This is a genomic window from Agrococcus citreus (assembly GCF_039527715.1).
Taxonomy (GTDB): Bacteria; Actinomycetota; Actinomycetes; order Actinomycetales; family Microbacteriaceae; genus Agrococcus; species Agrococcus citreus.
The window spans coordinates 274,350-315,392 of sequence record NZ_BAAAKK010000003.1 but is presented as its reverse complement, the minus strand read 5'-3'; the positions used below and the strand labels follow the sequence as shown (position 1 = coordinate 315,392).

The 41,043-nt window shown below is 71.9% G+C and carries 42 protein-coding genes (1 of these 42 cut by a window edge); 31 read left to right on the top strand and 11 right to left on the bottom strand.

The window, feature by feature from the left end:
• The 13 genes from ABD106_RS06830 to rplQ form a co-directional block, all read left to right on the top strand.
• A partial coding sequence (locus ABD106_RS06830) for a hypothetical protein (protein ID WP_343918714.1) occupies positions 1 to 363 on the top strand: 363 nt, incomplete at its 5' end.
• Positions 364 to 464: 101 nt separating this feature from the next.
• Positions 465 to 719 carry an HPr family phosphocarrier protein gene (locus ABD106_RS06825; RefSeq protein WP_343918712.1) on the top strand — a complete coding sequence of 85 codons (255 nt, stop codon included), beginning with the start codon at positions 465 to 467 and terminating at the stop codon, positions 717 to 719.
• Positions 720 to 753: 34 nt separating this feature from the next.
• Entirely contained in the window at positions 754 to 2,361 is a 1,608-nt protein-coding gene (locus ABD106_RS06820) for a PTS mannitol transporter subunit IIBC (protein WP_343918710.1), read from the top strand.
• A 10-nt stretch (positions 2,362 to 2,371) separates the two neighbouring features.
• Positions 2,372 to 2,803 carry a PTS mannitol transporter subunit IIA gene (locus tag ABD106_RS06815; protein WP_343918708.1) on the top strand — a complete coding sequence of 144 codons (432 nt, stop codon included), beginning with the start codon at positions 2,372 to 2,374 and terminating at the stop codon, positions 2,801 to 2,803.
• Complete coding sequence (locus tag ABD106_RS06810; protein WP_343918706.1) at positions 2,803 to 3,948, top strand: mannitol-1-phosphate 5-dehydrogenase; 1,146 nt, start codon at positions 2,803 to 2,805, stop codon at positions 3,946 to 3,948. The genes ABD106_RS06815 and ABD106_RS06810 overlap by 1 nt, the downstream gene beginning before the upstream one ends.
• Before the next feature lie 55 nt (positions 3,949 to 4,003).
• The gene (locus tag ABD106_RS06805) at positions 4,004 to 5,866 is read left to right on the top strand and encodes a heavy metal translocating P-type ATPase (protein WP_343918704.1); all 1,863 of its coding nucleotides are present in this window, start codon (positions 4,004 to 4,006) and stop codon (positions 5,864 to 5,866) included.
• 49 nt (positions 5,867 to 5,915) lie between these two features.
• Positions 5,916 to 6,803, top strand: coding sequence for a hypothetical protein (locus ABD106_RS06800; RefSeq protein WP_343918702.1), 888 nt, complete (start codon positions 5,916 to 5,918; stop codon positions 6,801 to 6,803).
• Between the two features lie 143 nt (positions 6,804 to 6,946).
• Entirely contained in the window at positions 6,947 to 7,168 is a 222-nt protein-coding gene (infA, locus tag ABD106_RS06795) for a translation initiation factor IF-1 (protein ID WP_123697078.1), read from the top strand.
• Positions 7,169 to 7,236: 68 nt separating this feature from the next.
• On the top strand, positions 7,237 to 7,350 hold the full coding sequence (gene rpmJ, locus ABD106_RS06790; protein ID WP_004008316.1) for a 50S ribosomal protein L36: 114 nt from the start codon (positions 7,237 to 7,239) through the stop codon (positions 7,348 to 7,350).
• 274 nt (positions 7,351 to 7,624) lie between these two features.
• Positions 7,625 to 8,002 carry a 30S ribosomal protein S13 gene (gene rpsM, locus ABD106_RS06785; RefSeq protein WP_343918687.1) on the top strand — a complete coding sequence of 126 codons (378 nt, stop codon included), beginning with the start codon at positions 7,625 to 7,627 and terminating at the stop codon, positions 8,000 to 8,002.
• Positions 8,003 to 8,026: 24 nt separating this feature from the next.
• On the top strand, positions 8,027 to 8,425 hold the full coding sequence (gene rpsK, locus ABD106_RS06780) for a 30S ribosomal protein S11 (protein WP_297344016.1): 399 nt from the start codon (positions 8,027 to 8,029) through the stop codon (positions 8,423 to 8,425).
• Positions 8,426 to 8,523: 98 nt separating this feature from the next.
• Positions 8,524 to 9,513, top strand: a complete 990-nt coding sequence (locus ABD106_RS06775) for a DNA-directed RNA polymerase subunit alpha (RefSeq protein ID WP_343918683.1) — start codon at positions 8,524 to 8,526, stop codon at positions 9,511 to 9,513.
• 36 nt (positions 9,514 to 9,549) lie between these two features.
• On the top strand, positions 9,550 to 10,269 hold the full coding sequence (gene rplQ / locus ABD106_RS06770; protein WP_343918681.1) for a 50S ribosomal protein L17, sunset domain variant: 720 nt from the start codon (positions 9,550 to 9,552) through the stop codon (positions 10,267 to 10,269).
• Between the two features lie 63 nt (positions 10,270 to 10,332).
• Here rplQ and ABD106_RS06765 read toward each other — a convergent pair whose 3' ends face one another.
• A complete protein-coding gene (locus ABD106_RS06765) occupies positions 10,333 to 12,126 on the bottom strand; it encodes a glycoside hydrolase family 15 protein (protein WP_343918679.1) in 1,794 nt (597 codons plus the stop codon).
• Between the two features lie 101 nt (positions 12,127 to 12,227).
• On the opposite strand from ABD106_RS06765, the gene truA reads away from it, so the two are divergent.
• Complete coding sequence (gene truA, locus ABD106_RS06760; protein WP_343918677.1) at positions 12,228 to 13,052, top strand: tRNA pseudouridine(38-40) synthase TruA; 825 nt, start codon at positions 12,228 to 12,230, stop codon at positions 13,050 to 13,052.
• Positions 13,053 to 13,091: 39 nt separating this feature from the next.
• Here truA and ABD106_RS06755 read toward each other — a convergent pair whose 3' ends face one another.
• Positions 13,092 to 13,736, bottom strand: coding sequence for an HAD hydrolase-like protein (locus tag ABD106_RS06755; protein WP_343918675.1), 645 nt, complete (start codon positions 13,734 to 13,736; stop codon positions 13,092 to 13,094).
• 102 nt (positions 13,737 to 13,838) lie between these two features.
• Between ABD106_RS06755 and ABD106_RS06750 the strand changes: the two genes are divergently transcribed.
• The 4 genes from ABD106_RS06750 (at position 13,839) to glmM (ending at position 17,734) form a co-directional block, all read left to right on the top strand.
• Positions 13,839 to 15,257 (top strand): coiled-coil domain-containing protein, encoded by a 1,419-nt coding sequence (locus ABD106_RS06750; RefSeq protein WP_343918673.1) that lies wholly within the window; start codon positions 13,839 to 13,841, stop codon positions 15,255 to 15,257.
• Between the two features lie 174 nt (positions 15,258 to 15,431).
• The gene (rplM, locus tag ABD106_RS06745) at positions 15,432 to 15,878 is read left to right on the top strand and encodes a 50S ribosomal protein L13 (protein ID WP_343918671.1); all 447 of its coding nucleotides are present in this window, start codon (positions 15,432 to 15,434) and stop codon (positions 15,876 to 15,878) included.
• A gap of 20 nt (positions 15,879 to 15,898) precedes the next feature.
• The gene (rpsI, locus tag ABD106_RS06740) at positions 15,899 to 16,378 is read left to right on the top strand and encodes a 30S ribosomal protein S9 (protein WP_343918669.1); all 480 of its coding nucleotides are present in this window, start codon (positions 15,899 to 15,901) and stop codon (positions 16,376 to 16,378) included.
• Positions 16,379 to 16,381: 3 nt separating this feature from the next.
• Positions 16,382 to 17,734 (top strand): phosphoglucosamine mutase, encoded by a 1,353-nt coding sequence (gene glmM, locus ABD106_RS06735; RefSeq protein ID WP_343918667.1) that lies wholly within the window; start codon positions 16,382 to 16,384, stop codon positions 17,732 to 17,734.
• Positions 17,735 to 17,743: 9 nt separating this feature from the next.
• Here glmM and ABD106_RS06730 read toward each other — a convergent pair whose 3' ends face one another.
• Both ABD106_RS06730 and ABD106_RS06725 read right to left on the bottom strand, forming a co-directional pair.
• Entirely contained in the window at positions 17,744 to 19,111 is a 1,368-nt protein-coding gene (locus ABD106_RS06730) for an APC family permease (protein WP_343918665.1), read from the bottom strand.
• Positions 19,112 to 19,164: 53 nt separating this feature from the next.
• A complete protein-coding gene (locus ABD106_RS06725) occupies positions 19,165 to 19,704 on the bottom strand; it encodes a CGNR zinc finger domain-containing protein (protein ID WP_343918663.1) in 540 nt (179 codons plus the stop codon).
• Between the two features lie 104 nt (positions 19,705 to 19,808).
• Between ABD106_RS06725 and ABD106_RS06720 the strand changes: the two genes are divergently transcribed.
• On the top strand, positions 19,809 to 20,777 hold the full coding sequence (locus tag ABD106_RS06720; protein ID WP_343918661.1) for an EamA family transporter: 969 nt from the start codon (positions 19,809 to 19,811) through the stop codon (positions 20,775 to 20,777).
• A 282-nt stretch (positions 20,778 to 21,059) separates the two neighbouring features.
• Here ABD106_RS06720 and coaA read toward each other — a convergent pair whose 3' ends face one another.
• Positions 21,060 to 21,992, bottom strand: a complete 933-nt coding sequence (gene coaA / locus ABD106_RS06715) for a type I pantothenate kinase (RefSeq protein WP_343918659.1) — start codon at positions 21,990 to 21,992, stop codon at positions 21,060 to 21,062.
• A 34-nt stretch (positions 21,993 to 22,026) separates the two neighbouring features.
• On the opposite strand from coaA, the gene glmS reads away from it, so the two are divergent.
• The 8 genes from glmS to ABD106_RS06675 all read left to right on the top strand — a co-directional run bounded on the left by glmS (position 22,027) and on the right by ABD106_RS06675 (position 29,758).
• Positions 22,027 to 23,871, top strand: a complete 1,845-nt coding sequence (glmS, locus tag ABD106_RS06710) for a glutamine--fructose-6-phosphate transaminase (isomerizing) (protein WP_343918657.1) — start codon at positions 22,027 to 22,029, stop codon at positions 23,869 to 23,871.
• Between the two features lie 30 nt (positions 23,872 to 23,901).
• Complete coding sequence (locus ABD106_RS06705) at positions 23,902 to 24,267, top strand: holo-ACP synthase (RefSeq protein ID WP_343918655.1); 366 nt, start codon at positions 23,902 to 23,904, stop codon at positions 24,265 to 24,267.
• Complete coding sequence (gene tsaE, locus ABD106_RS06700; protein WP_343918653.1) at positions 24,267 to 26,183, top strand: tRNA (adenosine(37)-N6)-threonylcarbamoyltransferase complex ATPase subunit type 1 TsaE; 1,917 nt, start codon at positions 24,267 to 24,269, stop codon at positions 26,181 to 26,183. Before ABD106_RS06705 ends, tsaE begins: the two co-directional genes overlap by 1 nt.
• Positions 26,180 to 26,746, top strand: coding sequence for a tRNA (adenosine(37)-N6)-threonylcarbamoyltransferase complex dimerization subunit type 1 TsaB (tsaB, locus tag ABD106_RS06695; RefSeq protein ID WP_343918651.1), 567 nt, complete (start codon positions 26,180 to 26,182; stop codon positions 26,744 to 26,746). The genes tsaE and tsaB overlap by 4 nt, the downstream gene beginning before the upstream one ends.
• Complete coding sequence (gene rimI, locus ABD106_RS06690; protein WP_343918649.1) at positions 26,743 to 27,201, top strand: ribosomal protein S18-alanine N-acetyltransferase; 459 nt, start codon at positions 26,743 to 26,745, stop codon at positions 27,199 to 27,201. The genes tsaB and rimI overlap by 4 nt, the downstream gene beginning before the upstream one ends.
• The gene (gene tsaD, locus ABD106_RS06685) at positions 27,191 to 28,258 is read left to right on the top strand and encodes a tRNA (adenosine(37)-N6)-threonylcarbamoyltransferase complex transferase subunit TsaD (RefSeq protein WP_343918647.1); all 1,068 of its coding nucleotides are present in this window, start codon (positions 27,191 to 27,193) and stop codon (positions 28,256 to 28,258) included. Before rimI ends, tsaD begins: the two co-directional genes overlap by 11 nt.
• A 76-nt stretch (positions 28,259 to 28,334) precedes the next feature.
• Positions 28,335 to 28,724, top strand: a complete 390-nt coding sequence (locus ABD106_RS06680) for a DUF4190 domain-containing protein (RefSeq protein ID WP_343918645.1) — start codon at positions 28,335 to 28,337, stop codon at positions 28,722 to 28,724.
• Between the two features lie 101 nt (positions 28,725 to 28,825).
• Entirely contained in the window at positions 28,826 to 29,758 is a 933-nt protein-coding gene (locus ABD106_RS06675) for a hypothetical protein (protein WP_343918643.1), read from the top strand.
• A gap of 56 nt (positions 29,759 to 29,814) precedes the next feature.
• On the opposite strand, the gene ABD106_RS06670 is transcribed toward ABD106_RS06675, so the two are convergent.
• Entirely contained in the window at positions 29,815 to 30,981 is a 1,167-nt protein-coding gene (locus ABD106_RS06670) for a class I SAM-dependent methyltransferase (RefSeq protein WP_343918641.1), read from the bottom strand.
• A gap of 134 nt (positions 30,982 to 31,115) precedes the next feature.
• On the opposite strand from ABD106_RS06670, the gene groES reads away from it, so the two are divergent.
• A complete protein-coding gene (groES, locus tag ABD106_RS06665) occupies positions 31,116 to 31,412 on the top strand; it encodes a co-chaperone GroES (RefSeq protein ID WP_343918639.1) in 297 nt (98 codons plus the stop codon).
• 67 nt (positions 31,413 to 31,479) lie between these two features.
• Positions 31,480 to 32,394: an EamA family transporter RarD gene (gene rarD / locus ABD106_RS06660; protein ID WP_343918637.1), complete on the top strand. Its 915-nt coding sequence runs from the start codon at positions 31,480 to 31,482 to the stop codon at positions 32,392 to 32,394.
• A gap of 36 nt (positions 32,395 to 32,430) precedes the next feature.
• Here rarD and ABD106_RS06655 read toward each other — a convergent pair whose 3' ends face one another.
• On the bottom strand, positions 32,431 to 33,588 hold the full coding sequence (locus ABD106_RS06655; protein WP_343918635.1) for an AI-2E family transporter: 1,158 nt from the start codon (positions 33,586 to 33,588) through the stop codon (positions 32,431 to 32,433).
• A gap of 257 nt (positions 33,589 to 33,845) precedes the next feature.
• Here ABD106_RS06655 and ABD106_RS06650 point away from each other — a divergent pair, with 257 nt between their 5' ends.
• Positions 33,846 to 35,135: an ABC transporter substrate-binding protein gene (locus ABD106_RS06650; RefSeq protein ID WP_343918633.1), complete on the top strand. Its 1,290-nt coding sequence runs from the start codon at positions 33,846 to 33,848 to the stop codon at positions 35,133 to 35,135.
• Between the two features lie 249 nt (positions 35,136 to 35,384).
• Here the strand turns inward: ABD106_RS06650 and ABD106_RS06645 are convergent, their stop codons facing one another.
• Genes ABD106_RS06645 through ABD106_RS06630 form a run of 4 tightly spaced genes read right to left on the bottom strand, consistent with a single transcriptional unit; the run spans position 35,385 to position 39,555 of the window.
• Positions 35,385 to 36,164 carry an ABC transporter ATP-binding protein gene (locus ABD106_RS06645; RefSeq protein WP_343918631.1) on the bottom strand — a complete coding sequence of 260 codons (780 nt, stop codon included), beginning with the start codon at positions 36,162 to 36,164 and terminating at the stop codon, positions 35,385 to 35,387.
• Entirely contained in the window at positions 36,161 to 37,171 is a 1,011-nt protein-coding gene (locus ABD106_RS06640; RefSeq protein ID WP_343918629.1) for an ABC transporter ATP-binding protein, read from the bottom strand. The genes ABD106_RS06645 and ABD106_RS06640 overlap by 4 nt, the downstream gene beginning before the upstream one ends.
• Positions 37,164 to 38,180 carry a branched-chain amino acid ABC transporter permease gene (locus ABD106_RS06635; protein ID WP_343918627.1) on the bottom strand — a complete coding sequence of 339 codons (1,017 nt, stop codon included), beginning with the start codon at positions 38,178 to 38,180 and terminating at the stop codon, positions 37,164 to 37,166. The genes ABD106_RS06640 and ABD106_RS06635 overlap by 8 nt, the downstream gene beginning before the upstream one ends.
• Position 38,181: 1 nt before the next feature.
• Positions 38,182 to 39,555 (bottom strand): branched-chain amino acid ABC transporter permease, encoded by a 1,374-nt coding sequence (locus ABD106_RS06630; protein WP_343918625.1) that lies wholly within the window; start codon positions 39,553 to 39,555, stop codon positions 38,182 to 38,184.
• A gap of 211 nt (positions 39,556 to 39,766) precedes the next feature.
• Here ABD106_RS06630 and guaB point away from each other — a divergent pair, with 211 nt between their 5' ends.
• Positions 39,767 to 41,043: the 5' portion of an IMP dehydrogenase gene (gene guaB / locus ABD106_RS06625; protein ID WP_343918623.1), read on the top strand. Its footprint extends 232 nt past the window's final position; 1,277 of the gene's 1,509 nt are visible here — the first part of the coding sequence; its start codon is at positions 39,767 to 39,769; its stop codon lies off the right edge, out of view.

Genomic DNA, 41,043 nt, shown 5'->3' with positions numbered 1-41,043 from the left:
GCGGCGCTGCCGGCCGCCGGGGCAGCGCAGCTCGCGGTCGTGGCGGTCTGGTCGGTGTGGCTGCTGTGCCTCGGCCACGCGACGAGGTCGCCGCTCGCGACGCTCGGCATCGGCGCCGGACTGCCGCTCATCGTCGAGCCGGCGCTGTCGGGACTGCTCGCGCAGTCGTCGCTCGGCGAGGCGCGCTGGCTGCTGCCCGCGACGAGCCTGCGCTCGCTCGCCGAGCTGCCGGTCGGCGACGGCGCGGTGCTCGACGGGCCGCCGCTCGAGCTCGCGCCGCTGCTCGCGGCGACCGCGCTCGGGTGGACCGCGATCGCGGCGCTCGCGGGCTGGCTCCGAGCCCGCGGTGCGCAGCCGCGCTGAGCACGATGCGGCGCTCGCAGACCCTCAGCACCGGGCGCGAGGACCGGTGGTAGCGTGACACCGATCCCGGGCCGCCCCGGCCCTGACCGCGAAGGAGCATCATGGCCGAGCGCACCGTCACCGTCGAGTCCGCGCACGGGCTCCACGCCCGTCCAGCGTCCCTGTTCGCGCAGGCCGCGGCGAAGGCATCCAGTCCCGTCACCGTCGCCAAGGGCGACAAGCAGGTCAACGCGGCCAGCATCCTCTCCGTCATCTCGCTCGGCGTCTCCAAGGGCGACGAGGTGACCATCGCCTCCGACGACGAGGCGACGCTCGACGAGCTCGAGCAGCTCCTCTCCACCGATCACGACGCCTGACGCACCAGGCACTGGCACCAGCTCGGAGTCGACGATGACCACCACCGCACCATCGCAGCAGACGGGTGGCGCGCGCGTCGCCGTCCAGAAGTTCGGCACCTTCCTCTCCGGGATGATCATGCCGAACATCCCCGCGCTCATCGCGTGGGGCATCCTCACGGCGCTCTTCATCCCGGTCGGTCCGTTCCCGAACGAGGGGCTCGCGACGATCGTCGGCCCCACCATCCACTACCTGCTGCCGATCCTCATCGCCGGCACGGGCGGTCGGATGGTCTACGACACGCGCGGTGCCGTCGTCGGTGCCTTCGCCGTCATGGGTGCCATCGCGGGCTCCGACCTGCTCATCGCCAACTTCAACGAGGCGAACCCGCCCGCCGAGGGTGCGGGCGAGCTGGGCGAGGTCCACATGTTCATCGGCGCGATGATCCTCGGACCGCTCTCCGCCTGGGTCATGAAGCAGCTCGACAAGCTGTGGGACGGCAAGGTCAAGGCGGGCTTCGAGATGCTCGTGAACATGTTCTCGGCGGGCATCGTCGCGTTCCTCATGGGCCTCGTGGGCTTCTACATCGTCGCGCCGATCGTGAACTGGATCATGTCGATCGTCGGCGGCGCCGTCGGCTGGCTCGTCGAGACCGGCCTGCTCCCGATCGCGTCGCTGCTCATCGAGCCCGCGAAGGTCTTCTTCCTCAACAACGCGATCAACCACGGCGTGCTCACGCCGCTCGGCACCACCGAGGTGGCGACCGACGGCAGCTCGATCCTGTTCCTGCTCGAGGCGAACCCGGGCCCCGGTCTGGGTCTGCTGCTCGCGTTCTCGGTCTTCGGTGTGGGTGCCGCGCGCGCGACGGCACCCGGTGCCGCCATCATCCAGTTCGCCGGTGGCATCCATGAGGTCTACTTCCCGTACGCGCTCATGAAGCCGACGCTCATCGTCGCGCTCGTGCTCGGCGGCGCGTCCGGGGTCGCCACGAACATGCTGCTCGGCACGGGCCTCGCCGGCCCCGCGGCGCCGGGCAGCATCTTCGCCGTGAGCGTGCAGGCCGGCCTCGTCGGCGGCGCCAACCTGCTCGGCGTGCTGCTGTCGGTCGTGATCGCCGCCGCGGTGACGTTCGTGGTCGCTGCGGTCATCCTCCGCGCGAGCCGCAGGCGCGACCTGGAGCGCGAGGCCGCCGGTGGCGGCGACCTCGCCGATGCGGTCGCCCGCACCGAAGCGGCCAAGGGCCGCAAGTCCGAGCACCTCTCCAACCTCGCCGCCGCGGGCGGCGCGGGAGCGGTCGGCGGTGCCGCAGCCGGTGCCGCAGCCGACGCGCCCGGCGAGAGCGCCTCGCCGACCGCCGCGGTCGAGCCGATCCGCAAGATCGTCTTCGCGTGCGACGCGGGCATGGGCTCGAGCGCCATGGGGGCGAGCGTGCTGCGCAGCAAGATCAAGAAGGCCGGCATCGACGGCGTCGAGGTGACGAACATCTCGATCGCCAACCTCGACCCGTCGACCGCCGACCTCATCATCACGCACCGCGATCTCACCGACCGCGCGCGCCAGCGCACGCCGGAGGCCACGCACGTCTCGGTCGAGAACTTCATGAACAGCCCGAAGTACGACGAGGTCGTCCGGCTCGTCGACGAGACCAACACCGACCGCTAGAAGGAGCCCCATGCCCGTCCTCACGATCGAGCAGATCACCACGACGCCCACCGCCGCCACGAAGGACGAGGCGATCCAGGAGGCGGCCGACATGCTCGTCGCCGCCGGCGCCGTCACCGCCGACTACGCCGACGCCATGCGGGAGCGCGAGTCGAGCGTGTCGACGTACATGGGCAACCTGCTGGCGATCCCGCACGGCACGAACGAGTCGAAGGACGCGATCCTCGACTCCGCGCTCTCGGTCGCGCGCTACGACTCGCCGATCGACTGGGACGGCAATCCCGTGAAGTTCGTGATCGGCATCGCCGGCAAGGACGGCGGGCACCTCGAGATCCTGTCGAAGATCGCGGTCGTGTTCGCCGACGAGGACGAGGTGGCGAAGCTCGAGGCCGCGCCCGACGCTGCGGCGATCCTGGCGCTGCTCGGCGACGTCAACGAGTGATGCGAGCCGTCCACTTCGGGGCCGGCAACATCGGCCGCGGCTTCGTCGGGCTGATCCTGCACCGAGCGGGCTACGAGGTGACGTTCGTCGACGTCAACCCCGAGCTGATCGGCATGCTCCAGCAGGTGGATGCGTACCAGGTGCGGGAGGTGGGTCCTGCGGCGACCATCCACACGGTCACGGGCTTCACCGGCATCGACTCGTCCGCCGATCCGGAGGCCGCGGCTCGCGCCGTCGCCGAGGCCGACGTCGTCACGTGCGCCGTGGGACCGACGGTGCTGCGCTTCATCGCACCGGTGATCCGTGCCGGGCTCGCGGAGCGCCGCGGCACCCCGGTGACGGTGATGGCGTGCGAGAACGCGATCGGCGCATCCGACACGCTCCGCGAGCTCGTGCTCGAGGGCGCACCGGAGCTCGCCGACCGCGCGGTGTTCGCCAACACCGCCGTCGATCGCATCATCCCGCCGCAGGACCCGCACGGCCTCGACGTCGTGGTGGAGGACTTCTTCGAGTGGTCGATCGACCGCGGTCCGTTCGGCGGCGCGGACTCGACGGTGGCCGAGCCCTCGATCCCCGACGCGCACTTCGTCGACGACCTCGCCCCGTACATCGAGCGCAAGCTCTTCACCGTGAACACCGGTCACGCGACGACCGCCTACGCGGGATGGGCGGCGGGGATCGAGACGATCGCCGAGGCGCTGCAGTCGCCGCAGATCCGAGCGGCGGTCGAGGCCTCGCTCGCCGACACGTCGCGACTGCTCGTCGCGAAGTTCGGCTTCGACGCGGCCGAGCACGCGGCGTACGTGGCGAGAGCGATCGAGCGGTTCGAGAACCCCGCGCTGCCCGACACCTGCGAGCGCATCGGCAGGCAGCCGCTGCGCAAGCTGTCCCGCCACGAGCGCTTCGTGCAGCCGGCAGCCGAGCTCCTCGAGCGCGGCGAGCGAGCGGATGCGCTCGTCGCGGCGTTCGCGACAGCGCTGCGCTTCGACGCGCACGACGACGAGCAGGCAGTCGAGCTGCAGCGCCTGCTGGGCTCGCTCGAGCCCGACGCGTTCGTGGCGCAGGTGACGGGACTGCCCGCCGATCATCCGCTCGTGCCCCAGCTGGAGGCCGCCGTGCGGGATGCGCGGACCCCACGGGGCTGATCAGGTGAGGGCAGCCATGCTGGCGCGCGACGGCTCGCACGCCTAGCGTCGAGCCATGACGCTCCTGCGCCTCCTGCGGCGCTACCCGCTCGTCGCCGCGACGCTGCTGACGGCACTGATCGGCGGCGTGCTCAGTGCGACCCCGGCCGGCGCGCTGACGCCCTGGGTCGTGGGCGGATGGGCGATCGTCATCGCCATCTGGGCGGGCGTCGCCATGGTGCGCGACCTCGCAGGCGGGCATGCCGGCATCGACGTCCTCGCGATCATCGCCATCAGCGCGACGGTGATCGTGGGGGAGCACTGGGCCGCGCTCATCATCGCCTTCATGCTGACCGGCGGCGAGGCGCTCGAGGACTTCGCGGCGCATCGCGCGCGCTCCGACCTGTCGCGACTGCTCGAGCGGACGCCGACGGTGGCGCACCTGGAGCACGGTGACACGCTCGTCGACGTCGAGGTGGCGGCGGTGCAGGTCGGCGACATCGTGCTCGTGAAGCCGAACGAGCTCGTGCCGGTCGACGCCGTGCTGCTCGACGAGGCCGCCGAGCTCGACCTCTCGTCGCTCACGGGCGAATCGCTGCCGGTGGAGGTCGAGGCGGGGGAGCTCGTGCCGTCGGGGGCGCTGAACGGCCAGCGCGCCGTGCGCATGCGAGCGGAGCACGCTGCCGCCGACAGCCAGTACCAGGCCATCGTGCAGCTCGTGGAGCAGGCCAGCGAGCAGAAGGCGCGCGTCGTGCGGCTCGCCGACCGCTACGCCGTGCCCTTCACGGCCGCGTCGCTCGCCATCGCTGGTCTTGCCTGGGCGCTGTCGGGTGATCCCAAGCGCTTCGCCGAGGTGCTCGTCGTCGCGACGCCCTGCCCCTTGCTGATCGCCGCGCCGGTGGCGTTCATCGCGGGCATGAGCCGGGCAGCGCGCGCCGGCGTGATCGTGAAGGGCGGCGACGTGCTCGAGCGGCTCTCCCGAGCGCAGACCTTCGTGTTCGACAAGACCGGCACACTGACTGGCGGCACTCCCGAGCTGGAAGAGGTGCGGTCGGCTGACCCCGACCGCACGCTCGCCGTCGCCGCGGCCGCCGAGCGGTACTCGACGCATGCGCTGTCCAGTGCCGTGCTGCGCGGCGCTGAGGCTCGCGGCCTCGGCATCCCGACCGCGAGCGATGCCCGTGAGACGGCCACGAATGGCGTCGAGGCGCGCGTCGGTGGCGCCCTCGTGGTGGTCGGCAAGCGCGCGCATGTCGAGCGCTTCGTCGGACCTGTCGCGCCGGAGCCGCTCGCGCCCGGGCAGATCGCCGTCTACGTCGCCATCGACGGCGCGTACGCCGGCGCGCTCGTGCTCCGGGACCGCATCCGCCCGGAGGCCGCTGCCACCGTGGCCGCGCTCCGCGCGCGCGGCGCCGACCTCGTCCTGCTCACGGGCGACGTCGAGGTGACCGCGATGCACGTCGCCCACGAGGTGGGGATCGAGCGCGTGCAGGCGGACTGCCGGCCCGCCGACAAGGTCGAGGCCGTGCGCCGGGCTGCGCGCCGTCCGGTCGTGATGGTCGGTGATGGCGTCAACGACGCGCCCGTGCTCGCGGTCGCCGACGTCGGCATCGCGATGGGTGCGCGCGGTGCGACGGCGGCGAGCGAGTCCGCGGATGCGGTGGTGCTCGTCGAGGACATCGGTGCGGTCGAGCGCGTCGCGCGGATCGCGCGAGACACCGTGCGCATCGCGCTCGAGAGCATCTGGCTCGGGATCGCGATCTCGGCCGGGCTCATGGTGGTCGCGGCGCTCGGCTTCCTGCCGGCAATCGCCGGCGCCTGGCTGCAGGAGCTGGTGGACCTCATCGCGATCCTGGGTGCGCTGCGCGCGCTGGGCCCGCGCGCGGAGCGCGCGAGCCGCGGTCGCGCGCGGACGGGCGCAGCCCAGCTGCAGGTGTGACCGTGGGCCAGGATGGTGTCGTGCACGCGCGATCGGGACGACCATGCTGATGCGTGGCTCTCGGCGCAAGGGCCGCTCGAGCGCGAACCCGCGCCAGCGGCTGCTGCACGGCTGGGACTGGAGCGACCCGCGGATCGAGCTCGAGGAGCTCGCGCCGGCGAGCCGGGTGCTCGTCACCGCGGGCGCGGGGGAGGTGGTCGCGGCGCTCGCCGATGCGGGGCATCGCGTGACCGCGGTCGGCGCGAACCGCGAGCAGGTCGAGTACGCCCGGCGCCGGGCAGCGGGCGGTCCGTTCGAGCCGGGGGCGGCGGAGCGGCTGTTCGACCTCGGCCGCGGCATGGTGCGGGCGGCGAGCCCCGCGTGGAGCCGGCGGCGGATGCACCAGTTCCTGCTGGTGGACGACCCGCTCCGCGCCGCCGCGACGTGGAAGGAGCGGCTCGACAACCGCACGCTCGCCTCGATCCTGCGCACGATGCTCGGGCCCGCCGGGGCCCTCTCGGCGCTCGTCCTCCGCGACTTCTCCACGCCCCTGCCGCCGCACTTCGACGAGGCGATCCGGGCCCGCATCGCCCGAGCGCTCCGCAAGCACGCGCCGAGCGGCAACCCGTACGCCTGGCGACTGCTGCTCGGCGAGGACCTGCCCGGGCACGCGGTGCCGCGCGTCGACCCCGGGGCGATCGACTGGGTGGACGAGCCGCTCGTCGAGCACCTCGAGCGCGTCGCGCCCGGCGCCTACGACGCGATCTCGCTCTCGAACGTCGTCGACGGGGCCGACGAGCGCTGGGTGCGCGACCTGCGCAAGGCGTCGGTGCGGGCGATCGTCGCGGGCGGACCCATCATCGCGCGGTCGTTCGCGACGACGATGGACGACGAGGCGGCGAAGCGCGCGCGACGGGATCGCGCGATGCTGTGGGGGTCGATCGTGGTGCACCGATGAACGGTCGCGCCGGCGCATCCGCACCGGCCGACACGCCCGGCTTGCACAATCGCACCGGCCCCGCGTAGAGTTGACCGTTGGTGTCGCGCGCCCTCTGTGCGCGACACTCGCATGACTGGCAACCAAACGTTACAGAAGAGGCTATGGCCAAGAAAGACGGCGTCATCGAGATCGAAGGCTCGGTGATCGAAGCGCTCCCGAACGCGATGTTCCGCGTCGAGCTCTCGAACGGGCACGTGGTGCTCGCACACATCTCCGGCAAGATGCGGCAGAACTACATCCGCATCCTGCAGGAAGACCGAGTGATCGTGGAGCTGAGCCCGTACGACCTCAGCCGCGGCCGCATCGTCTACCGCTACAAGTAACCACTGGCTGCTGGACAAGGAACGGCTCGCGCACTCGCGCGAGCACGAGGCCAGCGAGGAAAGCACACATGAAGGTCAACCCCAGCGTCAAGCCCATCTGCGACAAGTGCAAGGTCATCCGCCGGCACGGACGCGTGATGGTGATCTGCGAGAACCCCCGCCACAAGCAGCGCCAGGGTTGAGTCCGCAGCCTTCAATGCGACGAAGTCGCGGTGAAGGCGGAGGACTCAAGATCGAGTAGCACGCGCCGAAGGCGCGCGCGTATCGAGATCTCATCCGCTCATCGAGGCGGAAGCAGCACGACACAACTCAACACGAACCTCCCGGTCTCGACAGCTCGACCAGGAGGGGACCCCAGCAGCGGTAAGAGCTCCCTTCGTGGGAGCGACACCTTGGGGAGAGGCCCAGGCACCTCCGCTGCTCCATACCTCTCACTACTCCTGAAGGAGACACACGATGGCACGCATCGCAGGTGTCGACATCCCGCGCGACAAGCGCGTGGAGATCGCACTGACGTACATCTTCGGCGTCGGCCGCACTCGGTCGATCGCCACGCTCGAGGCCACTGGCATCGATCGCAACACTCGCGTCAAGGACCTCACGGACGACCAGCTCGTCGTGCTCCGCGACCACATCGAGGGCACGTTCAAGGTGGAGGGTGACCTCCGTCGCGAGGTCGCCTCCGACATCCGTCGCAAGGTCGAGATCGGCTCGTACCAGGGCATCCGCCACCGCCGTGGCCTGCCCGTGCACGGCCAGCGCACCAAGACCAACGCGCGCACCCGCAAGGGCAAGAAGCAGACGGTCGCCGGCAAGAAGAAGGCCGGCCGCTAGGCCGCGGGGAAGAGGTAGAGAACAATGGCAGCTCCCAAGTCCGCGGTCCGCAAGCCGCGTCGCAAGGACAAGAAGAACGTCGCTGTGGGCCAGGCCCACATCAAGTCGACCTTCAACAACACGATCGTGTCGATCACCGACATCACCGGCGCCGTGCTCACGCAGGCGTCGGGCGGTGCGGTCGGCATGAAGGGCTCGCGCAAGTCGACGCCCTACGCCGCTCAGCTCGCAGCCGAGTCGGCTGCGCGCCAGGCGCAGGATCACGGCATGAAGAAGGTCGACGTCTTCGTCAAGGGCGCAGGCTCTGGCCGCGAGACGGCGATCCGCTCCCTCCAGGCCGCCGGCCTCGAGATCGGCGCGATCCACGACGTGACGCCGCAGGCGCACAACGGCGTTCGCCCGCCGAAGCCGCGCCGCAACTAGTCGCTCCTGCCGGGCAGGCGGTCCACGCCTGCCCGGCATTCCGCCGTCACTGAACACGCGAGTCATATAGCGGACTCGCGACCGAAAGGAACCGACACGTGCTGATCGCCCAGCGCCCCACTGTCACCGAGGAGATCGTCGCCGAGCACCGCTCGCGGTTCACGATCGAGCCGCTCGAGCCCGGCTTCGGCTACACCCTCGGCAACTCCCTCCGCCGCACCCTGCTCTCGTCGATCCCCGGCGCCGCCGTCACGAGCATCCGCCTCGACGGCGTGCTGCACGAGTTCTCGACCATCGCCGGTGTCAAGGAGGACGTCACCGAGATGATCCTCAACATCAAGCGCCTCGTGGTCTCGTCGGAGCACGACGAGCCCGTGGTCGCCTACCTCTCGCGCCAGGGCGCGGGCACGGTGACGGCCGCCGACATCACGGCTCCGGCCGGCGTCGAGATCCACAACCCCGAGCTCGTGCTCGCGACGCTGAACGACTCGGCGAAGCTGCAGCTCGAGCTGACCATCGAGCGCGGCCGCGGCTACGTCTCGGCAGCGCAGAACCGCGACGAGTTCGCCGAGGCCGGGGTCATCCCGATCGACTCGATCTACTCGCCCGTGCTCAAGGTCACCTACCGCGTCGAGGCGACGCGTGCCGGTGAGCGCACCGACTTCGACTCGCTCGTCGTCGACGTCGAGGCGAAGCCGGCCATCACGCCGCGCGACGCGATCGCATCCGCGGGCCGCACGCTCGTCGAGCTGTTCGGCCTGACGCGCGACCTGAACGCCGAGGCAGAGGGCATCGAGATCGGCCAGGCGCCCGCCGAGGCCATCGGCTCCGGCGAGCTCGCCACGCCGATCGAGGAGCTCGACCTCTCGGTCCGCTCGTACAACTGCCTCAAGCGCGAGGGCATCAACACGGTGTCCGAGCTCGTGGCGCTGAGCGAGACGCAGCTCATGAACATCCGCAACTTCGGCCAGAAGTCGGTCGACGAGGTGAAGGACAAGCTCACCGAGCTCGGCCTCTCGCTCAAGGATGCGGTGCCCGGCTTCGACGGCGCGCACTTCTACAGCGGTTACGACGAGGACGCTCGCTGAACGCGGGCCGACTGAAGAACTAGAGGGATACGAACCATGCCCAAGCCCACCAAGGGTCCCCGCCTCGGAGGCGGTCCTGCGCACGAGCGCCTGCTGCTCGCGAACCTCGCGGCCGCGCTCTTCACGCACAAGTCGATCAAGACGACCGAGACGAAGGCCAAGCGCCTGCGCCCGATCGCTGAGCGCCTCATCACGTTCGCCAAGCGCGGCGACCTGCACGCGCGTCGTCGCGTGCTCGCCGTGATCGGCGACAAGGGCGTCGTGCACGAGCTCTTCACCGAGATCGCTCCGCTCGTCGCGGAGCGCGAGGGCGGCTACACGCGCATCACGAAGCTCGGCTTCCGCAAGGGCGACAACGCCCCGATGGCGCAGATCGAGCTCGTGCTCGAGCCCGTCCAGAAGAAGGTCTCGAAGTCGAAGGCATCCGCGGCCGCGTCGACGGCCGCCGCCGACCAGCAGGCCGAGGAGGCCAAGGCTGAGGAGGCCGTCGTCGAGGCGCCCGAGTCGACCGAGGCCGAGACCGCCGAGGCTGAGACCGCACCGGCCGAGACGCCCGAGACCCCCGACTACGGGCCCGACTCGGCGCTCGCGCTCGAGGACGGCTCCGCCCCCGAGGGCTTCGACATCAAGGGCAACACCAACTCGATGAAGTTCCACCGCCCCGAGGGCCAGTGGTACGAGCAGACCGTCGCCGAGGTGTGGTTCCGCTCCGCCGAGGCAGCGGAGGCCGCAGGCTTCGCCGAGGCCGGCAAGTAGCACGCCGCACCGCACGCACAGAGGGGCCCCGCATCGCGCGGGGCCCCTCTCGCATGTCCGCGGTCAGCGTCGCTCGCCCTCCGCCTTCGCGATCTCGGTCGCCGCGAGCACGAGCCCGAGGTGGGAGAACGCCTGGGGGAAGTTGCCCCAGTGGCGGCCGGTCGCCGGGTCGATCTCCTCGCCCAGCAGGCCGACGTCGTTGCGCATCGCGACGAGCCGCTCCATGAGGGCGCGAGCGTCGTCGAGCCGCCCGCACTGCGCGTAGGCGATCACGAGCCAGAACGCGCACAGCACGAACGGATGCTCGTCGCCCGACAGCCCGTCGAGCCCCGTCGTGCGGTACCGCAGAGGCAGGCCGTCGACGAGCAGCTCCTGCTCGATGCGGGCGATCGTGCCCAGGAACCGGGGGTCGTGCGCGTCCACGATGCCGATCGTCGGCAGCTGCAGGAGCGACGCGTCGACGTCGCTCGTGCCGTAGTGCTGCCGGAACGAGCCGGTGGCCTCGTCGAAGCCGTCCGTGAGCACCTCGTGCCGGAGCGCGTCGCGCAGCTCGATCCAGCGCGTCGGGTCGGCCTCGCAGCCCGTCTCGACGGCGCGCACGCCGCAGTCGAACGCGGCCCACATCATCGCCCGCGAATGGGTGAAGCGCTGCGGCTCGCCGCGCATCTCCCACAGGCCGTGGTCGGGCTGCTCCCAGTGGGTCGCGAGCTCGTCGAGCAGCGCGCGCTGCAGGTGCCACGCGTCGTGGGTGTCGCCGCGGCCGATGGCGCGCAGGCGCTCGAGCGTCAGCATCACCTGGCCGAGCACGTCGTGCTGCCGCTGCCCGGCGGCGCCGTTGCCGATGCGCACGGGGCTCGCGCCGTCGTAGCCGGGGAGGTGCTGGAGCTCGCGCTCGAGCAGGTCGCGGCCGCCGTCGCGCCGGTACATGATGCGCATGTCGGACGGGTCGCCGGCGATGGCGCGCAGCAGCCAGTCGCGCCAGAGCCCCACCTTCTCGTCGAGCCGCACGGCGAGCATCGCGTCGACCGTGAGCGAGGCGTCGCGCAGCCAGGTGAAGCGGTAGTCCCAGTTGCGCTCGCCGCCGGGCGTCTCCGGCAGCGACGTCGTCGGTGCCGCGAGGATGCCGCCCGTCGCCTCGTCGGTCAGCGAGCGCAGCACGAGCACGCTCGTCTGCACCGCCTCGAGGTAGGGGCCCTCGTAGTCGAGGCCCGAGAGCCACTCCGAGGACTCGGCGACCGTGGTGCGCACGACCTCGGCCTCGCCGACCGGCTCGGCGATCGGCAGCCAGGAGTGCTGCCAGCACAGGTCGAGATCGAAGCGCTCGCCGGCCCGCACCTCGAAGGTCGAGCGGTGGGCGTGGGAGCCGCGATGCGCACGCGGCAGCGGAGCACCGCGCAGCACGAGCCGGTCGGGTCCCGCGATCGCGACGAGCACCTCCTCGCCGTGCTCGCGCATCCGCCGGAACCAGGGCGGCACCCGGCCGTAGTCGAACCGCACGACGAGCTCCTGCTCGAGCTCGACCGTGCCGGAGACCCCCTCGATGATGCGCACGACGTCGGCGCGGTCGTCGCCGGTCGGCATCGCGTCGGTGACGCGCACGACCCCCGAGGCGGTCTCGTGCGTGGTCTCGAGCACGAGGCTCCCGGGCAGGTACCGGCGGGTGGTGGTCGCGGGGCCGCTTGGCCCGATGCGCCAGTGGCCGTGCTCGCGGTCGCCGAGCAGCGCGGCGAAGCACGCGTGGGAGTCGAAGTGCGGCAGGCACAGCCAGTCGATCGAGCCGTCCCGACCGACGAGGGCGGCGGTGGAGCGATCGCCGATCACGGCGTAGTCCTCGATGGGCTGCGGGTGCGATGGCATGCGGCGAGGCTAGCGAGCCGACCTCCGCACGCCGCTCAGGGCGACGTGCGACGAGCACCGCGCCGACCGTCTCGCGGGCGGGCGGTGCATAGGGTTGCTGCATGCCGCGCATCCGCCTCGACCTCGCCTACGACGGCAGCGGCTTCGCCGGCTGGGCCGCGCAGCCGGGGCTCCGCACGTGCCAGGGGGAGCTCGAGCGCGCGCTCGCCACCGTCGCGCGCGAGCCAATCCGGGTGACGGTCGCCGGTCGGACGGATGCGGGCGTCCACGCGAGCGGGCAGGTCGCGCACGCCGACGTGCCGGTCGCGCTCGCAGCCGATGTCGCGGAGCGCGGCCAGCGCATGGCGCACCGGCTGTCGCGGCTCGCGGCCCCGGAGGGCGACCTCGTCGTGCGGGCCGCCGCCATCGCACCGGCCGGGTTCGACGCGCGCTTCTCTGCCGTCTCGCGCTCGTACCGCTACCGCATCGTCACCGGGCCCGCCGATCCGCTCGAGCGGCGCACGGCCGCGCACGTGCCGCAGGCGCTCGAGCTCGACGCCATGCGGCGCGCCGCTGCCGCGCTCGTCGGGCTCCGCGACTTCGCGGCGTTCTGCAAGCCGCGCGAGGGCGCGACGACGATCCGGGAGCTGCGCGCCTTCTCGTGGGAGCAGCAGGGGCAGGTGCTCACCGCCTCGCTCACCGCCGACGCCTTCTGCCACTCGATGGTGCGCGCGCTCGTCGCCGCGTGCGTGCGCGTGGGGGAGGGCAGGCTCGGCCTCGCCCAAGCGGCGGCGCTGCTCGAGGAGCGTCGCCGCTCGCCGCTCACGGGACTCATGCCCGCGCGAGGGCTCACGCTCGTCGAGGTCGGCTACCCGCCCGACGACGCGCTCGCCGCGCAGGCCGAGCGCACTCGCGCCCGCCGCTCGGCCGACGACCTCGAGGACTGAGCGCCCGGCAGCGCTGTGCCGCCCCGCGGTGCGGGCGCGTCAGGCCGCGAGGGCCTCGCGCAGCTCGTCGACCGAGTCGACGATGCGATCGGCGCCGGCGGCGGCGAGCTCGTCGTGCCCGCCGTAGCCGTACGCGACGCCGATCGAGCGCACGCCGAGCTCCCGCGCCGAGGCGATGTCGTTGATGCGGTCGCCGACCATGACGACCTCGTCGGCGCGCAGCCCGAGCGAGCCCATCGCACGCACGATGACAGGAGCCTTCGAGTGGCCGGCCTCCCCGTCGATGCGTCCGTGCACCCCGCGGAAGCGATGGAGCATCGCGTAGTGCGCGATGACGGCCTCCGCGTCGCGCTGGATCTTGTGGGTCGCGACCGCGAGCGGCCTGCCCGCGTCGTCGAGGTCGGCGACGAGGCGGTCGACGCCCGGGTACAGGGAGGAGTCGACGAGCCCGCCGTCGGCCATGTGGGCGCGGAAGGCGGTGAGCGCGACCGCGACCTCCTCGGGCGACCGCCCGGCCTCGGCGAGCACCGTGACGAGCGGCGGGCCGAGCCAGCGCAGCAGCTCCTCCTCTGCCGGCTGCGCCCACCCGACGGCGTCGTGCATGTGCCGGAGGCTCGCGAGCAGCCCCTCCTTGGAGTCGGTGAGCGTGCCGTCGAGGTCGAAGATGATGCCGTGGGGAGTCATGTCCTCCCATCCTCTCAGCCCTCGCGCGCGGGCGTCGCCGGTTCCGCTCCCGGCTTAGGATGGACGCTGGCCGACGCGGGTTCGGCGGGAGCCGGAGTGGTCATGTCGGAGCAGCAGGGTGCATTCGATCAGGTGTTCCGCGGGTACGACCGCGAGCAGGTCGACGGGGCGCTCGGCGAGCTGCGGTCGGCGCTCGCCGAGGCGCAGCACGAGCAGGAGGCGATCGCGCTCTCGACCGAGGCCCGCATGCAGCACCTGACCGAGGACCTCGATGCGGCGATCGCGCGCGCCGACCAGGCCGAGGCGCGGATGCTGCGGCTCGCCCAGCAGGTGCAGTCGCTCGACGACGACAGCGAGCGCGGCGACGAGGCCGAGGGCGACGCGGAGGAGGGCCGGCAGACGCGCGTGCGCTTCTCGGAGATCCTGCGCGTCGCCGAGGACCAGGCGTCGACGCTCGTCGGCAACGCGTCGACCTCCGCCCAGCGCGTGCTCGACGACGCGGTCGCCGAGCGCGAGCGCATCCGTCGCGACGCGCTGGAGGAGGCGCGGCGCGTGCTGCAGGAGGCGGAGCACGAGGCCGAGCTCGTCCGCCGTCGCACCGAGACCGAGCAGACCGCGCACCGCGCCCGCATCGAGGCCGAGCTCGGCTCGCTGGGCGAGAAGGTGTCGCAGGCCGATCGCGAGGCGCAGGTGCTGCTCGGCGAGGCGGAGCGCGCCGCCGCGGCGTTGCGCGCCCAGGCGACGCGGGAGACCGACGACCTGAAGCTCGACGCCGACCGGGTCGTGCGCGAGGCGAAGGCGCGCCGGGTCGAGCTCGACGCCGCGCTGACCCGTCGCCAGGACGACGCGCAGCAGGAGTTCCTGCGGCTCCACAACCAGGCCGTGTCGCACGCCGAGCGCATCACCGCCGACGCGAACGACAAGGTCGCCTCGGCGCTCGCCCACGCGCAGCACGTCGCCGAGCAGTCGGAGGCCTACGAGCAGCTCTCGAAGGCGCAGGCCGCGCAGATCGAGGCGAGCGCGAAGGCTCGCGCTTCGGCGATGCTCGACGAGGCGCGCCAGCGCGCACAGGCGATCGTCGGCGCGGTCTCGACGCACACGAAGGACGTGCTGCGCGACGCCGAGGACCGGGCTCGCGGCCTGCGCTACCAGCAGTCGCAGCTGTCGGGCTTCATGGCCGAGGTGCGGTCGCTCATGCACGTCGCCGATGCCGCCGACCCGCGCACCTGGAGCGCCGCGGGCGCGGGGCTCGGCGAGGAGCGTCCGGAGGCGTCGGCACCAGCGGCCGATGCGGATGCGTCGAGCGCGCCAGCGCCGACCGTCGCGGCCGAGGACCGGGTGGTCGTGCCCGACGCGTTCACCGCATCCGTCGCCGACGTCGACCCGCTCGCCGACCTCACCCTCGACGTCGGGCAGCCGGTCGAGGCCGAGGCGCTCGAGGCACCGGCGACGCGCGAGGAGGTCGTCGAGGTCGTCTGGCACGAGGATGAGGACGAGTACGACCCCGCGATCGACCGCTGATCGGCGCGACGCGCCGCGCGCTTGACCGAGGTGACACGACGCGACTAGGCTCGACCCTTGGTGCGTGCAGCCTGTGCGTGCCCGAATGAGCCCTCCACCGGATCGTTCCGCCGCATCGCGGCCGAACACCTCGGAGTGGGATTCACGACCATCCATTCGATCAGTGAGGCACCAATGACTCGCACCTACTCGCCCAAGGCGAGTGACGTCCAGCACAACTGGATCGTCATCGACGCCAACGACGTGGTCCTCGGCCGCCTGGCCAGCCACGCGGCAGCCATGCTCCGCGGCAAGCACAAGCCCACGTTCGCCCCCCACATGGACATGGGCGACTTCGTCATCATCGTGAATGCCGAGAAGGTGGCGCTCACGGGGCAGAAGCTCCAGAAGAAGATCGCGTACCGCCACTCGGGCTTCCCGGGCGGCCTCAAGGCGGTCGGCTACGAGGAGATGCTCGCGCGCTTCCCCGTCCGCACCGTCGAGAAGGCGATCCGCGGCATGCTGCCGAAGAACTCGCTCGGCGCAGCCCAGATCAAGAAGCTCAAGGTCTACGCAGGCCCCGAGCACCCGCACGCGGCGCAGCAGCCGACCCCCTACACGTTCGACCAGGTCGCCCAGTAGGGCGCGAGGAGATCAAGAACATGGCGAAGATCGCAGACTCCATCGAGGCTCCCGAGAGCTTCTCGACCGAGACGCCCGCGGCTGAGGCTCCCAAGGCTCCCCGCGTCGTCAACATCGGCGGCCAGGCCGTCGGCCGCCGCAAGCAGGCCATCGCTCGCGTGCGCCTCGCTCCCGGCTCCGGCTCGTTCACGGTGAACGGCCGCACGCTCGAGGACTACTTCCCGAACAAGCTGCACCAGCAGCTCATCAACGACCCGTTCACGCTCCTCGAGCTCACGGGCAGCTACGACGTGATCGCGCGCATCTCCGGCGGCGGCCCCTCGGGCCAGGCCGGCGCGCTGCGCCTCGGCATCGCCCGTGCGCTCAACGAGATCGACGTCGAGAACAACCGCGCCGAGCTCAAGAAGGCCGGCTTCCTCTCGCGCGACGCTCGCGTCATCGAGCGCAAGAAGGCGGGTCTCAAGAAGGCCCGGAAGGCACCGCAGTACTCGAAGCGCTGATCGATGTCGCGCCTCTTCGGCACGGATGGAGTACGGGGCCTCGCGGGTCTCGACATCACTGCGGAATCGGCGCTGGCGCTGGCGCAGGGCGCCGCACTCGTGCTCGGGCGAACAGCCCGGCGTGAGGGGCGGCGCCCTGTCGCCGTCGTGGCACGCGACCCCCGCATCTCGGGCGAGTTCATCGCGGCGGCAGTGTCCGCCGGCCTCGCGTCGAGCGGCGTCGACGTGCTCGACGCCGGCGTCATCCCGACGCCGGCGGCGGCCTACCTCATCGCGAGCATCGACGCGGACTTCGGCGTGATGGTCTCGGCGTCGCACAACCCGGCGCCCGACAACGGCATCAAGTTCTTCGCGAGCGGCGGCCGCAAGCTGCCCGACGCGGTCGAGGACGAGATCGAGCGCGCCCTCACTGGCACGCCGCTGCGTCCGGTCGGCTCGGATGTCGGTACCGTCCGGCGCTTCTCCGATGCCGAGGACCGCTACCTCGTGCACCTGCTCGGCACACTCGACGTCAGCCTCCGAGGGTTGCACGTCGCGCTCGACTGCGCGCACGGCGCCGCCGCGGGCGTGAGCCCGCGCGCCTTCTTCGACGCTGGCGCGAAGGTCACCGTCATGGGCAACGACCCGGACGGCGTAAACATCAATCGCGAGGTCGGCTCGACGCACCTCGAGCAGCTGCGCGACCTCGTGCGCTCCTCGGGAGCGGATCTCGGCATCGCGCACGACGGCGACGCCGACCGCTGCCTCGCGATCGACGCCGATGGCGCGGTCGTCGACGGCGACCAGATCATGGCGCTGCTCGCGGTCTCGCAGAAGCGGCGCGGATTGCTGGTGCAGGACACCCTGGTCGCGACCGTCATGTCGAACCTCGGGCTCAAGGTCGCGATGGACGAGCACAGCATCGCCCTCGTGCAGACCGCCGTGGGCGACCGCTACGTACTCGAGGCGCTGGGGGAGTACGGCCTGTCGCTCGGCGGCGAGCAGTCGGGGCACATCATCTTCTCCAACCACGCCACGACGGGTGACGGCATCCTCACCGGACTGCAGATCGCGGCCGAGATGGTGCGCACCGGCCGCTCGCTCGCCGAGCTCGCCTCGGTCATGACCGTCTACCCGCAGGTGCTCGTCAACGTATCGGGCGTCGACCGGCTCGGCCTGCGCGGCAACGGCCCGATCGCGGCCGCGGTCGCTCGGGCCGAGGAGGAGCTCGGCGCGGACGGCCGCGTGCTGCTGCGCCCCTCGGGCACCGAGAAGATGGTGCGCGTCATGGTCGAGGCGCCCGAGCGCCACGTCGCGCAGACGATCGCCGACGAGCTCGCCGAGCTCGTGCGATCCGAGCTGAGCGTCAGCGCGTAGGCAGCGCCGTCACTCGAGCCGGATGGAACGGGTCGGCTCCGCCGTGCCCGCGCGGTGCTCGCGGCGGCGGTGCGCTCGCGCGATGAGGAAGAGGACCGTGCCGACCACGACGTAGCCGCCCGCGATCAGCCAGGTCTGCAGGCTCTGCTGCGTGAGCAGGGCGACCGAGGCGATGAGCGCGAGCACCGAGACGATGCGCGGCGCCGTGAAGTGCTTGTGCGCGACCTTGTCCTTCTTGAGCACGAGCACCGACACGTTCGCCGAGATGAACACGAGCACGAGCAGCAGCACGGTCGTGTCGGCGAGCGTGCCGACGTCGCCGATGAACGACATGGCCATCGTCACCGCGCCGCAGGCGACGATCGACACCCACGGCGTGCGGCGGCCGGGGAGCACCGCGCCGAACGCCTTCGGCAGCAGCTTCGCCTCGGCGAGGCCGTACGTCGCTCGCGACGCCATGACCATGAAGAGCAGGGCGCCGTTGCCGATCGCGACGAGCGCGATGATGGCGAAGAGCCACGGCGGGAACGCGAGCCCGGATGCCTCGATCACCTCGAGCAGCGGACCCTCCGACGTCGCGAGCTGGTCGAGCGGCACGACGACCGCCGCGCCGATCGCGATGAGCATGTAGACGACGCCGGCGGTGATGATCGCGCCGAAGAGCGCTCGCGGGTACGAGCGGCTCGGATCCTTGACCTCCTCGGCCATGTTCGCCGCGGCCTCGAAGCCGAGGAACGAGAAGAAGGCGGTGATCGTCGCGGCGAAAGCGCCGGTGAGCGGCGGCACGCCGTCGGCGAAGGTCGTGAGCCGGGACGGGTCGCCGCCGCCCGAGCCGAAGACGATCGCGGCGACCGCGATGATGATGATGAGGCCGGTCATCTCGATGACCGTCGCGCCGACGTTGGTGATGAGCGACTCGCGGACACCGCGCAAATTGACGAGCACGAGCAGCGCGATGAAGACGAGCGTCACCGGGATCGGCGAGATGCCCGGCACGAGCGCCTGGAGGTAGTCGCCCGCGAACGCGTTCGCGAGCGCCGCGGACGTCGTGATGCCCGACGCGAGCATGAGGAAGCCGATCAGGAACGTCACGTAGGACTTGTCGAAGGCGCGCTCGGCGAACCGAGCGGCGCCGCCGGCGTGCGGGTACTTTGTGATGAGCTCGGCGTAGGTGCCCGCCGTGAGCAGCGCGAGCACGAGCGCGAGGATGAGCGGGATCCAGATCGCGCCGCCGACGTCCTGCGCCATCGAGCCAACGAGCGTGTAGATGCCGGCGCCGAGGGTGTCACCGACGATGAAGAAGAACAGCAGCAGCGTCGTGATGCCGCGCTTGAGCTTCGTCGACCGGTCGGGCTCGGCTGTGCTGGTCGTCGCCATGGTCGACAAGGATGCTCGGGGGCGGCTGGATGCGCGCCGTGAATCGCGGAGGGCTACACCGAGCTCGCGCGCGCCCGGAAGGCGGCGACGTTCGTGCGCGACTGGCACGTCGTCGAGCAGAACCGGCGGGAGCGGTTGCGCGACTGGTCGAAGAACATCCGATCGCACCGGCTGTCGCCGCATCGCTTGCAGCGCGCGGTGTCGTCGGCGCGCACGAGGTCGACGAACGCCATGGCCGCATCCACCACGATCGCGTCGGCGATCGGCGCGCCGGCCGGGAGCCCGTGGAGGTGCCAGTCGTGGTCGTCGTGGCGGACGAGGTGCGGCCGGGCCTCCGCCTCGCGGAAGACGCGGTTCACCAGGGTCGCGACCGCGTCGCGGTCGCCGTCCCAGAGTCGCTCGACGATGTCGAGGTGCGCCCACGTCGCGTCCGCGTCGGCTCGCGTCGCGCCGCTCGTGCCCGGGAATCCCCACTCGGCGCAGATCGCTCGCAGGCTCGCGGCCGACTCGAGCTCGCCCGCGCGGCGTCGGTTGCAGACCTCGGCGATGAACTCCAGCGATCGCACGAGCTCGCGCGGGTAGGGCAGCGACACTGGTCTTCCTCGAATAGGCTCACGACTGTCAGGGCCAACGGCCGTGACTGCGTGCCCGCCGTGGTGAGCACGATCGTAGCCCTTCGCACCGCTGTGAGTCGCCCATGCAGTCTCGTCGCCCCCTCGGGCTCGCGTTCGCCCTCGCGAGCTCCGCATCCTTCGGCCTCTCGGGCATCTTCGCGTCCGCGCTGCTCTCGAGCGGCTGGTCGGCGGGTGCCGTGACGACGGTGCGCATCGCGGGCGGCGCCCTCGTGCTGCTCGCGCCGACGCTCTGGCTGCTGCGCGGTCGCTGGGGCGCGGTGCTGCGGTCGTGGAAGGAGGTGCTGCTCCTCGGACTCATGGCGGTCGCACTGTGCCAGCTCGCCTTCTTCAGCGCCGTCGCGTACATCGAGCCCTCGCTCGCGCTCCTCATCGAGTTCCTCGGTCCTGTGCTGCTCGTCTTCTTCGGATGGGCGACGACGCGGCGCGCGCCCGCGGCGCTCACGCTCGCGGGAGCCGGGGTCGCGCTCGTCGGTCTCGCGCTCGTCTCGGGCGTCGGTGGCGAGGCGCTGCACCCGGTCGGCGTGCTGCTCGCGCTCGGCGCCGCGGTCGGGAACGCCGCCTACTGGGTGGCCGCCTCGAAGGCCGACTCCGAGCTGCACCCGATCGCGCTCGCCGGCCTCGGCCTGCTCGTGGGCGCGGTGGTGCTCGGCATCGCCTCGGTGACGGGCATCCTGCCGTTCGCGATCTCCGACGGACCCGTCGTCCTCGCGGGGCAGTCGGTGCCCGCCTGGCTCGTGCTGCTGCTGCTCGTGCTCATCGCGACCGCCTCCGCGTACGTGCTCGGCATCCTCGGCGGCCGCAGGCTCGGCGCGACGCTCGCGAGCTTCGTCGGCTACTCCGAGCCGATGTTCGGCATCCTCTGGACGGCGCTGCTGCTCCTGCTGCTGCCGTCGGGCGTGCAGTGGATCGGCGCCGCCGCGATCATCGCGGGCGTCGTGCTCGTGCGGCTCGGGCAGATCGACCGGCCGCGGTCCGCCGGCACCGGCGCGATCGCCTCGCCGAACGCGGTCGAGGGCGTGCCCCGGCCGTAGCGCACCTCCGCCCACCCCTCTGCCCGCCTCGCCCATGCGTGGCGCCTCCCGCATCTGCGTGGCGCCTCCTGGGGTGCGTGGCGTCTCCCGCATCTGCGTGGCGTCTCATGGGCGTGAGTGGCGCATTGCACCGGCTCGGCGGCCTGCAAACGTGGGGTGCATCCGCGGCGCGTCCATGCGGCGAACGCCGCGGAGGCGCCACTCAGGTGCGGAGGGCGCCACTCAGGTGCGCAGGGCGCCACTCAGGTGCGGATGGCGCCACTCAGGTGCGGAGGGCGCCACTCAGACCTTGCGCAGCAGGACCGAGCGGATGGTGTGGTCGTCGGCCTTGCGCAGCACGAGATCGGCGCGGGGCCGGGTCGGCAGGATGTGCTCGACGAGGTTCGGGCCGTTGATCGAGTCCCACACGTCCTGCGAGTACGCGCGCGCCCTCGCGTCGGACATCTCGGCGAAGCGGTGGAAGTACGACTGCGGGTCCTGGAAGGCGCTCGCCTTGAGGGCGAAGAACCGCTCGACGTACCACTCGCGGATCGCGCTCGTGCGGGCATCCACGAAGATCGAGAAGTCGAAGAGGTCGGAGACCGCGAGGTGCGAGCCCGAGGGCGGCGGCTGCAGCACGTTGAGGCCCTCGACGATGAGGATGTCGGGGCGGCGCACGACGACCTCCTCGCCGGGCACGATGTCGTACGTGAGGTGCGAGTACACGGGAGCCCGCACCTCGGCCTCGCCCGACTTCACGCGCGAGACGAAGCCCAGCAGCGCGCGCCGGTCGTACGACTCCGGGAAGCCCTTGCGCTCCATGAGCCCGCGCTCCTCGAGCACGCGGTTGGGGTGGAGGAAGCCGTCGGTCGTGAGCAGGTCGACCTTGGGGGAGCCCTCCCACCGGCGGAGCAGCTCCTTGAGCAGTCGCGCGGTGGTCGACTTGCCGACCGCGACCGATCCCGCGACGCCGATCACGAACGGCGTGGGCTCCGCGGTGCCGCCGAGGAAGCTCGTCGTCTCGCGATGCAGCCGCGCCGCCGACTCCTGGTAGAGGCTCACGAGCCGCGACAGCGGCAGGTACACCTCCGCGACCTCGCGCAGCTCGAGCCGATCGCCGGTGCCGCGGAGCCGGCGCACCTCCTCCTCGGTGAGGGGATTCGGCATGCGAGGCGCGAGGCGCGCCCAATCGGCGCGCTCGATCTCGACGAACGGCGACTGCAGGGGGTGCGACATCGGTGGCGAGCCTACCGCCGCTAGGATCGAGTCCATGTGCGGAATCGTGGGCTATACCGGGGGACGTGCCACCATCGAGGTGCTCCTCGAGGGTCTGAGCCGACTCGAGTACCGCGGATACGACAGCGCGGGCGTCTCGGTCATCGACGGCGGCTCGATCGCGCTGCGCAAGAAGGGCGGCAAGCTGGCGGTGCTCCGATCGAGCCTCGAGGTCGCGCCGCTGCCCGCTTCGGCGACCGGCATCGGGCACACCCGCTGGGCCACGCACGGGGGACCGACCGACGAGAACGCCCACCCGCACCTCGGCGACGAGGGCAGGCTCTCGCTCATCCACAACGGCATCATCGAGAACTTCGCCGCGCTGCGCGCCGAGCTCGAGGCCGACGGCGAGGTCTTCGCGAGCGAGACCGACACCGAGGCCGCGGCCAAGATGCTCGGCCGCGCCTACCGCGACACCGGCGACCTGACCACCGCGATGCAGCGCACCGTCGGTCGCCTCGAGGGCCAGTTCACGCTGCTCGCGATGCACGCCGAGCAGCCGGGCGTCGTCGTCGGCGCCTCGCACAACTCGCCGCTGCTCGTCGGCTACGGCGAGGGCGAGCACTTCCTCGGCAGCGACGTGAGCGCGTTCGTGAAGTTCACGCCGAGCGCGGCCGCCCTCGACAACGACCAGATCGTCACGATCACGCCCGAGAGCGCGACCGTCACCGACTTCGACGGCAACCCCTCGGAGCCGAAGCGCTTCGAGGTGGACTGGGACTCGTCCGCGGCCGACAAGGGCGGCTGGTCGTCGTTCATGGCCAAGGAGGTCTCCGAGGGACCGATCGCGGTCGAGAACACCATGCGCGGCCGGCTCACCGATCGCGGCGTCGACCTCGACCTCGGCGTGCTCGACGCCGACGTGCTGCGCGGCATCCACCGCATCGTGATCGTCGCGTGCGGCACCGCCGCCTACTCGGCGATGGTGGGCAAGTACGCGATCGAGACCTGGGCCCGCGTGCCCGTCGAGGTCGACCTCGCGCACGAGTTCCGCTACCGCGACCCCATGCTCGACGAGCACACCCTCGTCATCTCGATCTCGCAGTCGGGCGAGACGATGGACACGAAGATGGCCGTGCAGCACGCCGCATCGCGCGGCGCCCGCACGCTGTCGATCTGCAACACGCAGGGCGCCACGATCCCGCGCGAGTCGGAGGCCGTGCTCTACACGCACGCCGGCCCCGAGGTCGCCGTCGCGTCGACGAAGGCGTTCCTCGCCCAGGTGATCGGCCAGCTGCTCTTCGGCCTGCACCTCGCGAAGCTGCGCGGCACGATGACCGACGACGCGATCGCCGAGGTCGTCGCCGAGATGCGCGAGCTGCCCGACGAGCTGCGCGAGGTGCTCGCCGAGCAGACGTCGGTGCACGAGCTCGCGCACTGGATGAGCGACACCCGCTCGGTGCTGTTCCTCGGCCGCCACGTCGGCTACCCGGTGGCGCTCGAGGGGGCGCTCAAGCTCAAGGAGATCAGCTACATCCACGCGGAGGGCTTCGCCGGCGGCGAGCTCAAGCACGGCCCGATCGCGCTCATCGAGCCCGGCCAGGTCGTCTTCGTCGTCGTGCCGAGCCCGCGCAACGAGCCGCTCCTGCACTCGAAGATCGTCTCGAACATCCAGGAGATCCGCGCTCGCGGCGCCCGCATCATCGCGGTCGCCGAGGCGGGCGACGCCGCGGTGCTGCCGTACGCCGACGTCGTGCTGCGCGTGCCGCTCACGCTGCCGATGCTCGAGCCCGTGCTGCAGGTCGTGCCGCTGCACATCTTCGCGCTCGAGCTCGCGACGGCGAAGGGGCTCGACGTCGACCAGCCGCGCAACCTCGCGAAGTCGGTCACGGTCGAGTGAGCCCGCTGGGCGGATGATCGTGGCCGCGTCGTGATCGTGGGTCTGGGCGTCGACGTCGTCGACCTCGCCCGCTTCGAGCGCGCCGTCATCCGCACCCCGCGGCTCAAGGAGCGGCTGTTCGCGCCCGACGAGCTCGTCGTCGACGGTCGCGAGCGCTCCGCGCACTCGCTCGCCGCACGCTTCGCGGCGAAGGAGGCCGCGCTCAAGGCGCTCGGCGCCAACGCCGGCATGCGCTGGGTCGACCTCGTGGTCGTGCAGGCGCCGGGCGGCGAGCCGTCGTTCGAGCTGCGCGGCACGGCCGCCGAGCGCGCCGCCGCGATCGGCGCCGTCCGGCTGCACGTGTCGATGAGCCACGACGCCGGCATCGCGACCGCGACGGTCATCGCGGAGTCCTGATGCGCGTCGAGGCCGACCCCGCCGCGATCGCGGCGAACGTCCGCACGCTCGCCGCGCGCGTCGGGGTGCCGGTGTGCGGCATCGTCAAGGCCGCCGGCTACGGGCACGGCGCCGTCGTCGCCGCGCGCGCGATGCTCGACGGCGGCGCGGCCATGCTCGGCGTCGTCGACCTCGGCGAGGCGGTGCAGCTGCGCGAGGCGGGGATCGACGCGCCGCTGCTCGCGTGGCTGCACAGCCCGGCCGTCGACTTCCGCATCGCGGCGCGACTCGGCGTCGACGTCGCCGTCAGCTCGGTCGCGCAGCTCGAGGCGGCCGCCGCGGCAGGCGCGACGATCCACCTCAAGCTCGACACCGGACTCGGCCGCAACGGCATCGCCCGCGGCGATCGCGCGGCGGCCATCGCCCGCGCGATCGAGCTCGCCGAGGGCGGTGCGCGCATCCGCGGGGCGATGTCGCACCTCGCCGGCTCGAGCCGCGACGCCGACCTCGCCCAGGTGCGCGACTTCGAGGCGGCGCTCGCGGCCGGCGTGCCGCTCGGGCTCGAGCTGCGGCACCTCGCGAGCTCGGCCGGCGCGCTCGCGCTGCCGGAGGCGCGGTTCGACATGGTGCGCCTGGGCATGGCGGCGTACGGCATCGACCCCGTCGGGCCCGCCGACGGCGACGGCGCGGGCGCGAGCGCGCTCGGGCTCGTCCCCGCGATGCGCGTGCGCGCGACGTTCGTCGACGGCGCCGCGGCGGTCGGCCTCGACGACGGCCCGCTGCTCGCGATCGGCGTGCCGGTCGCGGTCGACGGACGGCTGGCGCGCGTCGTCGCGGTCGACCGCGGCAGTCTGCGCATCGCGCCGGCGGTCACCGGCGACGGGGTGCTGTGGGGCGATCCCGCGCGCGGCGAGCCGAGCGCGGATGCGTGGGCGGTCGCCGCCGGCACGATCGGGTACGAGGTCGTCACGCGGATGGGCGGAGTCGGGCTCGGCGCGGGCGTCGTCCCCGCCGGTCGCGAGCTCGCACCCCGCCGGGTGCTCGAGCTCGGGCTCGACGGCGAGCCGCGCCGCCTGCTCGGCGAGGTGCTGGCCGTCAAGCGCGTCGAGCGCGGCCTCGGCGTCTCGTACGGCGGCGAGCACGTCACCGCCGCCGAGACGACGCTCGCGCTCGTCGGCATCGGCTACGCCGACGGCGTCACGCGCACCGCGACCGGCAGACCCATCGAGCTCGGTGGCGCCGCGCATCCCGTCCGCGGTCGCGTCGCGATGGACCAGGTCGTCCTCGACATCGGCGACCGGCACGCGACGGTCGGCGACGTCGCCGCGCTCGCGCACGCATCCGCCCCCGAGCTGACCGGCATGGTCGGTCCGCGCGTCGCGGTCGAGCTCGCGGGCGTGGTGCCCGACGCCGACGCGATGGAGGCGCTCGGGGAGCGCATCGGCAGCGAGCTGCGCGCGGGCGACGCGGTGCTGCTCGTCGGCCCGCTCGGCGCGGGGAAGACCACGCTCACGCGCGGCATCGGGCGGGCGCTCGGCGCTCGCGGCACGGTGCAGAGCCCCACGTTCGTCATCGCGCGCACCCACCGCACGGCCGCCGGCCCCGACCTGCAGCACGTCGACGCCTACCGGCTGCTCGGCGACGGCGAGGGCGACGAGGCGATGCTCGACGACCTCGACCTCGACCTCGACGGCGCCATCACGGTCGCCGAGTGGGGCGCGCCGCTCGAGCACGCCCTCGACTCGTGGCTGCGGGTCGAGCTCGAGCGCGATGCCCGAGCACCGGCCGACGCTCCCGCGACCGAGGCGGCAGAGGGCGACGACGACTCACCCCGATTCGTGCGGCTGCGCGGGCACGGGCAGGATTGGGATGCCGCCCGCGTCCGCTCGATCGCGATCGGCGCACCGACCTCGAGCACCGACGGGAGTCCCGCGTGATCCTCGCGATCGACACGTCCCTCGGCACGGCCGTCGCCGTCGTCGACGGGGCAGCGGTGGTCTTCCAGGAGCACGCCGCCGACTCGCGCCGCCACGCGGAGCACCTCGGCGGCATGCTCGCGCGCGCGCTCGACGGGCGTCGCGACCGCATCGAGCTCGTCGTCGCGGGCATGGGCCCCGGCGCGTTCACGGGCCTGCGGGTCGGCATCGCCGCCGCGCGAGCGGCAGCGCTCGGGCTCGGGGTGCCGTGCCGCGGCATCGCGAGCCACTCGGGCGTCACCGAGGGCACGGCGCAGGTGACGACGGATGTGCGGCGTCGCGAGCGCGCGTGGAGCATCGTCGTCGACGGACTCGTGGCCGAGGGGCCGCACCTCGCGCCGGCGGATGCGGTGCCCGCTCCCGAGGGCCGGTACGCGGGCGTGCCGAGGCTCGACGCCGAGGCGGTCGACGCCGCGCTGCTGGCTCGCGCCGCCGAGCGGGGCGCGCTCGAGGTGCCGCAGGCCCTCTACCTCCGCGACGCCGACGCCGTGCCCTCCGCCGGCCCCAAGCGGGTGAGCCAGTGACGACCGAACCGGGCATCCGCATCCGCACGGCGGGCGAGGCCGATCTCGACGCCGTGATGGCGCTCGAGCAGGCGGCGTTCCCCGCGAGCGCCTGGGAGCGGGCGACGATGCGCGCCGAGATCGCGAGCGAGTGGGGGCGGTACATCATCGCCGTCGACGGCGAGGGCGCCGCGCTCGGCTACGCCGGCCTGCGCGCGGTCGGCGTCGAGGGCGACGTGCAGACGATCGCGGTCGCCGAGGCTGCTCGGGGCCGCGGGATCGGCCGGGCGCTGCTCGCCGAGCTGCTCGCCGAGGCGGAGCGCCGCGGCGTGCGGGAGCTGTTCCTCGAGGTGCGCGCCGACAACGCGGCGGCGCGCGCCCTCTACGAGTCGGTCGGGTTCCGCGAGATCGGGGTGCGGCCCCGCTACTACCAGCCGGAGGACGTGGACGCGGTGGTGATGAAGCGTGACGCCTGAGCCGGGATCGGTCCGGCCGCCGGTCGTGCTCGGGATCGAGACGAGCTGCGACGAGACGGGCGTCGGCATCGTGCGCGGCACCGAGCTGCTCGCGAACCGCATCGCCTCGTCGATGGACCTGCACGCGCGCTTCGGAGGCGTGGTGCCCGAGATCGCCGCCCGCGCCCACCTCGAGGCGATGGAGCCGACCATCCGCGCCGCGCTCGACGACGCGTCGATGACCCTCGACGACATCGACGCCGTCGCCGTCACCGCGGGCCCGGGCCTCGCGGGCGCGCTCATGGTCGGCATCGGCGCCGCGAAGGGCCTCGCGACCGCCCGCGACCTGCCGCTCTACGGCGTCAACCACCTCGTGGGCCACGTCGCGGCCGACGTGCTCTCGGGGGAGCCGCTCGAGCTGCCGACGATCGCGCTGCTCGTCTCGGGCGGCCACACGTCGCTGCTGCTCGTGCGCGACCTGGCCGGCGACGTCGAGCTGCTCGGCGAGACGATCGACGACGCCGCGGGCGAGGCCTTTGACAAGACCGCGAGGCTGCTCGGGCTCGCCTACCCCGGCGGGCCCTCGATCGACCGGGCCGCCGTCGACGGGAACCCGAACGCGATCCGCTTCCCGCGCGGGCTGACCGCGCCGAAGGACCAGGCGCGGCACCGCTGGAACTTCTCCTTCTCGGGGCTCAAGACCGCCGTCGCGCGCCACGTCGAGCGCGCCGAGACGGCGGGGGAGGCGCTGCCCATCGCCGACGTCGCCGCGAGCTTCCGCGAGGCGGTCGTCGACGTGCTCGTCTCGAAGGCGCTCGACGCGTGCGCGGCGCAGGGCATCCCGAGGCTGCTGCTCGGCGGCGGCGTGGTGGCGAACCGCCGCTTGCGCGAGGTCGCCGAGGAGCGCGCCGCTGCCGGCGGGGTGCGCCTGCGCATCCCGCCGCTCGAGCTCTGCACCGACAACGGCGCGATGATCGCGGCGGTCGGCGCGATGCTCGTCGCGCGCGGCGATGCCCCCAGCTCGGCCGGCTTCGCCGCCGAGTCGACGCTCGACGCGAGCACCGTGCAGGTGGCCTGATGCCGAGCGTCGGTGGGCGGATGCACAGCCCGGCCTGGCAGGATCGGCAGTCGGGATCCTTCGGAGGGGGCACGGCATGAGCGCGACCGCTTGGCAGCAGCAGGGGTGGGGCGCGCCGCCCGTGCCGCAGCAGCCGATGCAGCACCCGATGCACCAGGGCGCGCAGCAGGCCTGGGCGTCGCCGACGCATCCCGGGCCCAAGACGAACCTGCTGGCCATGCTCGCGATCGGTGCCGCCGCGGCGGGCACGACCGTGCTGCTCGGGCTCGGCAGCATCGCCGCCATCGTGCTCGGCTGCATCGCCCTCTCGCAGCTCCGCAGGACGGGCGAGGACGGCCGGCTGCTCGCGATCTGGGCGATCGTGCTCGGCGCCATCACCCTCGTCGGGCTCATCGCCGCCACGATCGCCGGCATCGCGATGATCGTCACGGTCGTCGAGCAGGCGCAGTCGATCGCGGGCTTCTGACCCGGGGCGATCGGCGAATCGCGGGGCGCCGTTCAAGGTTCGGGCCGTATGCGGCACGCTACGGTGGTGCTCGCGCAGTCGCGCATCGCAAGGAGGATCACGTGAGCGACCAGAACCCACCGGCCGACGGCCGTTTCCGTCGACCCGACCACGAGGGTGCAGCCGCGGGCGACGCCGCCGACAGTGCGCAGCCCGCTGCAGACTTCGGCCAGCAGGCACCGCAGCAGCCGTCGTTCGGCCAGGCGCCCGACGCCTCGCAGGCGCCGTCGTACGGCGAGCAGCCCGGCTACAACCCGGCTCCCGCGTACGGCCAGTCGCAGGATGCGGCGCCCGGCTACGGCCAGTCGCAGGATGCGGCCCCGAGCTACGGCCGGGCTCCCGCATACGGCCAGCCGCCCGCCCAGGACGCGGCCCCGGCCTACGGCCAGGCCCCCGAGGCCACGCAGGGCTACGGCCAGGCGCCCGACGCCTCGCAGGGCTACGGCCAGGCGCCCGACGCCTCGCAGGGCTACGGCCAGAGCGCGCCGGCCTACGGCCAGCAGCCCTCCTACGGGCAGCAGCCCTCGTACGGCCAGCAGGCGACCCAGCAGCCCTCCTACGGCCAGGCATCCGTGCCTGCCGACCAGGGCTACGGCCAGGCATCCGTGCCCGCAGACCAGGCCTACGGCCAGCAGGGCGGCTACGGCCAGCAGCCTGCGTACGGTCAGCAGACCGCCTACAGCGCGCCCGGCGCGGGCTACTCGCAGCAGGGCTTCGCCCAGCCCGGCGCGAAGAAGCTCAAGGGCATCACCATCGCCGCGCTCGTGCTCGTCGGCCTCGGCTTCCTCGGCATGTTCGCCGCGGGCTCCGGCTGGCTCTTCGCGCTCATCGGCGCGATCCTCGGCTTCGTCGCGATGCGCAAGAACCCTGAGGGGAAGCCGTGGCCGATGATCGCGGCGATCGCCGGTTCGGTCATCTTCGTCATCTGCCTCGTGCTGGTCATCATCATGGCCGTCAACTGGATCCCGTACCTCATCCAGCTCGGCCAGCTCTAGCCCGAGCGCCGCTCACGACGGACCCCGCAGCCGAGCGCTGCGGGGTCCGTCGTCGTTCAGGGCCGATCGGCCAGGATCGCCCGGTGCCGGCCACCGACCCGCGTCACGATGAGCGTCGCCCGCTCATCGCCCTTGAGCTTCAGCCGCTTGCGCAGCGTCGCCGGATCGACGTCGGCGCCGCGCTTCTTGATCTCGAGATCCCCGATGCCGAGCTCCCGCAGGCGCTTCGCGAGCCTGCGCTCGTCGAGCGGCAGCGTCTCGCGCACCCGGAACGCCTGCGCGAGCGGGGTCTCGACGTAGGCGTCGCCGGTGAGGTACGCGATGCCGTCGCTCACGCTCGTCGCCGAGAGCTGCTCGGCGAGCGCCCCGATGAGCTCGGCGCGGATGACGGCCCCGGCGGGCTCGAAGAGCCACTCGCCGAGCGGGCCCGGCTCGGGGTGGCTCGCGTCGCCCGCGAGCTCCGCGGCGCCGTCGTCGCCCAGCACGAGCGCGCTGCGGGCCACGCCCCCGCGGGCGAGCGCGCCGGTCCACACGACCGCCTCCACGGTCTCGAGGCCGTCGGTGACCCACTGGTGCTCGGCATCCATCGGCAGCAGCGCGCGGTCGATGCCGGGCGCGAGCTTCACGCCGGAGGAGTGTGCCGCCGCCCTCGCGAAGACCGCGTCGAGGGAGGGCGACCAGTCGCCCGGGTCGCTCAGCCGCCGAGCGCCGTCGCGGCGCGCGGGGTCGAACCACAGGGCCTCGGCGTCGACGCTCGCCTCGAGCGCGTCGCCGTGGATGACGGTCGCGTGCCACGCGGCGAGGTTGAACGCCGCGATCGCGGCGGTCACCTCGTCGCGATCGACGGCGGTGACCTCGAGCCCGAGGGTGGCGAAGGCGAGCGAGTCGGCGCCGATGCCGCACCCGAGGTCGGCCACCGAGACGATCCCGGCGCGGCGCATCCGCCCGGCGTGGTGGGCAGCGACGCGCAGCCGCGTCGCCTGCTCGAGGCCCGCCTCGGTGAAGAGCAGCTCGGTCGCGAACTCGCCGAACTTCGCGCGCGCGCGTCGACGCAGCTTCGCTTGCGACAGCACGGCGGCGACGAGCGCGGGGGCGTGGCCCTCCGCGCGCAGCCGCGACACGGCCTGCACGACGTCGGAGCGGTCGTCGAGCTCGACCTCCACGCGCTCGAGCAGCGCGAGGCCGTCCTTCGACAGCAGCAGTCGCAGCTCTTCGGGGTCCATCCGACCATCCAAGCACCGACCGCACGGGGGTCGGATTGGCACTCATGTTGACCGAGTGCCAATCGAGCGCCTAGGCTTGCTCTGGCGTCCGGCCCGTCCGGACGTGCCCCAGAGTCTGACAGAAAGAGGCAACCGTGTCGGTTTCCATCAAGCCGCTCGAGGACCGCATCGTCATCAAGCAGGTCGACGCAGAGACGACGACCGCGAGCGGTCTCGTCATCCCTGACACCGCCAAGGAGAAGCCCCAGGAGGGCGAGGTCGTGGCGGTCGGTCCCGGTCGCATCGACGACAACGGCAACCGCGTCCCGATCGACGTCGCCGTGGGCGACAAGGTGCTGTACTCCAAGTACGGCGGCACCGAGGTGAAGTTCGGCGCCGACGAGTACCTCGTGCTCTCCGCGCGCGACGTGCTCGCCATCGTCGAGCGCTGACGCTCCACCGATCATCATCGGCGGCGCCCCTTCGGGGGCGCCGTCGTCGTTCGTTCCAGGAGGAGCGATGCACGAGCAGCGCACGAGGTCAGGCCTCTGGTACGCGATCTTCGCGTACGCCTTCTGGGGCGTCGTCCCGGTCTACCTGCAGCTCACGAAGGGCATCGACGGGTTCGAGCTGATCGGCTGGCGCGTCATCGCGTCGGTCGCCGTCGCGTTCGCCCTCGTGGCCGCGACGCGCGGCTGGAGCAGGCTCGCCGCGGTGCTCCGCAGCCGCAAGGACACCTGGTCGCTCGTGCTCGCGGGCTGCGTCGTGCTCGCGAACTGGACCGCCTTCTTCATCGGCGTGCTGAGCGACCGCGTGCTCGAGACGAGCCTCGGCTACTTCCTCAACCCGCTCGTGAGCGTCGTGCTCGCCGTGCTCTTCCTGGGGGAGCGGCTGCGCCCCGTGCAGTGGGTGGCCGTCGGCCTCGGCGCGCTCGGGGTGCTCGTGATGATCATCGGCTACGGCGAGGTGCCGTGGATCGGGCTCACCGTGGCGATCTCGTTCGGCGTCTACGGCCTCATCAAGAAGCGCGTCGGCGGATCCGTGGATGCGCTGTCGGGATTCACGATCGAGACCGTCGCCGCGCTGCCCGCCTCGCTCGTGATGATGGCGGTCGCCATCTCGCTGCACGGCGTGACGGTGGGAGCGAACGGCGCCGCCGGCATCTGGGGCACCGTCGGCCTCGGCGTCATCACCGCGATCCCGCTGCTCGCGTTCGCCTCCGCCGCGCGGCGCATCTCGCTCACCGCGCTCGCGTTCACGCAGTACCTCGCGCCGATCATCTCGTTCCTCTTCGGCGCCTTCGTCATGCTCGAGCCGATGCCGCTCGAGCGGTGGATCGGCTTCGCGCTCGTGTGGGCGTCGCTCGCGCTCGTCTCGGCCGACCTGCTCGGCCGCCACTGGCGGCGGCCCCGCCCGGAGCCGGCCGCGATCTGACCCCCGCGCGCTGCCGCGCCATCGCGCGATGCGCCGCTACGCGACCTCCGGTCGCTTCTGCCGGAACATGCGCGCCGGTCGGTCCTCGCCGTCCCACACCTGCACGATGCCCCACGCGACCGCCGCGATCGGCACCGACAGCACGGCGCCGACGATGCCGCCCAGCACCGTGCCGATGGTCAGGGCGATGAGGATGACGAGCGCGTGGAGGCGCAGCGACCGGCCCATCACGACCGGCTGCAGGAAGTTGCCCTCGAGCTGGTTGACGAGCACGACGGCGCCGAGCACGACGAGTGCCACGACCTCGCCGTTCGCGACGAGCGCCACGAGCGTCGCGAGCGCTCCCGCGATCGTCGCGCCCACGAGCGGCACGAACGCGAGCAGGAAGACGAGCACCGCGAGCGGCAGCGCGAGCGGCACCTGCGCGATCGCGAGCACGACGCCGATGCCGATCGCGTCGACGGCCGCCACGATCGCCGTGCCGCGCACGTAGCCGCCGAGCGTCTCGACGGTCTTCTCGCCGATGCGACGCCCGCGCGCATACCGCTCGCCCTCGAAGGGCCGCAGCAAGAACTCCCAGATGCGCGGTCCGTCCTTGAGGAAGAAGAAGAGGATGACGACCATGAGCGCGAACCCGGTGAGGAAGTTCGCGGCGGCCCCCACGCCCGCGGCGGCGCCGGAGCCGAACTGGGCGCTCGTCGCGAAGTCGATGACGGCGTCGCGGCCCTGCTGGATCTGCTCCTCGGTGGGCGCGAACGGCAGCGTCGAGATCCAGTCGAGCACCCGGTCGATGCCCTCCGACGCCCGCTCGACGAGCTCGTCGAGCTGCGAGCGCACGGCGTTGACGATGAGCCAGATGACGCCGCCGAGCACGGCGACGATCGTCAGCAGCGCGATCGCGGTCGCGAGCCAGCTCGGCACGCCCCGCCGCCGCATCCAGCGCATCGCGGGGAGGAACGCGGAGGCGAGGATGAGCGCGATCGTCACGGGGATCATGACGAGGGTGAGCTGCGTCATCGCGAAGACGACGCCCGCGACCGCGATGACGACGATGATGCCCTGCAGCGCCCGCGTCGCGAAGCGGCCGAAGGAGTCGCCCCATACCGACGGCACGGCCGCCGGCACGGCGGAGGCGCCGTCGCTCGGCGCGCGGCTCTCGACGACGACAGCGTGCTTCTGCCTGAACAGGCCCATGGCTCTCCCTCGGTGTGACGGCAACCGTACCGCCGGCCACCTGCGCCCCGGCGGTGGCGGGCGGTACCGCACGACGTGCCTGCACGCATCCGCCCGGCGGCTCAGGACTCGCCCAGGACTGCGACAAGCCGGGTCGCATGCGTCAAGACCGTTACCAGGACGTAACGCAGAACCGCCGCTTTCCGCGCGGCGCTCGCCTACTGTTATGCCAACCGCGCGTACCAGCGTGCGATCTCCAAGAGGAATTTAGGAGCACAATGCAGTCCTTCCTTCGCACCAAGGGGCAGCACCCCCGTCGTGCCGCAGCGCTCGGCGCCGCAACCGCCGGTGTCCTGCTGCTCGCAGCCTGTGCCGGCGGCGGCACCCCCACGCCCTCCGGATCCGCAGCTGGGTCCGAGGCCCCGTCCGACGGCGCAACCGAGGTCGACACGTCGTTCGTCGTCGGCACGATCCTGCCCCAGACGGGCAACCTCGGCTACCTCGGCCCGCCCGAGTTCGCCGGCGTCGACCTCGCTGCCGCCGACCTCGAGGCCGCGGGCTTCGAGTTCGACATCGACGTCCAGCACCGCGACTCGGGCGACACCACGACCGACATCGCGACGGCCTCGGCCGGAGAGCTCATCTCCGCCGGCGCCGACGTGGTCATCGGTGCCGCATCGTCCGGCGTTTCGTTCACGTTCATCGACCAGCTGATCGACGCGCAGGTCCTGCAGATCTCGCCGGCCAACACGTCGCCCGACTTCTCGGACTACGAGGACGACGGCTTCTACTGGCGCACCGCTCCCTCGGACGTGCTCCAGGGCCGCGTGCTCGGCAACCTGATGACGTCGGACGGCGCCGCGAGCGTCGCGTTCATCACGATCAACGACCCGTACGGCACGGGCCTCGAGGAGAACGCGCGCATGGCCGTCGAGGCCGCTGGTGGCACCGTCACCGGCAGCGTCCTCTACAACCCGGGCGACACGAACTTCACGTCGCAGGTGTCCGAGATCATGGCGGGCCAGCCCGACGCGATCGGCATCCTGGCCTTCGCCGAGACGGCGCAGATCGTGCCCGAGCTCGTGACGCAGGGCTTCCCGGCCTCCGGCATGTACTTCGTCGACGGCAACCTCTCGAACAGCTACAACTTCCCCGAGGGCACGCTCGACGGCGCGAAGGGCACGCTCCCGGGCAACCCGGCCGATGACACGTTCCGCGACCGCCTGCTCGAGCAGGACCCGAACCTGCAGGACTTCTCCTACGGGCCCGAGTCCTACGACGCGGTCATCCTCGCGGCACTCGCTGCCGCGCAGGGCGGCAGCGCCGACTCGATCACCATCCGCGACAACATGCAGTCGGTCTCGACCGAGGGCACGAAGTGCACCGAGGTGGGCGAGTGCCTGCAGCTGATCGCCGACGGCGAGGACATCGACTATGACGGCCCCTCCGGCCCGATCGAGTTCGACGAGAACGGTGACCCGACCGAGGCGTACATCGGCATCTACCAGTACGGTGCCAACAACCAGTACACGTTCCTGTCCTCGGAGTTCGGCTCGCTGAACGAGTGACCTGAACGACGCACGACGAGAGGGCCCCGCTCCGGCGGGGCCCTCTTCGTGTGCCCGGCAGTGCGTGCATGCGTGTGCGTCTCGGCGCGCGTGCCAACGCTGCTCCGGCCGTTCGGCTGGCATGCCGAGCCGGGGAGCCGCGCGAGGCGGGCCGCGGGCGTGCGCGCTGCGCGGCCGCGCGCGGCGGGTGGACGGCAGGCGGCACGAAGGAGGGGCCCCGCCGCAGCGGAGCCCCTCGAGTCGTGCGCGTCAGGCGACCGGATCGACCGTCGGCTGCGACGACGTGCGCGCCTTGTCCTCGACGTCGGTCGCGAGCGTGCCGAGATAGAGCTGGATGACCTTCGGGTCGTTGAGCATCTCGCGGCCCGTGCCCGTGTATGCGTCCTTGCCGTGGTCGAGCACGTAGGCGCGGTGCGCGATCTGCAGGCAGCGGCGCGCGTTCTGCTCGACCATCACGATGGTCACGCCGTGGCTGTTGATCTCGGCGACGCGCAGGAACGTCTCGTCCTGGCGCACGGGGCTCAGGCCGGCGCTCGGCTCGTCGAGCAGGAGCACGGCAGGGTCCATCATGAGCGCGCGGCCCATGGCGACCATCTGGCGCTCGCCGCCCGAGAGGCTGCCGGCGCGCTGGCGGCGCCGCTTCACGAGCTCGGGGAAGAGCGCGCCGACGAACTCGAAGCGCTCCTTGAACATCCTGGGCTGCTGGAACAGCCCCATCTCGAGGTTCTCCTCGATCGTGAGCGAGGGGAACACGTTGTTGTTCTGCGGCACCATGCCGACGCCCTTGTTGACGAGCTTGTCGGCCTTGAGGCCGGTGATGTCGTCGCCGTTGAGGAGCACGTTGCCCTCGCGGATGTTCACCTGGCCGAAGACGGCCTTGAGCAGCGTCGACTTGCCGGCACCGTTCGGCCCGATGATGCCGATGAGGTCGCCCTGGTTGGCGACGATCGAGCATCCGTTGAGGATGTTCACGCCGGGGATGTAGCCGGCGACGAGGTCGTTGACCTCGAGCACGGGGGTGGGGGTCATCGCTGTGCCTCCTGGTCGTCGGCGTCCGTCGAGCGAGCGCCGCCAGCGGTCGTGCCGTCGTCGGTGGCACCGGGATCGACGGGGACCTCCACTTCGGCGTCCTCGTGGATCTGCGCCACCTGCTGATTCGTGAGCGTGCCGAGGTCGGTGTCGTGGTGCGCACCGAGGTACGCGTCGACGACGGCCTTGTTCTGCATGATCGTCTCGGGCGGACCCTCGGCGACGACCTTGCCCTCCGCCATCACGATCACCCAGTCGGAGATGTGGCGCACCATGTGCATGTCGTGCTCGACGAAGAGCACGGTCATGCCGTCGTCCTTGAGCCCGCGGACGTGGTCGAGCAGCGACTGCGTGAGCGCCGGGTTGACGCCGGCCATCGGCTCGTCGAGCATCACGAGGGTGGGCTCGCTCATGAGCGCGCGCGCCATCTCGAGCAGCTTGCGCTGGCCGCCTGAGAGCGAGGCCGCGTAGTCCTCGCGCTTCGCGTCGAGCTTGAACCGCGCGAGCAGGCTGTCGGCGCGCACGGTGTTCGCCTCCTCCTGCGCCTTCCAGAGCGGCTTCACGAGTGCCGCGAACAGCCCTTCGCCGCGCTGGTCGCGAGCGCCCAGCAGCATGTTCTGGAGCACCGTGAGGCGGCCGAGCGACTTCGTCAGCTGGAACGTGCGCACCATGCCGCGACGGGCGACCTTGTGGCTCGGCACGTGCGCGAGCGACTGGCCCTCGAACGACCACGAGCCCTTGTTCGGGCGGTCGAAGCCGGTGAGCAGGTTGAAGAACGTCGTCTTGCCGGCACCGTTCGGGCCGATGAGCGCCGTGATCATGCCGCGCGGGATCTCGACGTGCTCGACGTCGACGGCGGTGAGGCCGCCGAACTGCCGGATGACGCCGTCGGCGACGACGATCGGGTCGACCTTCTTGCAGCCCGGCGCGACCGGACCGTCGACGAGCGGATGCGTGGCCGGGGGCGTGGCGGGCGACGTCGCCTGCGGCGTGGTCGTGTCAGACATGGAACGACAGCTCCTTCTTGTTGCCCAGGATGCCCTGTGGTCGATAGATGACCAGCACCATCAGCGCGACGCCGATCAGCACGAAGCGGATCTGGCCGGCCTGCGAGCCCGACATGTCGCCGAAGAGGCCCATGCCGTGCAGCAGGTTGATGATGCCGCCGGTGAACGACAGCAGCACCCAGAAGAGGATCGAGCCGAGCAGCGGCCCGAAGACCGTCGCGGCTCCACCGAGGAGCAGCGCGGTCCAGATGTAGAACGTCATCGTGGTCGCGAAGTTGTCGGGCTGCACGGCACGGGGGAGCACGAACATGACGCCCGCGATCGCGCCGAGCGTGCCGCCGAGCACGAGCGCCTGCATCTTGTAGCTGTAGACGTTCTTGCCGAGCGAGCGCACGGCGTCCTCGTCCTCGCGGATGCCCTTGAGCACGCGGCCCCACGGGCTGCGCATGAGCAGCCAGACGAGCAGCAGCGCGACGATCACGAGCGACCACGCGATGATGCGCACCCACGTGTCGTACGCGGTGGCGGTCCACGGGCCGAAGCCGTACGTGGTGCCGGTCAGCGGGTTCATCGCGTCGAAGTCACCCTTGAAGTCCTGCCCGCGCAGTCCCTGCGAGCCGCCGGTGATGGCCGTGAGGTCCTGCGTGCGGACGGTGAACCGGATGATCTCGGCGGCCGCGATCGTGACGATCGCGAGGTAGTCGCCGCGCAGCCGCAGCGTCGGGATGCCGAGGATGAGCGCGAAGATGACCGCTGCCACGATCGCGACGAGCACCGCCGTGAGGAACGACAGCCACGCGGGCCAGCCGAGCGTCGCCGTCGGGTCGGCCATCATCGTGAAGATCGCGAACGCGTACGCGCCGATCGCCATGAAGCCGGCCTGGCCGAAGTTCAGCAGGCCTGAGTAGCCGAAGTGGACGTTGAGGCCGATGGTCGCGAGCGCGAACGCCGCGGTGGTGGGGGAGAGGATCTCGCCCGCGGCGGTATTGAGGATGCTGAGGAAGTCCATGTCAGCCGATCCTTTCCCTGCGACCGAGGATGCCCTGCGGTCGGAACAGCAGCACGAGGATGAGCACCAGCAGCGCGATCGCGTAGCGGAGGTCGGGTGCGAGGAAGAGCGTCGAGATCTCGGTGACGAGACCGATGATCACCGCGCCGACGAGGGCGCCGAACGCGCTCCCGAGGCCGCCGAGCGTCACGCCGGCGAACAGCAGCAGCAGGATCGTGAAGCCCACGTCCCACTTGATGTTGGCGCCGATGAAGTAGGTGTAGAGGATGCCCGCGCCACCGGTGAGGAGGCCGGCGAGCACCCACACGATGCGGATGACCTTGTCGACGTCGATGCCGGATGCCGAGGCGAGGCTCGCGTTGTCGCTCACGGCGCGCGTCGCCTTGCCGATGCGGGTGCGGGTCAGGAAGAGACCGACCGCCACGAGCACCACGATCGCGATCGCCGTGCTCACGACGTTCGAGGTGCGCATGAGCACGGGGCCCACCTCGAGCACGGGGCCCGGGTCGACCGAGAGGCCCTCGGTGCCGCCGCCGATGAGGAACTGGAAGAAGTAGCGCAGCGCGATCGAGAGGCCGATCGTCACGATGAGCACCTGCACAAGGCCGACGCGGCGCTTGCGCAGCGGCTTGAAGATCGCCCAGTCGTGCATCCAGCCGATCGCCGCGGATGCCGCGAGCGTCACCACGATCGCGATCCAGACCGGCCAGTTCACGAGCGTCGTCGTCGCGTAGAACACGACGCCGCCGAAGGTCAGCAGCTCGCCGTGGGCGAAGTTGTTGACGCCGGTGGTGCCGAAGATGAGGGTGATGCCGATCGCGGCGAGCGCGAGCAGCAGGCCGAAGTTGAGGCCGGAGATCACGCGCGAGAGCAGCTGCGAGCCGAAGTCGTTCGACGTCGACCCCGTGGTGGCCTCGCCGCCGGGGGCCGCGCCCTCGCCCTCGCCCGGGGGCGTGCTCGCGCCGCCGTCGCCGGAGCCTCCGCTCGGTGCCGGAGCGGCTGCTTGACCGAACGGGAACAGCACGCCGACCGACGACGAGCCGCCGACCTCGAACTCGCGGCTCTCGAACGACGGATCGCGCAGCGTCACGCCCTCCGGCAGCGTCGCGGTGTCGATCGACACCGTGTAGGTGCCGGTCTCCTGGATCGGCACGGTCCAGCGCCCATCGGCGCCGGTCGCGACGGTCTCGTCGACGCCGTTGCCGGTGACGGAGATCTCCACGCCCTCCAGTGGCGTCTGCCCGTCGCGGACGATGCCGTTGAAGTTGTAGGGAGCTGCCTGCTCGGTCAGGGGCAGCGGCGCGGCCGCGACCGCGGTCGCACCACCTGCCACCATGCCCATGACGGCCAGGGCCACGGCGATCGCTCGCCGCATCCCGCTCCGTCGCGGTCTGCTGGACGTCTTCACATGTCCTCCATGCTGTGGGGCTGCGCAGGCGCAAGGGAATGCGGTGCGCATGATGCCCGTTACATCGGTGGTGAAACAGTAGCGGCCGCTTCGGGCGCGCCCGTCCACTTTCCGGACTCTTGTGCGCTTCTTCATGCGGATGGCGCACGACCGTTACCGAATAGATACGATGAGAGCGATGGAGATGCGCAACCCGTTCGGGCCCATAGGCCTCACCTACGACGACGTCATGCTGCTCCCGGGCCGCACCGACGTGATCCCGAGCGAGGCCGACACCGGCACGAGGCTCTCGCGGAACATCCGGCTGGCGATCCCGCTCGTCTCGAGCGCGATGGACACCGTGACCGAGGACCGCATGGCGATCGCGATGGCGCGCCAGGGCGGCATTGGCATCGTGCACCGCAACCTCTCCGTCGAGGAGCAGGCGGGCATGGTCGACCGCGTGAAGCGCTCGGAGTCGGGCATGATCACGGATCCCGTCACGACGCACGCCGATGCGACGATCGAGGAGGTCGACCGCATCTGCGGCGAGTTCAAGATCTCCGGGCTGCCCGTGGTCGACCCCGACGGCGTGCTCGTGGGCATCGTCACGAACCGCGACATGCGCTTCGTGCCGCGCGAGGACTTCGCCACGACGCTCGTGCGCGACGTCATGACGCACGCGCCGCTCAAGACGGCGCCGATCGGCATCTCGCGCGAGGACGCGTTCGCGATCTTCCACGAGACGAAGCTCGAGAAGCTCCCGCTCGTCGACGAGCAGGGGCGACTCGGCGGCCTCATCACGGTGAAGGACTTCGACAAGGTCGAGCAGTACCCGAACGCGACGAAGGACCCCCAGGGTCGACTGCGCGTCGGCGCCGCGATCGGCTTCTTCGGCGACGCCTTCGATCGGGCGGTGGCGCTCGCGGAGGCCGGCGTCGATGTCATCGTCGTCGACACCGCGAACGGCGAGAGCCAGGGCGTGCTCGACATGGTCGCGAAGCTCAAGGGCGACGAGCGCTTCACGGGCATCGACGTCATCGGCGGCAACGTCGCGACCTACGAGGGCGCCGCGGCGCTCATCGAGGCGGGCGTGGATGCCGTGAAGGTCGGCGTCGGACCGGGCTCGATCTGCACGACGCGCGTCGTCTCAGGCGTCGGCGTGCCGCAGGTCTCGGCCATCTACGACGCCGCGCGCGCCGCGCACGACGCGGGTACCGACATCCCGATCATCGCCGATGGCGGCCTGCAGTACTCCGGCGACATCGCGAAGGCGCTCGTCGCGGGCGGCTCGTCGGTCATGCTCGGCTCGCTGCTCGCGGGCACGAACGAGAGCCCCGGCGACCTCGTGCTCGTCAACGGCAAGCAGTACAAGACCTACCGGGGGATGGGCTCGCTCGGCGCGATGCAGACCCGCGGCAAGAAGACCTCGTACTCGCGCGACCGCTACTTCCAGGCCGACGTGCCCAGCGACGA

Bases quoted from the DNA above. Each gene is read 5' to 3' on its own strand.
- ABD106_RS06825 (WP_343918712.1), top strand. From the start codon at position 465: ATGGCCGAGCGCACCGTCACCGTCGAGTCCGCGCACGGGCTCCACGCC.
- ABD106_RS06820 (WP_343918710.1), top strand. From the start codon at position 754: ATGACCACCACCGCACCATCGCAGCAGACGGGTGGCGCGCGCGTCGCC.
- ABD106_RS06815 (WP_343918708.1), top strand. From the start codon at position 2,372: ATGCCCGTCCTCACGATCGAGCAGATCACCACGACGCCCACCGCCGCC.
- ABD106_RS06810 (WP_343918706.1), top strand. From the start codon at position 2,803: ATGCGAGCCGTCCACTTCGGGGCCGGCAACATCGGCCGCGGCTTCGTC.
- ABD106_RS06805 (WP_343918704.1), top strand. From the start codon at position 4,004: ATGACGCTCCTGCGCCTCCTGCGGCGCTACCCGCTCGTCGCCGCGACG.
- ABD106_RS06800 (WP_343918702.1), top strand. From the start codon at position 5,916: ATGCGTGGCTCTCGGCGCAAGGGCCGCTCGAGCGCGAACCCGCGCCAG.
- infA (WP_123697078.1), top strand. From the start codon at position 6,947: ATGGCCAAGAAAGACGGCGTCATCGAGATCGAAGGCTCGGTGATCGAA.
- rpmJ (WP_004008316.1), top strand. From the start codon at position 7,237: ATGAAGGTCAACCCCAGCGTCAAGCCCATCTGCGACAAGTGCAAGGTC.
- rpsM (WP_343918687.1), top strand. From the start codon at position 7,625: ATGGCACGCATCGCAGGTGTCGACATCCCGCGCGACAAGCGCGTGGAG.
- rpsK (WP_297344016.1), top strand. From the start codon at position 8,027: ATGGCAGCTCCCAAGTCCGCGGTCCGCAAGCCGCGTCGCAAGGACAAG.
- rplQ (WP_343918681.1), top strand. From the start codon at position 9,550: ATGCCCAAGCCCACCAAGGGTCCCCGCCTCGGAGGCGGTCCTGCGCAC.
- ABD106_RS06765 (WP_343918679.1), bottom strand. From the start codon at position 12,126: ATGCCATCGCACCCGCAGCCCATCGAGGACTACGCCGTGATCGGCGAT.
- truA (WP_343918677.1), top strand. From the start codon at position 12,228: ATGCCGCGCATCCGCCTCGACCTCGCCTACGACGGCAGCGGCTTCGCC.
- ABD106_RS06755 (WP_343918675.1), bottom strand. From the start codon at position 13,736: ATGACTCCCCACGGCATCATCTTCGACCTCGACGGCACGCTCACCGAC.
- ABD106_RS06750 (WP_343918673.1), top strand. From the start codon at position 13,839: ATGTCGGAGCAGCAGGGTGCATTCGATCAGGTGTTCCGCGGGTACGAC.
- rplM (WP_343918671.1), top strand. From the start codon at position 15,432: ATGACTCGCACCTACTCGCCCAAGGCGAGTGACGTCCAGCACAACTGG.
- rpsI (WP_343918669.1), top strand. From the start codon at position 15,899: ATGGCGAAGATCGCAGACTCCATCGAGGCTCCCGAGAGCTTCTCGACC.
- glmM (WP_343918667.1), top strand. From the start codon at position 16,382: ATGTCGCGCCTCTTCGGCACGGATGGAGTACGGGGCCTCGCGGGTCTC.
- ABD106_RS06730 (WP_343918665.1), bottom strand. From the start codon at position 19,111: ATGGCGACGACCAGCACAGCCGAGCCCGACCGGTCGACGAAGCTCAAG.
- ABD106_RS06720 (WP_343918661.1), top strand. From the start codon at position 19,809: ATGCAGTCTCGTCGCCCCCTCGGGCTCGCGTTCGCCCTCGCGAGCTCC.
- coaA (WP_343918659.1), bottom strand. From the start codon at position 21,992: ATGTCGCACCCCCTGCAGTCGCCGTTCGTCGAGATCGAGCGCGCCGAT.
- glmS (WP_343918657.1), top strand. From the start codon at position 22,027: ATGTGCGGAATCGTGGGCTATACCGGGGGACGTGCCACCATCGAGGTG.
- tsaE (WP_343918653.1), top strand. From the start codon at position 24,267: ATGCGCGTCGAGGCCGACCCCGCCGCGATCGCGGCGAACGTCCGCACG.
- ABD106_RS06680 (WP_343918645.1), top strand. From the start codon at position 28,335: ATGAGCGCGACCGCTTGGCAGCAGCAGGGGTGGGGCGCGCCGCCCGTG.
- ABD106_RS06670 (WP_343918641.1), bottom strand. From the start codon at position 30,981: ATGGACCCCGAAGAGCTGCGACTGCTGCTGTCGAAGGACGGCCTCGCG.
- rarD (WP_343918637.1), top strand. From the start codon at position 31,480: ATGCACGAGCAGCGCACGAGGTCAGGCCTCTGGTACGCGATCTTCGCG.
- ABD106_RS06655 (WP_343918635.1), bottom strand. From the start codon at position 33,588: ATGGGCCTGTTCAGGCAGAAGCACGCTGTCGTCGTCGAGAGCCGCGCG.
- ABD106_RS06650 (WP_343918633.1), top strand. From the start codon at position 33,846: ATGCAGTCCTTCCTTCGCACCAAGGGGCAGCACCCCCGTCGTGCCGCA.
- ABD106_RS06645 (WP_343918631.1), bottom strand. From the start codon at position 36,164: ATGACCCCCACCCCCGTGCTCGAGGTCAACGACCTCGTCGCCGGCTAC.
- ABD106_RS06640 (WP_343918629.1), bottom strand. From the start codon at position 37,171: ATGTCTGACACGACCACGCCGCAGGCGACGTCGCCCGCCACGCCCCCG.
- ABD106_RS06635 (WP_343918627.1), bottom strand. From the start codon at position 38,180: ATGGACTTCCTCAGCATCCTCAATACCGCCGCGGGCGAGATCCTCTCC.
- ABD106_RS06630 (WP_343918625.1), bottom strand. From the start codon at position 39,555: ATGCGGCGAGCGATCGCCGTGGCCCTGGCCGTCATGGGCATGGTGGCA.